Origin of the sequence: Pseudorhodobacter sp. W20_MBD10_FR17 (assembly GCF_052119765.1) — a bacterium.
GTDB lineage: Bacteria > Pseudomonadota > Alphaproteobacteria > Rhodobacterales > Rhodobacteraceae > Pseudorhodobacter.
In genome coordinates, this window is the sequence record NZ_JBGQOQ010000009.1 from 1 (window position 1) to 55870 (window position 55870).

The following is a 55870-nucleotide window of genomic DNA, read 5'->3' on the forward strand; positions in this document are numbered from 1 at the left end:
TCACCTTCCGCCACGGGCTCCAATACTTCAAATCCCTCGCCCACGGATGGAGGCTCCGAAATGTGTGAATCGCCTAGTTACTTTCAGGGGGGATTACCTCCACAAAAGACGAAATGCCAAAAGGTGATAAAATGAGAAAGAAAATTTATATTGCAGGCCATCGAGGTATGGTCGGTAGAGCCATCTTGCGGCAGCTCAATGCCCGCCAAGCATCCGGCGAAGACTTGGAATTGATGACGCGGTCCTCATCGGAGCTTGATCTAACCAATCAATCTGCAGTCAACGCCTTTATGAAAGAAAACAAACCAGACGAAGTTATTTTAGCGGCGGCCAAAGTTGGTGGCATCGTGGCAAATAACACCTACCCCGCCCAGTTTATCTATGAAAACTTAATGATTGAATGCAATGTGATCCATGCGGCCTATGTATCTGGCGTACAGAAATTATTGCAGCTTGGATCTTCGTGCATCTATCCTAAAATGGCAGCGCAGCCGATGCGCGAAGAAGCACTTCTTACTGGGACGTTAGAGCCAACGAACGAGCCATATGCCATCGCCAAAATCGCTGGCATCAAGCTGTGCGAAAGTTACAACCGCCAATACGGCGTTGACTATCGCTCTGTAATGCCAACGAACCTTTATGGCCCCGGTGATAACTTTCATCCAGAGAACTCGCATGTTGTGCCGGCATTAATGCGTCGATTTCATGAGGCGGCAGTTACCAACCTTGAGGAGGTTGTGATCTGGGGCTCTGGCACGCCTATGCGTGAGTTTTTGCATGTTGATGATATGGCAGAGGCCTCACTGTTTGTGCACGGCCTTCCGACAGAAACATATGCGCGCGAAACACAAGACATGCTGAGTCATATCAATGTCGGGTCTGGCACAGATGTAACAATTCGCGAACTTGCAGAAACCATCGCGGCCGTGACAGGGTTCAAGGGGCGTTTAAACTTTGACCACAGCAAACCTGATGGGGCACCGCGCAAATTAATGGATGTAACTCGTTTGGCCAAGCTGGGCTGGACAGCAGGTATTGATCTGCGTTCAGGTATGGAAGAGACATACAAGTGGTTTATCGGTCAAGACCTACACAATCTCCGCGCAAAGTAAGGATTTCTGAGACCAAGCGAAAACAGAGGTGGTCGCCGAAATTCGGACCGGCTGTTAAGATGGATCGCATGAGGAAAGTGATGATCCAAAATGAAGAAACGAAAGAACCATTCGCCCGAGTTTAAGGCCAAGGTTGCGCTTGAAGCGATCCGCGAGGAGATGACGCTTGCGGAACTGTCCAAGAAATACGACGTGCATCTGTTACCGGCAGGTGTTTGCACGCAAACACCGAGAGGCGACCCATATCGGGACGTGAAAACGCGCGGCGATAGAGAGCATGGCGACAGCCTTTACGCGCAAAGGTTCAGCGCCCGAACGGGTCAGTGCCGCTGACGTCGACAAGCTGCATTGCAAGATTGGCCAGCTTGTTGTGGAACGGGATTTTTGGCCCCCTCTTGTGCATGCTAGCATGTACTGCTGGGCAGCGGATGCCTCGCAGCACATGCTCGGACCGCGAGGCAAAAAATGGTGAGCAAGGATCACAAGCTGAGTATGCGTCGCCAGTGCGCGTTGCTAACGTTGTCGCATTCCAATTTGTATTATGAACCGAAGGGCGAGAGCGCTGGGAACTTGAGATTTATGGAAATAATCGACAAGCCGTCTTTGGAGACGCCTTGGTATGGATCGCGTCAGATAGCCCGATATATGTATGCGTCCGGTCTGACTGGTGTTGACTTACTCAGCCGCCCAGTTCCACGGCATGAGGTCTTCGAGGCGTGTCATCTTGTGGTCTGCGATGCGGGCGAGAACCCAGCGCAGCCAGGCTTCGGGATCGACGTTGTTCATGCGACAGGTTTCGATGAGCGTGTAGGCGACGGCAGCAGCATCGCCGCTGCCCTTTGATCCCATGAACAGATAGTTTTTACGACCGAGAGTCACCGGCCTGATTGATCGCTCGTAACCGCTCCATTGTTACCGCGGCGATTTAGCTTTGATGCGGGCCGCGAGATCGGTGTCCTCCACGAAGTCATCAAGGAACTCATGCCAGGTTTTTTTGGTGATACGAGCGGCGCGGATCATGTCCGTCAGCTCTTCGATTCCGTCATCGGTCAGTGCGGTGATTGTTTTGTCGGGTCCGACGTAAACGCTGACGATGTTTCCATAGGTCGCTGGCTTCGAAAATAGCTTTTGCCATGTGTAGATCGATTTAGTGCTGACCCCCAAGCGCTCGAGCTATGACTGAATCTGGTGTTTGGGCGGTTTGAAGGTTGGCGGCGTATCTGGTTGAATTGTTGTTGCGAGACAGCAGCCCAACCAAAGGAGATACACCACCATGGAAACGACTAACATTGTTGATTTTGCGCGTCGAGACGGGATAACGGACGCGCTGACGGATTTGTTGAGAACGGGGGCGCAACAATTGATCGCGACAGCAGTTGAGGCAGAGCTTGCCAGTTATCTGGTGCAATTTTCTGACTTGCGCACGGATGCAGGCCACACGGCTGTCGTGCGCAACGGGCATCATCCGGCCCGACCATTCCAAACCAGCATTGGCCCTGTGAGCGTGCGCATTCCAAAGGTGCGATCCAAGGATGGCACACCGGTAACATTCCGCTCGGCCCTAGTGCCGCCCTACGTGCGCAGAACCAAGACGCTGGAAGCGGCCTTGCCCTGGCTCTACCTCAAAGGGATTTCCAGCGGCGAAATGGGCGCGGCCCTCAAGGTTCTTCTGGGCCCTGATGCGGCGGGATTGTCGGCGAATACGGTCTCGCGTCTCAAGCGCGATTGGGCCACCGAATACGATGGCTGGAAAGACGCTGCGTTCGATGACGAGCCAATCGTCTATATCTGGGCCGACGGTATTCACAGCGGCCTTCGGGGCGAGGATGAAAAGCTCTGCGCCCTTGTAATTGTTGGCGTCACCGCCCGTGGCAAGAAGCGGTTCCTGGCAATCGAGGACGGGGTGCGCGAAAGCACCCAGAGTTGGCGCGAGGTGCTTCTCAGCCTCAAAAGCAGGGGGATGAATGCCCCCAAGCTGGCCATCGGAGACGGTGCAATGGGGTTTTGGGCGGCATTGGATGAAGTCTATCCGACGACCCGACAGCAGCGTTGCTGGCAGCACAAAACGATGAATGTGCTCAACTGCTTGCCCAAGCTGTCACAGCCAAAGGCCAAAGCCGCGATCCACAACATCTGGCAGGCCGAAACCAAAGATGATGCGGAAAAGGCGTTCGATTTGTTCGTCAAAATCTACGAGCCCAAATATCCCAAAGCGACGCTGTGCCTGCAAAAGGACCGCGAAGAGCTGATGGCATTCTTCGACTTCCCCGCTCAGCATTGGCAGAGCATCCGCACCAGTAACCCAATTGAATCCGCCTTTTCCACCATCCGCCATCGCACCAAGCGCTCAAAGGGCTGCCTATCACGCGATGGCATGCTGCACATGATGTTCAAGCTGGGCCAATGCGCCGAACAAAACTGGAGGAAGCTACGCGGCTTTGACTACCTCGCCAAAGTCATCACCGGCGTCAGGTTCAAAGACGGAATTGAAGCCACAACCCCAGACCAGATCGCCGCATGACCGACAAGCCTCAAACACCAGATTTGACAATAACTCCTCGGCAACCTCGCGGACCGGATAGCCCCGATCTTCGACCTGCGCGACGGCATCGCGCTTGAACTCTTCTGTGAATTTAGCTCCGGACATATCCACGCGTCCGCTGCACAACCTCGATGCAGCCGACAAACCCGTCCCCACCATCCGCCATCATCGTCTCCTTCTGAATGCTCAGAACGAAACTCGCCGCTAAAGCGGCGTCACGAAACCGCTGAAATCAATGGGACGGGGACGGCGCATACGGTGGATCCAAGGCTTTGATTTTATGGCGGATCCGCAGGTTAGATTGGTCTTGCCGGGGTTTAATTCCGGGCTCATTCGAGCAATGCCAACGAAGAAGGAGATTGAGGCTAACAACGAGATACACAGACGCGTTTCGTCGTGATGCGGTGCGGGTCGCGGCAACCCGTGGATTGACACGGCCACAAGCGGCCTCTGGTTTAGGGGGGCTTTCGACGCTGAATAAATGGTTTCAGACGCACTCTTTGCCCCAGCTCACACATGCTGGGGGCGCTAGGTGAGCCCTACGCAAAACAACTGGAGTATAGACTATTTAGCCTTTAATTTGCTCGGCCACTGCGCTGCGTACGTGTGCGGTAAGGTGTTTGGCGCGCTCCTCGGAATTGGATTGAGCGTAGATGCGGAATTCTGGCGCATTACCAGAAGGGCGCAGATGCACGACATCGCCATTCACTAAATTAACGCGCAACCCATCGGTAAGATCGATGGTTTCAATTGTGCCGAAGGGGGCGAAAAATTCTGTGCGCTGATTTTTCTGCTCAATTAAGCCAGTCAAAAAGCGGGCTGCCTTCTCACGATCAATCTCTTGTAAACGATCCGCGGCTGTAAAACACTGGGGCAAGGATGCAACGAGAGCGGCTAAGGGTTTGCCCTGCTGTTTGGCGGCAAACAGTGGCGCTATGATGGGCAGCATACAATCGCGGGTGGGCAAGCTGGAAAGCGGGCCTGAGAGCGTGGCATCAAAACCAAGCAAAAACCCTCCATTGGCTTCAAACCCTACACATCGGTCCTTGGGGGCCTTGAACTTTTCCATTTCGGCAATGACAAAAGGTGAGCCGATGCGGGTCAAAACGACAGTGTCAAACTCTGGGCATCTGCGCACCATGTCGTTGGACGACACTGGCGTGATCACAGCCTTTGCGCCCAGAACCTGCGCTGTTAAAACGCCCAAAACATCGCCCGGAATAACTTTTCCGGACGCATCACTTAGCAAGGGACGGTCTGCATCGCCATCGGTTGAGGCCACGGCATCAAGGTCGTGTTCTTGGCACCATGCGATGAGATTGGCGCGTGTGGCCTCATCAACGGCCTCTGTGTCAACCGGAATGAATATATCGGAGTGTGCGAGAGGTACAACGGTAGCGCCCATTCCAGTAAATATTTTCTCCATCATGTCGCGTGCGACAGAGGAATGACGGTAGACACCAATGCGCAGGCCTTCGAGTGCCCGAGTCCCGAATGCATCAATATAGCGGGCCACATAGGTTGTTTTCGCCTGAGGCAAAGAGGTCTGTGTGCCAGCGCGGCCAATGCGGCGACGACCCGCAGCATAGGCCGCGTTGATGTTGACCTCATCGGCTTTGGAAATCTCACCTTGGGGCACATAGAATTTCAACCCGTTGCGGTCCGCAGGAATGTGGCTGCCTGTCACCATTATGGCGGCAGCCCCAGCAGATATGGACGCCATGGCCAAAGCAGGCGTACCAAGCGCGCCGCAGTCGATGACCTCAACACCTGCACTCAGAGCGGTGCGGCAAATCATCTGGGCTATATCAGGCGATGACGGGCGTAGATCTTGGCCAATGAAGAGCCTGTTGCATTCGGGAATTGTTGTCAGAAAAGCATGGACATAATCCGAGACGACCTCTTCGGTTAAATCAATCACGAGGCCGCGCAAGCCGCTGGTGCCAAAAGAAGGAGCCATATTAGAAAATCTTTCGTCAGAGGTTTGTATGCCGTGCATTTTTAACATCAATTCTCGGACGTCAAAAATGCAAAATTCGTGTATATGAGGAAATATAATACCCTATTTTACATGTTGTTTTTGGTATTGCCACCGGCATTCGCAATTTTTCCGGTAAACCATAAATAAGATAAGGCAAACACTGCCTGATCCAACAGAGGTAGGCCTGCTTTTTCGACGAGCATCCAGCCTTTTTAAGATGGATCAGGGTTTCATTTAGGCTGCTAATCTCATTGGTTCTGTTTTGCTGGCATAGGCCTCGTCAGGGGGCAAGATGCAGAGAGAGCGCGTTGCCCATGCTATTGGAGGGCCGCCATGCTCTCTATTGTCGGGCGCTTCCACCTGCCGATTAGGGTCGCTTCTCTGTGTTTGCGTGTAAACATCTGTCGGTAATAGATGAACACCATACATTTTATACAACTCCGACAGCGTCATCTCCTCGCGGATTGCCTCAGACGCTACCTTGGCTTAGAATTTAGGCGAATGGTTCTTGCGTTTCTCCATTCTGGATCACCTCTTTCGTCATGCGATCCACCTTAACAACTGGTCCTCAACAACTCGTCCGAATTGCCGCGACCAACTCTTTACAATTGGCGCAGGCCACATTCGGCCTTGGCGAACCTGAGCCCGATGGATCTTTTGCAGAGAAAAACGATGGACAAGTTGGCGGCCTAGGACCAAAGACTTAAGCCCAAGGAGACTTGGGCCTAAGGTTAATAGGAGATTTATCATGCGTACAGCTCTGGTTACGGGCTCTGCCGGCTTTATCGGCTCTTTTCTGTGTCGGCGTTTGATTAAAGACGGTTTTCGCGTAATTGGCGTGGATTGCATGTCTGATTATTACGATGTGAGATTAAAAGAACGCCGCAATGCACAGTTGCTACAATCTGAAAACTATCGTTTCGTCCAAGATAAGGTGGAAACACCCGACCTTTTAATGTCGCTTTTTGCTGAAGAAAAACCGGATGTTGTGGTGCATCTCGCAGCCCAAGCCGGGGTGCGGTATTCGATTGAGAACCCACGGTCTTATTTGGAAAGCAACATCATCGGCACGTTTGAATTGCTTGAGGCTGCGCGCGCTTTTCCACCGCAGCACATGATGCTGGCGTCCACGTCGTCAGCTTTCGGCGCAAATACCCAGATGCCTTATAAAGAGACAGACAAAGCTGATCATCAGATGTCATTCTATGCGGCGACGAAAAAATCTACGGAAAACATGGCGCATTCTTACGCGCATTTGTTTGGTCTGCCGATCACCATGTTCCGCTTTTTCACCGTATATGGCCCTTGGGGACGCCCTGACATGGCGCTGTTCAAATTCACCAAAGCCATTTTGGAAGACACGCCGATCGACGTCTACAACTACGGCGATATGAAGCGCGATTTCACCTATGTAGAAGACCTCGTTCACGCCATTCGCTTGCTGATTGACACACCGCCAGTCCGCCCTGCAGATGGCCTTGTGCCGGTGGGCGATAGTCTGTCGCCTGTCGCCCCGCACCGCGTGGTCAACATTGGTAACTCAGACGCCGTGCAGCTTGTCGATTTTATTGAGGCCATTGAAAAGGCCACAGGTAAGACGGCCAAGCGTAATTTGATGCCTATGCAGGCAGGAGATGTGCCTGCCACTTGGGCGAATGCAGACCTGCTAAAATCGCTTACGGGCTATACCCCCAAGACGGCGGTCCAAGACGGTGTGGCTGAATTCGTTGCTTGGTATCGCGATTATTATCAAATCTAGGCTTTAGACTGATGTGTTCAAGGCATAGTGCTCTGAAGCCGATGTGAACGATGCTATGCCCACCATCGCCGCGATGGATAGTATTGTGGTACTGGATGGTAGCACAATTGCGAAAATTGACCGCCACGCCGCGCTTTTGGCGCTGGTCGGGCTATATGCCAGTCTCTGGGCCCGCCAATAAAGCGGGTTTTGGGTATTGAAGAGGACATGGAATGAACATCACGACCCGGCTTGGTGGACTTATCGAGGCATTTCGGCCAGCTGATGGCCCACCCCCGCAAAAACTGGGCGCGTTCTTTCGGTGGTGCCTTAGCGGCAGCTGGCCGATGCTGTGGATTGCGGGCGTGATCTCATCGATCGCGGGCGCGATGGAGGTGATTTCGGCGCTTTTCCTTGGCTGGGTGATTGATGCCGCATTGGCCTCGGGCGCCGATGTGTTTTTTGAGAAAAACTTTTGGTTGCTGGTGGGCTTTATCGGGTTTTACCTGATCTTGCGGCCAATGGCCTTTGCGGCCTCGGCGGCATCAAACTCAATCGTCGTGGGGCCGAATGTGTTGCCCCTGGTGCTGTCGCGCCTGCATCGCTGGACGTTAGGGCAGGCCGTGACGTTCTTTGACAATGATTTCGCGGGCCGGATTGCGCAAAAGCAAATGCAGGCCGCGCGGGCCGTGACCGATGTCGCGACCGAGGTGATCAACACTGTGGCCTTTGCTTTGGCCTCCGTCATTGGCTCGGTCGTCTTTTTGCTGTCGGTCGATTATCGTGCGGCCCTGGCCTTGGCTGCGTGGCTGGTGGGTTATGTCTTCACCATCCGGTTTTTCATGCCGCGCGTTCGGGTGAATTCGGCGGCGCGGGCCTCGGCGCGGGCAATGGTGACGGGGCAGGTGGTGGATACCATCACCAACATCAAAACCGTGAAACTGTTCGCACATGCCGCGTTTGAGGACAAAGTGGCTCTGAAAGCGATGAAAGTGTTTCGGGACCGGTCGCTGGAATTCGGGCAAATCTCAACAATGTTCCGCTTTGCGTTGATGACGTTGTCGGGCACGCTGCCGGTGCTGCTGATTGGCGGCACGCTGTGGCTGTGGTCTAACGGCATGGCAACGGCGGGTGCGATTGCGGCGGCGGGTGCGATTTCGATGCGGATCGCGCAGATGTCAGGTTGGGTCAGCTTTACCCTGATGTCGATTTATACCTCGATTGGCGAGGTAGAGGATGGCATGCGCACGCTGTCCATTCCGCATACTCTGGCCGATGCGCCGGATGCGATTGCCCTGCCGCGGGTTAAGGGCGAGGTGACGTTTCAGGACGTGTCCTTTGCGTATGGTCGCAAACGGGGCGGGGTGGAACATATCAACCTGACCATTCGTGCTGGTGAAAAGCTGGGGATCGTTGGTGCCTCGGGTGCGGGGAAATCGACCTTGGTTTCACTTCTATTACGGCTCTATGACACCGAAAAAGGCGCAGTTTTGATTGACGGCCATGATGTGTGCAACGTGACCCAAGAAAGCTTGCGCGAACAGATCGGCATGGTCACGCAGGAAACGGCGATGTTCAACCGGTCGGCGCGTGACAACATCAAATATGGCCGCCCCGATGCGACCGAGGCCGAAGTGATTGATGCCACCCGCGCCGCCGAAGCGCATGAGTTTATCGAGCACATGGTCGACCATAACGACCGCAAAGGCTATGACGCTTTTCTTGGCGAGCGTGGTGTTAAACTGTCGGGTGGGCAGCGGCAGCGTATCGCGCTGGCCCGTACCTTCCTGAAAGATGCGCCGATTTTGGTGCTGGATGAGGCGACAAGTGCACTGGACAGCGAAGTCGAGGCCGCGATCCAAGAAACGCTTGGCAAAGTGATGGAAGGCAAGACCGTGCTGGCAATTGCGCACCGTTTGTCGACAATTGCCGCGATGGACCGCATAGTGGTGCTGGACAATGGCCGCATAGTCGAACAAGGCAGTCATGACGCGCTTTTGACCATGAATGGCCGCTATGCACGCTATTGGAACCGCCAGTCCGGCGGCTTTATCGGATCGGAAGAGGCAGCAGAGTGATAGTAACAATCGAACGTTTGGGCCATTTGGGTGACGCAATCGCACAGGGCGAAAACGGCCCGATTTTCGTGGCGCAAATGTTGCCGGGTGAGGTGGTTGAGGGCGAGCTGCAAGGCGACAAGCTGGTTAACACTCGCATCATCACGCCGTCGCCTGACCGGGTGCGCCCACCATGCGCCCATGCCCGTACCTGTGGCGGCTGTTTGATGCAGCACGCGACCGATGAACTGGTTGCAACGTGGAAAACCGAAGTTGTCCGCTCGGCCCTGGCAGGGCAGGGGATAGAGGCGCCGTTGCGGCCGATCCTGACCTCCCCGCCGAATTCGCGGCGGCGTGCCGTGATTGCGGGGCGGCGCACCAAAAGCGGCGCGATGCTGGGCTTTCATGCGCGCGGGTCCGATGCCTTGGTCGCTGTGCCGAATTGCCAATTGCTCCACCCTGATCTGATGGCCGCCTTTCCGGCGCTAGAGGCCTTGGTAACGACCGGTGGCTCGCGCAAATCGGAACTGGCGCTGACTGTAACCCGCACGCTTGCCGGTGCCGATGTTTCGGTGACAGGCGGCAAACCTTTGGACGGGCAATTGCGGCTGGAACTGGCCCGCGTGGCCGAGGCGCATGGCCTGTCGCGCCTGACGTGGGACCATGAAGTTGTGGCCCTGCGCACCGCGCCGATGCAGGCGATGGGCCGCGCGATGGTGGCCCCACCCCCCGGCGCGTTTTTGCAAGCGACCGAGCAGGGCCAAGCCGATTTGCTGGCCGCCGTGCAAGAGGCGGTGGGCGATGCCAAGCGCGTCACCGATTTGTTCGCCGGTTCGGGCACCTTTGCCCTGCCTTTGTCCGAAAAGGCCGAGGTTCACGCGGTTGAAGGCGATGCCGCGATGATTGGCGCGCTGGATAAAGGCTGGCGCCAAGCCGAGGGCCTAAAACGAATCACGTCCGAGACGCGTGACCTGTTCCGCCGCCCGCTAGAGCCGGATGAGTTTAAGAACGTGCAAGCTGTGGTGATCGACCCCCCGCGCGCGGGGGCCGAGGCGCAGACCAAAACGCTGGCGCAAACCAAAGTGCCTGTGATTGCCTTTGTGTCGTGCAACCCTGTTACCTTTGCCCGTGATGCCAAGGTACTGATTTCAGCAGGCTATACGCTTGATTGGGTGCAGCCGGTTGACCAATTCCGCTGGTCTTCCCATGTAGAGCTTGCCGCGCGTTTCAGCCGGTAACCCTAACCGCAGAGAACCCCCATGACCCTTCGCGCCCGCATCGCCGTTTTGATGAGCCAGCCGTTCACCCAACGGTTTATCCTTGGCGTTATCCTATTCAACGCGGTTTTGTTGGGGTTAGAGACCTCAGAAACTGTCATGGCCGAGTTTGGCCCGCTGGTGGTCTTTCTTGATACGCTCTGCCTCGGGATCTTTATTGTTGAGATTTTACTAAAACTTTTTGCGCTGGATCTACGATTCTTCAAATCCAGCTGGAATGTTTTTGACATGATCGTGGTGGGCATTGCCGTTATTCCGGGCGCGCAATCGCTTTCCGTACTGCGGGCATTGCGGATTTTGCGGCTGTTGCGGGTTATCTCGGTCGCGCCATCACTGCGCCGCGTGGTCGAAGGGTTTGTGACCGCGTTGCCCGGCATGGGGTCGGTTTTCTTGCTGATGGCGATTATCTTTTACATCGGCTCGGTCATGGCCACGAAACTGTTTGGCGATGCCTTTCCGCAATGGTTCGGTACTCTTGGCGGCTCGGCCTATTCGCTGTTTCAGGTTATGACGCTGGAAAGCTGGTCGATGGGCATCGTGCGCCCCGTGATGGAACAATACCCCTATGCGTGGGCATTTTTCGTGCCCTTCATCATGATGACGACCTTTGCTGTGGTAAACCTTTTGGTGGGTTTGATCGTGAACTCGATGCAAGATGCGCATCACGCCGCCGATATTGAAAGGACAGACCAGCACCGTGAAGACGTTATCCAACGTCTGATTGCGATTGAAAGGCGGCTTGCAGACCAAGAAACCGGTTCTAAAAACCAGCCCCCGTTGTAAAGATCGCGTGTTCCACAGCCGCGCGATCTGGGCTAAGAGCCGTGCAAACAATAAGATGGCAAAGAATAAGCCGTCCAAATATTATTGAGGCATGGAATGCGGGTACTAAAGCTGATTGCGGCGTTTTTTCTAATTCTTGGGCTGGCGGCCTGCGGCGGTAGGGATACAAAATTCCAAAGGTATAACGGGCCTCCGATAACGCAAATTGTCGTTTATAAAGGCGCCCATCAAATGCAGATGTTCCACGGCAATAAGATAATGAAAACATACGATGTTTCATTGGGTTTTGCGCCGACGGGCCACAAACAGTTTGAAGGTGATGGCAAAACACCAGAGGGCGCGTATCGGATTGATCGCCGCAACCCCAATAGCAGGTATCACCTGTCGCTGGGCATCAGCTACCCGAATAAGGCCGACATAGCCTATGCCGAGTCGCAAGGGAAAAAGCCGGGGGGTGAGATTTTTATCCACGGTAAAACCGGATTTGGCGGCAGGAATAACGGCGATTGGACCTTTGGCTGTATCGCCGTGTCGGATGAGGAAATCGAAGAAATCTATGCGATGGTTGCCGATGGCACGCCGATTTTCATTTTCCCATAGAGGCAAACAAAAAGCCCCAAGCAGGATTGCTTGGGGCTTTTGAATTCATCTAGGCGCGGTAAGGCCTTGTTTTAGCTTAGGCGCCGGTCACCAACGTCCACCAGATTTTGCCTGATGGTTCTTGGAACCACGCAAAGCCAATTTCACGGGCCTGTGGGTCCATGATGATGTCGCGCGTGTCTGATTCGCCCATCCACGTCGATAGGGTTTCAAGCTCTGTTTCAAATGTTTCAGAGATGTTTTCGCCAACCAACCGGCCCGTATAGCCAACGCGCTGTACGCGATCCAACGGCGACGACCCGTCAGACCCGAAATGCCAAGGCCGGTTTTGAACCGACATGTCGCGCGAATGCGTGGCGGCGGCCGCGTTCAATTGGGCGTTAAACTGTAGTGGTGCTGCGCCCTTTGCATTGCGCAAAGCGTTTACCGAATCAAGCAAGCGAAAGGGAATTATCGCCTCTTGCTCGCTTCCGATCTTGTAAACTTGGGACAATGGGCGACCATCGCTTCCCATTTTGATTTGGTTGCCTGTGGTACATGCACCAAGTGCAAGGGCCGCACAGATTGCGACAACTGATAAAGTTCTCATTTTATTCCCATTCGGTGCCAAGCCAAGCTCGTCTTTAGCTCTTTGTTACCATATGAGCAAATGCAACTCTGCAAAATCCCGCCGAACCACATCACTGTGATTTGAAAACTGTAGTAAAAAGCGATATGTATGCAGATACAACCAATAAGGAGTCTGGCGATGAATGCCGACCGAATGAAGCAGTTGAACAGACGCACATTGATGGGTGCAGCCGCCGCCACTTTGGGTATGTCGGCAGTGCCAGCGTTTGCACAGGACAATTCAACCGAGATGGAGACCAACACTGGCCCCGTCCGGAATAATATTTCAAGCTTTCGTATGTTGGATTGGCGCCCATATTTCACCGATACCAAAAACGGTGCTGTCTTGGTTGATACCAAATCGCGTGCCCTGCATTTCTGGTCCGAAGACCAGTCGATTTACAAGCTGTACCCGACTTCTGTGCCGCTGACAGATGACCTGACCCGTCTTGGCCGGACCGAGATTGTGCAAAAGGTCGTTGGTCCAACATGGCGCCCGACGCCTGAGATGAAAATTCGCAACCCCGAATGGCCGGATGTTGTTGGGCCGGGTCCAGATAACCCGCTGGGCACCCATGCGCTCTATCTATCCTGGACGTATTACCGAATCCACGGCACGCATGACACCCGCAAAATCGGCCGCCGGTCGTCAAGCGGCTGTGTTGGCCTGTATAACGAACATATCGCCATTCTTTTTGGCCTTACCAAAGTCGGGACGCAGGTTCTTTTGATTTAAAGTCTCTTGAAAACGCTAAAGTATTAGGGGCCCATCGGCCCCTTTTTGCTTCTTTGCCCCCAGCAGACGCAGGCGCGGGCCCATCTGAGGCATTTATGAGCCAAGAGTGTTGCTAAATTGACGAAACTGACGGGCGACGCTGCAGAAATTTACGACCCAGATTGCAATCTTTCTAGCAAGCGGGTTAAAAACCCTCACGAGGTATAGTCTTGGGTGCGCGCTGTCGTCCTCTGAAAAATTCGATTGCGCGCGAAAACTGGAGGTTACTATGAAGAAACTTGCACTCGCAGCGGCTCTGTCCGTTGCTGCATCGACCGCTTTTGCTGGCGGTATGGCTGAACCAGTAATGGAACCAGCTGTAGTAGAAGCTGCAACTTCGTCGTCTGCTGGCGGCATCGTTGTTCCTTTGCTGTTGCTGTTGGTTATCGCAGCTGCTGCATCGAAGTAATCCTAACCGGATTGCAACGATTTAAGGGCGGTAGGGCAACCTACCGTCCTTTTTCTATGTCTAAAACGGCCTTTAGGCCGGGGTTTTACACCCAGCCAGCAAGGTTTTCTTTAATAACGGTTACCAGCGCATCAATATGCGCCGCATCATCGTTCAGGCAGGGAATGTAGGTAAAGCTTTCGCCACCTGCATGTTCAAACGCCTCTCTGATTTCGCCGTTAATTTCCTCAAGTGTTTCAATGCAATCGGCAGAAAACGCGGGTGCGATCACGGCAATTCGCTTTTTGCCTTGCTTGGCCAGCGCGGCCACATGTTCAACGGTATAAGGCTTTAGCCACTCTTCGCGGCCAAAAACCGACTGAAAGCTGGTATCAATATCGGCCTTATCCCAACCCAACCGTTCGCGCAGCAGGCGCGTGGTTTTGGCGCAATGGCAATGGTAGGGGTCGCCCTCCATCAAATAGCGAATCGGCATGCCATGATAGCTGGCAACCAGCACATCGGGACGATGGTCCAGCTTTGCATAGGCCCGCTCAACCGAACCGGCCAGCGCGTCGATATAGGCAGGGTGCTCAAAATATTCAGGCACCGTGCGGGCAGCAGGCTGGCGCTTTTCTTTCATCAGTGCGGCAAAGAATGAGTCATTGGCCGTTGCCGATGTGGCCCCCGCGTAATGCGGATAGAGTGGGAAAAACAAAATCTTTTCACAGCCAGCGGCAACCATCGCTTTGACCTTGGATTCGGTCGTCGGGTTTCCATAGCGCATGCAAAAATCTACCAGAACCTCGCCGCCATAGGCCTGCGACATTTGGGCCGCAATCGCGGTGGTTTGGTCGCGCGTGATCGTCAGCAGCGGGCTCTCATTCTTCTCATGGTTCCAGATCAGCTTGTAATTCGCGCCCGAGGCAAAGGGCCGTTTGGTCAGAATCACCAGTTGCAGAAGGGGTTGCCAGATCCAATCAGAAATATCGACGACCCGTTTGTCTGACAGAAATTCGTTCAAATACCGGCGCATCGACCAATAGTCATAGTTGTCTGGCGTGCCGAGGTTTGCCACCAAAACCCCGATTTTGGGGGCCTTAACGGCAGGGTGATCTGCGGGTGCATGGGAAAGCCGCCCTTGCCCTGCGGGAATATCGGGTTGGCTATACTTGGCATCGGACATGGCTTTTTCCTTATTCATTTAACACAGCACCTAAGGCCAAACGGGGGGGCGTCAAGTCTCGCCTTTTGTCGCAGGCACGGTGATTTCTGCGGCATTTAGCGCATCGGCCAACCGGTTTACCGCCGATCCGGGGCGCAGGGGTTTTTGTTGGCTGTCATGCGGGGCCCAGCCCGTCAGGAAAACTAGGTCGAACGTGGCGGAAACGCGGCCCCCCGTAACGGCATAGTTTTGCGCGTACAGTTCCGCCGTTTTGGTGAAAACCCCGCGGCGCGTCGGGCGGCGCAGGCGATCGTTTAGGGCATTACCCTCGCCCATCGCCCGCAAATCTTGCATCAGGTGCAGGGCATCGCGGTAATGCACCTTGCGGATAAAGCTGTCGGCCACGGGCAAGGCCAAACCGGCGCGTTGTAGCAAACCGCCCAAATCCCTGATCTCTGCCATTGGCAACACGCGCGGCGAGATGCCACCCGTCACGGCTGATTCGGCCTCGGCCAAACAGGCCCGCAGCTCATGCAGCGTTTGCCCGCCCAGTAGCGCCGCCAACAGCAAACCATCGGGCTGCAACGCGTGGCGGCATTGGATCAGCTGCCCAACAGGGTCATTCGCCCAGTGCAGCGCCATCACATGGATAACAAGGTCAAAGGCGCCCGGTTTCAGCGCCAGCACGTCATCGTCGGCGACAATCTGCGCTGTTGGAAAGGCCTCACGCCAGAAATCGGGGAAGCCGGTCACAATAGCGATTGACGTAAACGACTTATTAACCTCGGTCAGTCTTTCCTTAATCTCGTCACGCAGGTCTTCGTGCAAGAATAGGGCAGGGGCCTGCATCGCGCGGGCGCGGTTGCGGGTCAGGGCTTGGGCATCGGTCAAATCGGGCATTTTCATGCGCCGAACAATAAGAGGGAAAGATGGGATTGCAAGCCATGCTGCGATTAGTTTACCCGCCGCAATGCCTTGGCTGCGACGAACTTGTGACGTCAGATTTCGGCCTGTGTGGGCGTTGCTGGCGCGAAACCCCTTTTATTGCGGGGGTGGTCTGCGATACCTGCGGCCTTCCTTTGCCCGGCGATGATGCGACCGAGGTGGCGCAATGTGACGATTGCCTAACCCTGACGCGGCCATGGGTGCAGGGGCGCGCGGCGCTGTTGTACAAAGATAATGGCCGCAAAATGGTGTTGCAGTTGAAACACGGTGACCGGCTAGACCTTGCTAAACCCGCCGGCTCTTGGCTGTTGCGGGCGGCCAAGCCGATGTTGCGCCCCGATACGCTGCTTGCTCCCGTGCCCTTGCATTGGTTTCGGATGCTGCGGCGGCGCTATAACCAGTCGGCCCTGTTGGCGGCGTCCGTTGGCCGGTTGGCGGGGATTGAGCATTGCCCCGACTTGTTGATCCGCCATAAGCGCACCCCCAGCCAAGAAGGCCGCGACCGGCACGCGCGGTTTGAAAACTTGCAAGATGCGATTCGTGTGCATCCGCGCCGTGTTGCGATGATGAAAGGCCGGAAAATCCTGTTGGTTGATGACGTTATGACCTCAGGCGCCACACTTGCTGCTGCCACCGATGCCTGTTTGGCGGCCGGTGCCGCAGAGGTTCGGGTTTTGGTACTAGCACGCGTTGCTAAGGATGCCTAAATCCCTATAGTTACTTTGACAAACGGGATGGTCTTTATGAAAACTGTTGAAATATATACCTCGCCGCTGTGCGGCTATTGCCACGCGGCAAAGCGTCTGCTGAAAAAAAAGGGCGTGGCCTTTACCGAATTTGATGTGTCGCGCGACCCTGCCTTGCGCGGAGAGATGATCCAGCGTGCCAATGGTGGCCGCACCGTGCCGCAAATTTTTATTGGCGATAAACATGTTGGCGGGTCGGATGATCTGCACGCGCTTGACCATGCAGGCAAGCTTGACGCGCTGTTGGCGGGGTAAGCCATGCCCATCGGCCCCATACGCATCGGCCTTGTGCAACTTTGTGTGACGGATGATCCGGCAGCTAACCTGCCGGAAACCCGCAGGCTTGTGCAACAGGCTGCGGATGGGGGCGCCACGTTTATTCTGACGCCCGAATGCACGAATGGCCTGTCGTCCAGCCGCAAACATCAGGCCGCTGTGTTTCACCATCAGGCCGATGATCCGACCTTGCAGGCGTTGCGCGATGATGCCGCAAGGCTGGGCGTTTGGCTGCTGATCGGTTCACTGGCGTTGCTGACCGATGACGCCGATGGCCGCTTTGCGAATCGTTCATTTCTGATTGATCCACAGGGGGAAATCGCTGCGTGGTATGATAAAATCCATATGTTCGATGTCACAGTGTCCGAAACCGAACGCTACCGAGAATCAGAGGGGTATCGCCCCGGCGATAGGGCCATTTTGGCGCAAACCCCGTTTGGCGTGGTGGGGATGACGGTGTGCTATGACGTGCGCTTTGCCTATCTTTACCGTCAGTTGGCACAGGCTGGCGCGCAAATCCTTACCGTTCCGGCAGCGTTTAACCACATCACGGGCGCCGCGCATTGGGAGGTGCTGCTGCGCGCCCGCGCGATTGAAACGGGGTGCTTCGTGCTCGCCCCCGCGCAAACCGGTTTTCATGCGGAAACTGCAGCCGGTAAGGGGCGGCGCACCTATGGCCACAGCCTTGCGATTTCCCCTTGGGGTGAGGTGATCGCCGATGGCGGCACCGAACCCGGCGTCACCTTTGCCGAGATTGACCTTGCGCAAGTAGCAACCGCGCGGGGGCGCGTGCCGTCGATCACGCATGATCGGGCGGTGGTGGGGCCATAATGCCAGAAAGCGCCGAAGACCTTGCTGTATCGCTGTTTGGAGAGCTGTTTATGGCCGATCAGCTGGCCCGAAACCGCATTTCCAAGGTCTTGCCGCGCGGGATGGAGCTGTCGCATTTCGCGGTTTTGAACCATTTAACGCGGGTGAATGATGAACGTTCGCCGGGCCAACTTGCGCGTGCGTTTCATGTGACCCGAGGGGCAATGACAAATACGTTAAGCAAGCTGGAATGGGCGGGCCACGTTCATATCCGCCCCGATTGGGATGACGCGCGGCGCAAGTTTGTGGCGATCAGCCCATCCGGCCGCGCGGCCCGAAATGCTGCCGTGCAGGCCGTGGCCCCCCTTATCGCCGAGTTTGTGACTGATCTTGGTGCCGAACGTGTGCGGGCCTTTATGCCGGTTCTGCGCGAACTTAGGGTCAGGCTTGAAGGGAACGAGTGAGCCAAGATGCCCAGCGAGGCGCGACTGCTGCAGAATTGCAAGGATTGGGGACATGAATCCGCGTAAACGACTCCTCGATTTGGTTTTGGTCGTAGTCCTCTCGGCAATCCTTGTGGTGCCATTTTCAATTTTGCTGGTCGTGATGATCTTTAAAGAAGGCTTTCCGTTGTTTTACGTCGCCGAGCGGATGAAAGGCGTGGGCCAACCGTTTTGGCTGTGGAAGCTGCGGACAATGACGGTCGCACAAACCGAGGTGGGCGTCTCCGGTGGTGACAAATTGGGCCGGATCACGCCGTTGGGTGCCTTTATCAGGCGGGCGCGGATGGATGAGGTGCCGCAAATCTGGAACGTGCTAAAGGGCGATATGAGCTTTGTCGGCCCCCGCCCCCCTTTGCGGGACTATGTTGAACGGTTTCCCGAAATCTATGCACAGGTTTTAAAAAGCCCGACGGGGATTACGGGGCTTGCCAGCCTTCGGTTTCATGACCGAGAAGAGGCACTGTTGGCGGCTTGCACAAGCGCCGAAGAAACGGATCGGGTGTATTCCGAACAATGCGTGCCGCAAAAGGCGCGACTGGATTTGATATATCAAAAAAACTGGTCCGTTTGTTTTGATTTGAAATTGATCTGGGAAACCGGAACAGGCATTTTGATTCGTCGGTTTTTCAAAGGCGATAAGGCATAGTTTCACCCAAAAATTAGCCCTTAAACGCCCCTTTAAACAAGGCTTGCGCCTGCGCGGGCGTATAGCGGCCAAGGCGGACGTCTTCGGCGATCAGCGCGGGGTCACGCGCAGCAGGGTCGCCATAGCCGCCGCCGCCGGGGGTGCGGACGCGAACACTGTCGCCGGGTTGCAAGGCTATATCTTGGGCTTTTGACAGGTGCGGCGGGGTGAAAACCGTGCCGCCTTGGGTGATTTCAACACGGTTTACCGCGCCATCTTTGCCACCTGCGGCCCCTTGGGGGCCAGTGCGGCCATGGTCCATCACAAAGCTTGCGCGTGCGGTACCGCGTAGCAGTTCCACCTCATAATCCAACCCGAACCCGCCACGATGCTGCCCCGCGCCGCCCGACCCTTCGTGCAGGGCATAGCGGCGGTAGAGAACGGGGTAGGTTTGCTCCATAATCTCGACTGGCGGGGCCTTGGAAATGCCGATGGTTGAACAGCCGTTGGACAGGCCATCATGGTCACTATTCCCGCCATAACCACCACCCGAAATCTGATACATCACAAAATCACGGCCCTTTTCGGGGTCATGCCCGCCAAGCCCGAAATTGCCCGAGGTGCCTGCGGGGGCAGCGGTCACCAGCTTTGGCACGGCCTGAACAAGGGCCGCAAACACAGCCTCCGCAATGCGCTGTGACACCTCGGCGGCGCAACCGGATACGGGACGGGGGTAGCGGGCATCAAGGAAGGTACCTTCGTGGCCTGTGATGTGCAGGGGCTCAAACGCGCCGGCAGACAGCGGTACATCGGGAAAGATGTGACGCATCGCAAGGTAGACCGAGGAAAACGTGGTCGCCTGAACTGAATTCATCGGGCCAGCGCAGGGCAGGGAGGACCCTGCAAAATCAAAGGTCAGGGTGTCGCCTGCGCGGGTGACGTTCAGCGCGATGGTTAAAGGTTCATTCACCACGCCGTCACTGTCGATATAGGCTTTTGCGCTATAGCTCCCTTCAGGGATCAGCGCGATTTTGGCACTCATCTGGGCGGCGGCAAGAGCACGAATTTCAGTGATGGCTGCCGTGACGGTACTGTCGCCATAACGATTCAGCAGTTCAGTCAGGCGATCAGCGCCGACAAGCAGCGCCGAGGCTTGGGCCTGCACATCGCCGATGCGTTGTTCTGATACGCGGATGTTTGAGCAGATCACAGCCCAAATTTCAGTGTCTAACACGCCTTTTTTGAACAGTTTAACGGGTGGCAGGCGCAGGCCTTCTTGTTCCGCCGCGGTGGCCGAGGCTGAAAACCCACCCGGCACGGCGCCGCCCGTATCGGGCCAGTGGCCGGTGTTGGACAGCCAGCAATAGATTTCGTCATCGCGGTAAAACGGCATGGCAAAGCGCACATCCATCAGGTGGGTGCCGCCAAGATAGGGGTCGTTTACGATATAAATATCGCCTCGCTCAGGCGGCAAGGTTTCACCCGATGCGATGCGGCGGATGATGTGGCGGGTAGAAAATTGCATAGTTCCGACAAAGACCGGCAGGCCGCGCGCGCCTTGGGCGATTAGTGCGCCATCGGTTGCGGAATAGATGCCGTCAGATCGGTCATCTGCCTCGGCTATGACGGGTGAAAAGGCGGCGCGGCTGAATGTCAGGTCCATTTCATCGCAGGTTTGTTGCAGGCCTGCTTGGATCACGGCAAGGGTGATTGGATCAATTTTGGCGATGTTCGGCACTGTTTTAGGCATGGGGCACCTCGATAATCAGGTTTCCATCCGGGTCGGATGTGACCGTGCAGCCGGGGTGAACAAGGGTCGTCGTATCCATCTGTTCGATGATCGCGGGGCCGTTGAGGTGCAGGTCAAGCGGCAGATGATCGCGCCAGTAAACGGGGGTTTCGACCCAGCCGTTAAACCAAACTGGCCGCGTGCTCTGGGGGGTAGCCTTGGCCAAGCGTTCAGCAGGGTCGATCAGCCGCGACAGGTCCATCTCGGGGCGCTGGCCGATGACCGAAGCGTTAAGGTTGACCAGATTGGCGCGAATTGTGGGCAGGTTAACGCGGAATCGGGCGTGGTAGGCGGCCTCAAAGCGTGCCTGCAAATCTTCGCGCGTGGGCGTGGCGTTCGGCAGGGGAACGCGCAGAAGGTGGGTTTGGCCGATAAATTGCATGTCGGCGGAAAGCTCGGTCTGGATGCTGGTAAGCGCGATGCCCGCAGCGTTGATTCGGTCGGTGCCGGTAGCGATTTGATCGGCCAAAATGGCGTGGATTTCCGTGATATCGGCATTGTCGAGCGGCCGGTTGATGGTGCGTACCGCGTCATGGCGCAGGTCGGCGACAACGCAGCCAAGCGCGTTGGTCATGCCCGGACGGGCGGGTACCAGAACGCGGGGGATGCCAAGTTCGGCTGCAAGGGCGGTGGCATGTAACGGGCCCGCACCGCCAAAGGCAAAGAGCGCGTAATCGCGCGGATCGGCACCAAGCGACAGGGAAACCATGCGGATCGCCCCAGCCATATGGGTGTTGGCGATGCGGATAACGGCTTCGGCCGCAGCCTCGGGCGAGAGGCCTAGGGGGTGGCCTATTTTAGTGCCGAATATGGCGGAAAGCTCGTTTTTATGTGCGCCAAAGCGGGCAGCAGGTAGGCGACCGAGGAGAAGGTTTGCATCAGAAATTGTGGGTTCTGTGCCGCCTTTGCCATAGCAGATCGGGCCGGGGGTAGAGCCTGCGGAGTGGGGGCCAACGCGCAGCATCCCGCCACCATCGACCCGCGCGATAGAGCCTCCGCCAGCGCCAACGGTGCGGACATCAACCATAGGGACGTGGATCGGCATGGCGTATTCGACCTCGATCTCATTCGAAACCGGAGCGCGGGCAGCCTTGATGAGGGCGACATCGGTAGAGGTTCCGCCCATGTCATAGGTGATAAGGTTTGGGATACCGGCGCGGCGGCCGGTGGCAACCGCAGCCATAACGCCCGAGGCAGGGCCTGACATCACGGTTTTGACCGCCTCGGCGCTGACTTGGGCCGCAGGGACCATACCGCCGTTGCCATTCATCACGAGGAGGTCGTTTTGATACCCCTTTGCATGCAGCGCCGTCGCAAGGGACTTAATATAGCGTTCAAGAAGCGGTTGGACCGAGGCATTGACGGCAGCGGTGACGCCACGTTCAAATTCGCGCGATTCTGATAGCAGAGCATGGCCACAGGTGATGTATTTGGTTGGCCAAATCTCAGTAGCGATTTCGGCGGCGCGCAACTCGTGGGCGGGGTTGGCGTAGGCGTGGAGGAAATGGATAACGAGGGACTCGCAGCCCATTTGAGCCAGTTTAGTAACGTTTTCGCGAAGCTCATCCTCATCCAGCGGGGTAAGGATGCGGCCTTTGGCATCCATACGCTCGGAGACTTCAAGGCGCAGATCGCGGGGAATGATGGGGGTGAACTCGCCCGTCATGCCGTAAGCGTTGGGGCGGGTACGGCGGCCGAGTTCTAGGATGTCACGAAAACCTTTGGTGGTGATGAGGCCCGTCTTTGCGAGCTTGCGCTCTAGCACGGCGTTTGTAGTTGTGGTGGTGCCGTGGACGATGAGAGCGATGGTATTAAGCGGTGTTTGGGACTGTTCGAGGGCGGCGAGAACGCCTGCCGCTTGGCCGCCTGCGTTGAGGTCTAGTGTGGTAGGGGTTTTCGCTAGCCGCACCTCACCCGTGGCTGGGTTTAGGATTACGAGGTCGGTGAAGGTGCCGCCGACATCGGCGCCTGCGATAAGGTTCGTCATATGCTTGGGCCTATGGGACTGTGGCAAGGCTGGGGGGCTGACTGCCCCCCAGACCCCCCGTGGATATTTGTACCGAACAGAAAGCGAAGGCGCATTTCTAGATGCCTACATAGGTTTGGAATTGCGGGGTGGCGGGCGAGAGGTTTTTGTTTTGCAGGGTTTCGGACACAGTGCCGTTGGTGACGAAGGCGATTTGGTCGGCCATGCTAAGGACCGCATCGACGCGTTGTTCGACGAGGATGGTGGCGACACCCGTGGATTTTAGAGTGAGCAGCGTGTCGCGGATTAGGGTAATCATGGAGGGTTGCAGGCCTTCGGTCGGTTCATCCAGCAGAAGCACGGCGGGTTCAAGGCAGAGCGCGCGGGCGATTGCGAGCATTTGTTGCTCGCCGCCGGAGAGGGTAGATGAGCGTTGCGAGAGGCGCTCGCGCAAGCGGGGGAAAAGGGACAACACATAGTCGCGGGTTTTTGCGCCTTTGTGGCGGGTCATCAGGCCGATTTCGATGTTTTGTGCGACGGTGAGTTCGCCAAACAAGCGGCGACCTTGGGGGACGTAACCGATGCCGTGACGCGGGACTTCATGCGCGGGAAGGGTTTGCAGGGCTGTGCCGTTTAGAGTGATGCTGCCGCTGCTGGCCTGTACTTGGCCCATGATCGTGCGCAGAAGGGTGGTTTTGCCTGCCCCGTTGCGGCCCATCACGCAGGTTACTTGCCCCGGTTTGGCGGTGAGTGACAGGTTGCGCAGCACTTGGACATTGCCATAGCCCGCGTTGATGCTGTTGATTTCCAGCATATCTCAGCCCCCCAGATAGGCGGTTTGCACCGCTTTATTCGCGCGAATCTGCGTGGGGGTGCCGGTGGCCAGTTTTTCGCCAAAGTTCAGCACGGTGATTTGGTCGGCAAGGTCCATTACCACATCCATGTTATGTTCAATCAGCAGGACGGTGGTTTGGGGGGTAACGGCGCGGATCAGGGCCTTGAAAGCCTCAATTTCGGAATTGGCGAGGCCTTGGGTTGGTTCATCCAAGATCAGCAGCTTCGGGTTCATCGACAGGCCCATCGCGATTTCGAGCAGGCGTTGATGGCCGTAAGCCAGCGTGCCGGCGACTTGATCGGCCATCGTGTTGAGGCCAACACGGGCGAGGGCGGCCATCGTATCGGCTTGCAGGTGCTTGCTGCCTTTGCGCTGGATCGCCAGTGCCACGTTATCGAAAACGGGCAGGTTGGCGTAGATAGATGTGATCTGAAACGTGTAGGCGATGCCGCGCACCACGCGGGCATGGGCGGGCAGGCGCGTAATATCGGCGTCGTCAAACTGAATGGTGCCCGCGTTGGGCGCGATACGGCCCGACAGCAGGCTGACAAAGGTTGTTTTGCCCGCACCATTGGGGCCGATCAGTGCGTGAATTTGGCCGGTTCTCAGATCGAAATCGACATTCTCAACGGCTTTGATGCCATCGTAATGCTTGGTTAGGCCGCGTGCAGATAGGATCATGGCAGCCATTTTGCCCCCCGTTCGCGTAGGGTGCCGAGGATACCTTTGGGCGCAAACAGGACAAGTAGCAGCAGCGCTGCGCCGACGACGAATAGATGCGCGGTGGTATAGCCCGAGGAGATGTCGACAAGGTAGAACATGAGAAGCGCGCCGAGGAACGGGCCGAGCGTGGTGCCCGCGCCGCCCAAGAGGACATAGAGCAGCGGCAGGATGGAGTATTGGATCGTGGCAAAGCTGGCCCCTACATAGCCGAACAACACGCCATAGGCCGCCCCTGCCGCCCCCGCATAGAAGCCCGAGATGATAAGCGCGATCAGTTTCACCCGAAACGGGTTATAGCCGAGCATGCGGGAACGTTCCTCATTTTCACGCATGGCGATCATAGATCGGCCAAGGCGAGAGCGGGTGAGCGCTAAGTTGATAAGCAGGCCCACGGTAAACAACGCTAGCGCCGCAAAGTAGCGCGGCGTATCGGCAGACAGGTCGATGCTGCCGATGGCGCGGGCGGCGCGCGCGATGACGATGCCTTCGTCGCCACGGGTGTAGGTGCCGAAATACAGGATCGTCAGATAGCCGGTCTGCGCAAACATCAGCGTGACGATCATAAAGCTGACACCACCGGTGCGCAGCGCCAAAACGCCGGTTGCTGCCGCGATTGCCCCCCCTGCCGCCAGTCCAAGCAATAGCGCAGGCGCGGCGGAAAGGCCCCCAAGTTCAATCCCGAGGCCGGTGGCATATAGTCCAGCCGCAAAGAACAGCGCATGGCCAAGCGAGAGCAGCCCAGTATAGCCAAAGGCGATATTATATCCCATCGCGAATACCGCCAGTACCATGATGCGGGCGATGTTGGTTTGGTGATAGGATGGCAGCAGGTATTGGGCAGCAAACAGGGCTGCAAGTACGGCCAAGTGAAGGGCAATCGCGCGCTTCATTGCTTTACCCCGAACAGGCCCTGAGGGCGAAAGACCAACACCATTGCGACCAGCAGGGTCGCAATGATTTTTGCTAGCGTGGGCGAAAAGAAGACCGAAATCACGCCATCAGATAGCCCGATAATCAACGCCGCCAGCAACGTGCCACGCAAAGACCCAAGCCCGCCGATGATCACCACAATAAAAGAGAGCAACAGCGGGTCATGCCCCATCAGGTAATGCGCCTGCTGGATAGGCACGATCAAAACAGCGGCCACAGCGGCCAGCCCCGCGCCCAGCGCGAAAACAGCCGCATAAACGCGGTCAACATTGATGCCAAAGGCCCGCGCGGTGTTCCGGTCAAGCTGCGTTGCCCGCATGATAAGCCCTGCACGGGTGCGCGTCATCAATAGCCAAACCGCCAGCAAAACCGCAATCGCCGCCAACACCACAGCAATCTTATAGCCGGAATAGCCGAACCATGGCAGCTGAATACGCAGGTTAAACGGCGCCTCAACGGGCCGCGCATCAGGACCATAAAACGTCAAGGCCGCTTGTTGGAAAATATACGACAGGCCAATCGTCGCCACGATTGTCGCCTCGGGGTCATAATTCAACCGCTTCAAAATCAGTGTATCTGAAAGCGCCGCAATCCCGCCCACCAGCAGCGGACAAATCACCAAAGCCGCCGCAAACCCAACCGCTGGCGGGCCGGGCATATAATGCGTCACAAACCATGCGATCACGGCACCCAGCATGAAAAACTCGCCATGCGCGACATTGACGACCCGCATCACGCCAAACACCAGCGACAACCCAACGGCGGTCAACGCCAGAACGGCAGCCATAACCGTGCCTTCCATCAAGGCCAGCAGCAAAAAAGGGCCAAAGTCCATTCAGACGTACCTGTATTTCATCTTGGTTCAAATACCTCGGGGGTCAGGGGGCAGCGCCCCCTGCCTGTTCTGGTCCCTTAAAACGACATCGCGGTGTAATCGGTATCGTTCTCATACAGGCTTTCCTCGATGCTGGTCCGGTACACCCGCATCAGCTTGCCGCCTTCAACCTTTGAGATGTTCTGATGGCCAAACACTTGGTGCGTCTTGCCGTTGAACAGCTTGTCGCCTTGCGGATGTGCGATGCTTTCCGGCATCGTGGTCATCGCCTCAATCGCCTCGATTAATTTCTGGCGGTCTGCGACGCCCTGATAGCCCGCTGCCTCCATCCCTGCCTTCAGGATGAACAGCGTTTCCCAGCAGGAAAACATATGTGCATAGGTCGAAATATCCTTGGCATCGGAAACAGACGCGCCGTTTTCATCCACGCCGACAGCCGCGCGGTAAAGGGTCTCAGTCTCGCTCGCGTCAGCCTGCTGTGTGCGGCACTGGCCCTCCCAGAAATGGGTGCCTTCCAGGAATTCCAGACCCGGTGACGCGGTATCAACCGCCTCTAGGCTGTCGATAAAGCCAAAGATTTCCGGCCGTGCGCCGGTGCCGTAAAACTCGCCCAGTTCTTTCACAAAGGTCAATACCGCGGGGCCGACCATGACGTGGTACAGCACTTCGGTATCGCGCGGAATTTGCGGCAGATAGCGGGTAAAGCTGGTTTCGGTAGGCGGAATGGCAATGTGCTTGATCACTTCGCCGCCCTGCGCCTCAATCGCTGCGGTAAAGTAATCACGGTGGTCGTGCCCAAAGGCGTAATCGGGGAACACCATCGTAACCTTTTTGCCCAGATTATTCGCGACCCATGGCGCCATTGACGAAACCTGCGCCCGCACATCCGTAATGCCTGGCTGCATCGTCCAACGGTTCAACTTACCCGATGCGACGTGGTAGCCTTCGGAACATACCAGATACGGCACCTTCAACTCTCCGGCGCGGGGGGCCGAACCGATGACGACGTGGCTGAACAGCGGGCCAAAGATCGCGTCACAACCGGCCTGAGATGCCAGCTTTTCCACCACCTCGGCACCGCGTTTGGGGTCGGTGCCGTCGTCTTCAAAAATCACCTCAACGGGCCGGCCATTGATGCCGCCTTGGTCGTTCACCACTTTCAACGCGGCCTGTGTTGTACGCTCGTACCAGCGGCCATAGGCGGCGCCGATGCCAGTGCGGTGCAACTGAAACCCCAGCTTGATCGGGGCCGAGCTTTGCGCCTGCACAAAACCGGGCAGCGCCAGCGCCGATGCGGTGGCGGCCATGCCCTTTAGCAGGCCGCGGCGGGAAGGGGTCATTCCGATCAGCTTTGTCATGGCAGTATCCTCTGTCTGTTGGGGGTGGCTTTTCTTATGCAGGCGCTCGGGAAAGAATGAACATTTACAGACGGGTTGTCTATTGGTTTAGCTATTAGGGTGAGGCCAGAAGCCATAGTCCCGTTACAGTATATCCGACCATCAGCGCCGTCAGGGGGAAATGCACGCGCGCTTGTACCCCCGCAGGTGTCAGGCGTAAGGCAAGGATAACGGCCAAAATATGCGCGCCAAGGATCAGGGCGAATTGCGTGTTCCAAATCAGGGTCATCACCGACCTATCGGTTAAAAACCCCATTGAAACATAAAAGGGCGGAAGGCCTAGAAAAGCATCGCCCTGAAACAGCGGGTCGTTGATGGCGAAAATCGTATATTGGCCAGCGGTTAGCAAAGTCGTCAGGTAATGCGCCGCATGATAGCCCGCTGCGATGGCCAAAAATGACAGCATTACAGGCATCAAGTTAGGCCGCTCTAAACGGGGCGCAGGCCCACCAGCCATGGCCAGCGTGGGTTGGCGTTGCAGCATCGGGCCCGCGTGCAATGCGGCCATAATCGTCGCCGCCGTTACGCCCCAAGTCGCCACCAGCCCAAAGCTGTTGATACCGATCACTGCCGATCGCCCTGTAAACTCCAACGGGTTTTCCCCGATCAGGCCCATGTACCAAAAGGTCTCACGCAGCCCATCAAAGGTAAGGCCAGCCAGCGCCAGCGTGACAAAACCGATTGCCGAAGGTGTCAGCGCGGGCATTGATAAGATCTGTGTGCCGGGCCAGCCCAGTTTCAGCGTGGCCCGCGTGCCGTCTATCTCCAGCCAAAAGGGGGCGATTTTTGAAATATAGCCGAAGTAGACGGTCAAAAACTCGCCGTCTTGCAGCCAATCCTCGCCCTCGGCCACACCAAGGACAAAGATCACCAGCCAATAGCTGGCGGTGGCGATGGCAAGGGTTTGCGGGTCGTCGGGCGACATGGAGATGATGTAAAACCAGAAAAACCCGAACAGCCCAATCACCGCAGGCACATGCCCAACGCGCGCGAGCCCAATGCCGCCTGTGCGCCCCAGCAGGTGGCGGGTAAGCCGGATCGGCGCAATCCACGGGTTTACCGCCCGCCAAAGGTTGCCAAACAGCGTGCAACCCATGGGCAAAGCGACCCAAATCACCGTCCAGATTGTCAGCGTCAGCAGGTTGTGCATCGGGTCGCGCGCCCCCAGAAACCCGATCAGAACAAGCGCAAGCAGCACAATCCACGCGGCATAGCTGGTTGCAATAACTGGCAGAAAAACCGGCCAGCTGAACAGGCTGCGCGCTGTCATGCGTGGCAATAGGCGCGGGCTGGTGGCCAGCAATCCAGTCACGGCGACGGTCATTGCGGCGCCCAGCATGTAGTAATCGGTGGGCAGCGTCATAATGATCGACGGCGGCAAAGCGCAGGCCAGCGCCACCCCCGGCATCAAACATATGATCGCGGCCAACCGCATTAGCGCAAACCATCCTCGCCTTTTACGTCCCACGCCTCTAGCCCGCCCATGCGCGAATGCACCCGCCCGCCGCGCGCCATGGCAAGGATAAAGGCAATCTCATCCGCGCGGGGGGCATCGGGAACGCCCACTGTCATGGCATCGAAATGGCTGCGCACATAGGCGGCGTTGATATGCCCCAAAGGCACATCCAAAGTTGCGGCCATCGGGCCGACCTTCATCGCGGATGGCACAATCGCCTTGCTGGTGCCCAACCTCTCACGCATCGCATAGCCGCCGGGCACATGCCACAGCGCGCCATGCTCAATCTCGCCGTCAGCGCCGACAATCGCGCCTTTGCCATAGCCGTCAATGCCGTCACGCCCGCCCATCGCAGCGATCAGGCGGTCGGTTAGCAACAGGCCAAGCGGCTTCAGCGCCTCCATCGCGGGTTGCAGATTGGCCTCATAACGCCCCGCGAACGGGTTTTTCACAACCGCGATAATAGCCCCGCGTTGGTGGGGGCTGGTGGCGGCGGGGCCGCCTTCGTGCTGGATGTCTTCGATAAACAGCAAGGTTTTTCGCAGGGCGAAATCATACATAGTCAGGGTCCTTTGCAAGGCTAAGGGTGCCAAGGGTGCGTGTTTCAGAATGCAGGAAAAGTGCCGCCCCGGCAATAAGCCCTTGTGCGGCATAGGCGCGGGCAGCGGTTTCGCCTGCACTCAGGGCTTGCGATACCTCGGCTTGGGTCAGCATGCCAACGCCTGTCGTCACCAGAATATCGCGCAGATCGCTGTCGGCTTGCAAATCCCGCGCTGGGCGGCGGGCGATTGCGGGGTGGGCAGGTAGATCCACCGCATTGGCAATCATGGTGGCTGCGGCATCGGCCATGGCGGCAGTGCGTGCAACCACCGTCACAGCATCGGCAATCCCGCGCGAAAAGCTACGGCCACCCCGCCCCGAGGTGGCGATGCCCCGTGCAGAATGGTTATGGTGCAAAACCAGCTTTGACCCGCCCGCCATCGCAGCGGTCAGGCTTTGATTGGCTGCAAGATGCACCGCAATATCGCCCCCATTATTCACATAAGCGCGGATGAGTTGGGTGCCACTGCACATCGCGGCCAGCACGGCATCGGCAACGGCCCCCGCGACTGCGGCCATTGGGGTGATAAATGCAGGGCGAAACGCGGCCACAGCGCCCGCCATAGCTTGCGCAACGGGGCCTTGCAGCACCTCTGCCGCAGGGTTGCGCAGCGCAGGCAGTTCTGTGACCAGTTCTTCTAACACATGCTCAAACCGGCAAATTGCTTGGTGATAGGCCTGCGTCGCACCTTGCCCCTCGGCCCACAAAACCAGATCAATCGGTCCGTGATGCAGGTGCAAGCGGTTGCTGGATAGCTGGGTGATCTGTGGCCCGTTCATCCTAGTGCCTCCGCCAGTCGTAAAGACCCTGCGCTCGGATTTCATCTTGGCAAAAATACCTACTATCCCAGCCCGTCATTTAAGAGGTGCCTTTTGCGGAATAAGACGTGCGGCGGTTGGGTACTCACCACCCTCTCGCAGCATATCCGGCAGGGTTTTTATCGCCGCCACATGCCCGCCCAATGCTATATATTCGGCGCGGGGCAGGGTAAACTCCAACGGTGCCACCAGCGCTGGGGTCGGCACATAACCAAACGCACCAGCGGGCAGTTGGGTGACATCGACCATAAACGTAATCCCACCGCCGGGCCAAACATAACACTCGGCCCCGCCAGAGGTGAGGTGTGTCTCTCGCGCTTGCACCGACCGCGTCAGCCGCACAGGGTTTTGCGTGACGCCCGCCCGTAACGAGCCCCCTGCGCCCCCCATAAACAGTACGGTGCAAAGGGACGGTTCGCAGTTTTCGTCGATAAGCTTGACCGAAGGGATCAACGTATCGGGGATGGGTTTGGGTTGCGGGGTTAACGCCTCGTCCAGCTCATAATACGCAAACTCCTCACCCGTTGTGGAAACCATCAACAACCGTAAACCCGCCCGCGCGCCTTTCTTGGCGTTCCAAGGGCCAAGGATTTCAAGCGGGTCGCGGATTGTGGTACCGCCCCAGCCCAGCCCCGGTTCTGACACGCGGAAATAGCGGCCGGGGGTGGACCGGCGGCCAAGGATTTTGATACCGGTGTCTTGCCAGCCCAACACTTTGCCCGCTTGGTGCTCGGACACGACGCCGGTGATATGGTCATCGACGACGACCACCTCATCCACCAGCCCGTGCCACTGATCGGCGAACATGCCGATAGTGGCCGAACCACAGCCAACCCGCATCCGGTTCTCTGCGCGGCCATCGACGATGGGGGCGCGACCTGCCTGAACGGTAATTTGACTGCCTTGATCAATGGTCAGGCCTACTGCCTCACCATTGCACAGCGAGAGAAGGGCGGCGCAGGTGACGCGGCCCTCAGACTTTTCACCGCCTGTCAGGTGATGCACCCCGCCGAGCGACAGCATCTGGCTGCCGTATTCGGCAGTGGTCACATGGCCGATCGCCTCGCCTTCGGCGCGGACGGTGGCACCTTCGGGGCCTAGGAAACGGTCGGTATCGATTTTCACCTTTACGCCGCAATAGGAAAAGATGGCCTCGGTGACGACGGTGACCATATCGGCACCGTCCACCTCGGACGCGATGATAAAGGGCGCTGGTTTATAATCGGGGTAAGTGGTGCCAGATCCGATGCCGGTTATTTTGGTATCGGCGGGGAACGGGTCGCCGGTCCAATCGCGGTTGGCAAAGGGCACGATGCGACCGCCGTCTATTAGGGTTTTTGACAGCAAGACCACCGGATCGGTGCGGATAATGAGGCCTGCGGCATTGGCGTACCTGTCGCAAGCGCCGGTTTGGCCGGGGGCGATGTAGCACATCACTGGGCACGCATCGCAGCGGATTTTTTCAGGCGTGCTCATGACGATTGGTCTTTGGGCTGGTGGGGGGAAGGGGGCCTTCTGCCCCCTCGGCCTGCGGCCTCACCCCCTGAGGATATTTTAGAACAGATGATGGGGGTCATGGTTTGGCCTTTTGCATGGCGGCAAGGATGCGGTGCGGCAGGGCAGGCAGGCGGGTTATTTCGGCACCAGTGGCGTGGCGAATAGCGTTAAGGATCGCGGGGGCTGTGGGGATAAGGACGTGTTCGCCGAGGCCTTTGGCACCGTAGGGGCCGTTTGGGTCGGGGACTTCGATTAGGATGCTTTCTATCTGCGGCATGTCACCTGTGGTGGGGATAAGGTAATCATGCAGGTTTTCGGTACGTCCCGGCAGGTATTCCTCCATCAGCGCGAGGCCGAGGCCTTGGGCGATGCCGCCCTCTATCTGGCCAGTGGCGAGCAAGGGGTTGATCGTGCGGCCAACGTCATGAGCGGCGGTGATTTTGAGTATTTTGACGGTGCCCAAGGTCGGGTCGACATCAAGCTCAACCATTTGCGCGCCGTAACCATAGACGGCATAGGGCGTGCCTTGGCCATTTTCATCAAGGCTGGTTGTTGGCGGGTCGTAGGTTTCCTGCGCCATGAGCGCGTAACCCTGCGGGTTGGCTGGCAGTTGGGCGAGGGGGAGGCTGGCGGTTTGGCCGCCTTGGGTGGCAGTCAGGGTGCTACCTGTAAGGGTAAGTGTGGCAGCCTCGCCCATGTTCAGGCGGCGCAGAATGTCGGCGCGCAAGGCGGCCCCTGCGGCATGCGCCGCACGACCTGTGACATAGGTTTGGCGGCTGGCCGAGGTTTTGCCGCCATCCGGCGTCAAGAATGTATCGGGGCCGATCAGTTGGAATTGGGCCACGGGCAGGCCCAGCGCATCGGCGGCTATCTGGGTGATGACTGTGTTAGAGCCTTGGCCAATGTCGGTGGCGCCTTGGTGCAGGGTTAGTACACCTTGGGGCGTGATCCCGAGCCGGATGGTTGACGGGTTCGGCAGGCCCGTATTGCCACACCCGTACCAGCAAGAGGCAATGCCGATACCGCGCCCTGGCCATAACGAGGCAAGGGCCCGTTGCCAATGCGGGCGCAGGGCGGTGAGGCATTCATGGATGCCTGCCGCGTTCAGAGTTTGGCCGGTGGCCGTGGTTTGGCCGTTGCGGATAGCGTTCAGCAGACGAAATTCTAGCCGATCAATACCTGCCTGATCGGCCAGTTTGTCATAGATGGTTTCTTGCCAAATCGCGGCTTGGGGCACACCAAAGCCGCGAAATGCACCGGCGGTCGGGTTGTTGGTATGCACAGCATGGGCGGTGGCGGCATAGTGGGGCGTGAAATAGGGGCCAGAGGCATGGACAGGCACGCGATTGGCGACCGTTGGCCCCCAACTGGCGTAAGCGCCGGTATCAAATACGCCGTCAAATTCCAGCCCGGTGATGCGACCAGACGCATCACAACCGATGCTGCCTGTCATGTGCGCAGGGTGGCGCTTGGTGGTCGAAGCCATGCTTTCGGCGCGGGTATAGGTCATCCGGCACGGGCGGCCGGTTTTCAGCGTGACCAAGCCTATGAGGGGCTGCAAGGACACGTCGAGTTTCGAGCCAAAACCGCCCCCAACCGCTGACGGGATAATGCGGAGCCGGTCATGCGGCAGGCCAAGCACTGCGGCGGTATCATCGCGGTCCATGATCGGGGCTTGTGTGCAGGCGCGAATGACCAGCACGTCACCGTCCATCCATGCAGCCCCCGCCTCGGGCTCGATATAGGCGTGTTCGACAAAGGTGGTGTCGATGGTGGCGTGGGCGATATGGGCCGAGGTGGCGAGGGCTGCAGTAGGGTCGCCGCGCCTGACGACACCCTTGATCAAGCTGTTTCGCAGACGGTTTTCGTGGATTTGGCGGGCGTCTACGGCCATCGCCTCGGCGGGTGAGAGGAGGGGGGTAAGCGGTTGCCATGTAACGGGGAAAGCGCTGAGGTCGGGGGCTGGCGTGTTATCCTCATAGGCCACAAGCGCGATTGCCTCACCGCGTTGGCGGGTGTGGGTTTCGGCCAACGCAGGTTGGTCGGCATAAGGTGGGATGGCACCGAAACAGTTTCGGCCGGGAATGTCGGCGGCAGTGAAAACTTGCACCCTATGGGTTTTGGCCCATGTGGCCGCGTCGCCAATGGTAAAGCGGGCGGCGTGGTGGGGCGACCGTATGGCGATGACGACAAGGCCGCCGGTTTGCCAAAGGTCTGCGCCAAAGATGTCGCCTGTCACTTTGGCCGCACCATCAAGGCGGGGTACAGATGCGCCAACGGCTGCGCCAGTGATGGTGAGGGCAGGCGCGGGGTTGGTATCACACACCGCCGCGATGATTTTTGTATAGCCGGTGCAACGACACAGCACGCCGCCGAGTGCCTCTTTGGCTTGCTCGGGAGTCGGGTTTGGGGTGCGGATCAACAGCGCCGAGGCGGCCATCAACATGCCCGGCGTGCAGATACCGCATTGGGCCGCGCCATGGTGGTGAAAGGCCGTGCGCAAGCGGGTAAGTGTATCGGTTTTGGCCTCAATAGTCTCGATATGGCGACCCTCGGCGCGGGCGGCGGGCATCAGACAGGCGCAGACGGGCGCGCCATCGACCAGTACGGTGCAAGCGCCGCAATCGCCAGCATCACAGCCGACCTTGGTGCCGCGCAGGCCAGCGGTTTCGCGCAAAAGGGTAGATAGGCGCAGGCTGGGCGGGGCGTCAAAGCTGGCGGGTTGACCGTTGAGGGTAAGGCTGATTTTCATGCCAAGGCCTTGCAGGTTTGGGTGATTGCGCGGCGCAGTAACTCGGTTGCGGCGTGGCGGCGATAGGCGGCGGTGGCGCGCAGGTCATCCATTGGCGACAGGGCTGCTGCAACCGCGTCTGCGCTGATGGTTGGCGCGTTCAGGGGTTGGCCTATCAGTGCGGCCTCAACCGCGCCAAGCCTTTGGGCGGTGGCCGAACAGGCACCAACAGCAAGGGCGGCGCTGGTGATCTGGCCATTCTCGGCCGTCAGGCGGGTGGCGACCATGGCGATGGAAATGACCAAATAGGCCCGCGCGCCCAGCTTTAGAAACTGTGACTGACCGGCAAGCGCGCTGTTGGGGATAAGGATGGCTGTCAGAATCTCATCGGGCCTACGCGCGGTTTTGCGGGGGCCAAGGATGAAATCGGTCAATGCAAGTTGGCGGGTGCCTGTGGCGCTGGCCAGTTCAACCACCGCATCAACGGCCAGCAGCGGCGGGATGCCATCGGCGGCGGGCGAGGCGTTGCACAGGTTGCCGCCGATTGTGCCAACGTTCTGGATTTGTCCGCCGCCAACTTGGGTTGCGGCCTGTTGCAGCGCGCGCAAGGCAGGCGACAGTTTGGCCTGCGCGATGCTGGTCCATGTTGTGCAAGCGCCGATACGCACCCCTGCAGCGGTCTGGCTGATGCCTGAAAGTGCAGGCAGGGACATCAGGTCCATCACAGCGCCCATAAGGGTTGCGCTTTGGGTGGCGGGATAGATGTCGGTGCCCCCCGCCAACAGACGTGACGGGTTTGCGCGCAAGGCCTGCAACGCGGCATCAAGGGTTGAGGGGCGCAAATAGGCAGTCATCCGTCCTCTGATCGTTGTTTTAGTGCAAATCACACCTTCCGGGCAGTCTGCTGCTGCCACGGCCATTGTGTCAACGCCGTTTGCTGTGCCGATAGGGCCGATAAAAACAAAGCTGCAATAATGGGCACCCCGTAGGGGATGTTGCCCCAGAGGCGCCTGCTGCGGGCCGTTTGGTGCAATTTGTACAATGCGGCGTGCATCCGTCCTGTCATCATTCTGTTACAAAATAAGTTGCACCATTTTCAAAACCATCGCGACCTAAGCCTAGGGAAAGACGAATTAAGCAACGTCCTGGGAGGGAATCATGCGTAATTATACACTAGCCGCGTCCGCAATGGCGCTGGCTACGGGGCTTTCGGCTGGTGGTGCGATGGCGGCTGGAAACCTGAATCTGTACTGCTCGGCGCAAGAAGATTGGTGCCAGCTTATGGCGCGCAGCTTTGAGGAAGCGACGGGGATCAACGTCGATATGACCCGCAAACCATCGGGCGAAACCTTTGCGCAGATCAAGGCCGAGGAAGTTAACCCCAAGGGCGATGTTTGGTGGGGTGGTACCGGTGATCCGCATTTGCAGGCCGCCGAGGAAGACCTGACAGAACCCTATGTTTCGCCAATGCGTGACCAACTGCACCCTTGGGCGATTGCGCAGGCCACCTCTGCTGGCGACAAGACAATCGGCATTTATTCCGGCGCGCTGGGCTTTGGCTATAACACCAAACTGCTGGCCGATGCGGGCCTGACCGCGCCTGCCTGCTGGGAAGACCTGACCAAGCCGGAGTTCAAAGGCAAAGTGCAGATGGCGAACCCGAATTCGTCGGGCACGGCCTATACAACGTTGGCGACGATGGTGCAGCTGTTCGGCGAGGATAAGGGCTTTGACTATATGAAGCGCCTACATGCCAACATCAACCAATACACCAAGTCAGGCTCGGCCCCGATTAAGGCGGCGGGCACCGGTGAAACGACGGTTGGCATCGTGTTCATGCACGACAGCGTGGCGCAAACGGTTGCTGGTTTTCCGATTGTGACGGTCGCCCCATGCGAAGGCACGGGGTATGAGATCGGTTCAATGTCGATCATCAAGGGTGCGCGGCATATGGATGAGGCCAAGCAGTTCTATGATTGGGCACTGACGGCCGAGGCGCAAACCCTTGCGCTGCAAGTGAACGCGTTTCAGGTGATGTCGAATAAGTCGGCGCAATCATCGGACAAAGCGCCGAACATGGATGCGATCAAGCTGATCGACTATGATTTCAAGAAATACGGCTCGTCGGATGAGCGTAAGCGGTTGTTGAAAAAGTGGGATGACGACGTTTCCACCTTGCCGCAGTAAGCCCATTGCGGACCGTAACATCTGAACGCACCATCCACCCGGTTTTGATCTTTTGGATCATCGCCGGGTGGGTCGGTTATCTCCTCCTCCCTTGGTATGGGGTCGAGGATTTTTACACCTTTGAATGGCTGTTTGACGGCTATCCAACCGACCCCGATTATGCGCCTGCCGCGATGTTGGTCGCGCTGGGCCAAAAGCTGTGGCTGGCGCCGATGCTGCCTGCGCTGATTGCACCGTTACTTGTGCTGCGACGGCGCAAAACCGACCCTATCTATGGGATTGTGCTGATCCTTGCAGGCGGTTTTGGTTTTGCGTGGCTGGTGGCGCAAGGGCTGGGAATTGGCCTGCGCGGGTTCAATTATGAATGGATGACGGCGCTGTTTGGCCCGCTGGATGACCGGCAGTTTGGCATGGGCTACGGCGCGTTGATCGTGGCGTCAGCGTTTTTGTTTTTGTTCACCCAAGGTATTGCTGCGCGGGGTGCGGTGAACGGCGATGTGTTTGTCACCGCGGCGATTGGCGGCGTGATTGCCATCGTTACGATATTCGTGTTCTTTCCCATCGTGAAAATGCTGGGGGCGGCCTTTGTTTCAGATGAAGGTGGCTATTCGATTGTCGAGTTTTTCGGCAAATTTGTAGACCGGCGCATTTGGGGGCTTGGGTGTTTCTCGGGTACCAATTGCGGGGCGGCGTGGAACTCGCTGTTCTTGGCGGTGTTGGTCGGGGTGTTGACCACGTTGCTGGGGTTGGTGTTTGCGCTGGTCCTGACGCGGTCGAATTTCAAATATAAACAAGCTTTGCGGGCGCTGACAGTGCTGCCGATTATCACGCCGCCTTTCGTGATCGGGCTGGCGCTGATCTTGTTGTTCGGACTGTCGGGCACGGTGACGCAATGGGTTTCCGGTGTGTTGGACGTGCAGCCAACCCGTTGGCTTTACGGTTTGCCGGGGGTGATGCTGGCACAAGTTCTGGCCTTCACCCCGATTGCGTTTTTGGTGATGATCGGCGTGGTCGAAGGCGTTTCCCCCAGCATGGAAGAGGCGGCGCAGACCTTGCGCGCCAACCGCTGGCAGGTGTTTCGCACTGTATCTTTGCCGTTGATGCGGCCCGGTTTGGCGAATGCGTTCTTGCTGGGCTTTATCGAAAGCATGGCCGATTTTGGCAACCCGCTGGTGCTTGGCGGCAATTTTGATGTGCTGTCGACCGAGATCTTTTTCGCCATTGTTGGCGCGCAATATGACCAAAGCCGTGCTGCAATTTTGGCGATGGTTTTGCTGGGCTTTACCCTTGGCGCGTTTTACCTGCAGCGGTTTTGGCTGGGTAAGAAAAGCTATACCACCGTGACCGGCAAGGGCGATGCGGGGGTTCACCCCGAAATGCCACTGGGCCTTGCGCTGCCGATCTATGCGGTGGCGGCGATCTGGGCGCTGTTCACGATCGCGGTCTATGTTTACATCGTTTACGGGTCGTTTGTGCAGCTTTGGGGTGTCGATGATACGCTGACATTCAAGCATTACCTGACCGCCTTTGCGGTAAGCTGGGGTGACAACGGCCTGCGTTGGACGGGGTCTGCTTGGGACAGCTTTTTCACCACGATTATGATCGCGACGATTGCGGCACCGTTCACCGCGGCGGTCGGTTTGATCACGGCCTACCTGCTGACGCGCCAAAATTTCGCAGGGAAAAAGTCGTTTGAATTTGGCACGATGCTGTCCTTTGCCATTCCCGGTACGGTGATCGGTGTGGCCTATATCCTTGCGTTCAACGTGCCCCCGATTGAGATTACGGGTACGGGGATTATCCTGATTATCAGCTTTGTGTTTCGCAACATGCCAGTGGGTGTGCGGGCGGGGATCGCCTGCCGAGCGAGCTTTCGGGCGGGCAGCAGCAGCGGGTTGCCGTGGCGCGGGCGCTGGTGTTGGAGCCGCAGGTTTTGCTGTTTGACGAGCCGCTGTCGAATTTGGATGCCAAGCTGCGCCGTCAAGTGCGTGAGGAAATCCGCGAGATTCAGCAAAACCTTGGGCTGACTGTGGTTTACGTGACCCATGACCAAGAAGAGGCGCTGGCCGTATCAGATGAAATCGTCGTGATGCGCAACGCGGGTATTGCCCAAAAAGGCACCCCGCGCGATTTGTACGAGGCCCCAGCCGATGCTTTTGTCGCCGATTTTATCGGCGAGGCGAACCTGATCCCTTGTGAGATTTTGCAGGTCAACGGCGACATGGCCGAAATCGGCATCGGGTCTTTCCGGCATAGCTTGCTGTCGCGGGGGCTGCGCCCCGGCAAAGCGCGGGTTGCGGTGCGGCCCAGCCGTGTGCGGATTGGCGCGGATGGGCAGGGGATGCCCGCCCGCATCGCCAAGGCAACCTATGTTGGCAGCCGGATGGAATACACGGTAGAGGCCGAGTTCGGGAACCTGTTCGCTGTGCTGGACGATGTGACCAAGCCGTTGCGCATTGGTGATGATGTGATGCTGTCTTTTGCCGCCTCTGGCCCTGTTTTGGTGCCGGAATAGGCGCTGCGCTCTTGTCATTCGCCGCCACTGCGTTTTAGGGTGCCGCGTTCTCGGGGCGGGGTGAAATTCCCCACCGGCGGTGATAGCCCGCGAGCGCTTACGGATTTCTTTGAAATCCTGAGGTCAGCAGACTTCGGTGAAATTCCGGGGCCGACGGTATAGTCCGGATGGAAGGAACAACGGTTTGGGTGGTTTTACCGCCCTTGCTGCGCCTTGGGAGCCTGACATGTAAAGGGAAGGTTCCTATGACTGAAAAATTGACAATCGCCTTTATCAAGGCCCGCTGGCATGCCGAGATCGTAGATCAGGCACTGACGGGGTTTGTTGCGGGTATGGAAGCCGCAGGGCGCGAGGCGCATGTGGTCAGCTATGATGTGCCCGGCGCGTTTGAGATGCCACTGCTGGCCCAAAAGCTGGCTGCAACGGGCAAGTTTGACGCCATCGTCGCCGCCGCTTTGGTGGTGGATGGCGGGATTTACCGGCATGATTTTGTCGCCGCCGCTGTGGTAAACGGCCTGATGGACGTGCAGCTGAAAACCGGCGTGCCGGTGTTTTCGGTCAGCCTGACACCGCATCATTTCCAGCCCACGCCAGACCATATGGGGTTCTATTTCCAGCATTTTCTGAAAAAAGGGGCCGAGGCGGCGCAGGCTGTTATCGGCGTGGCGGATATTGATCTGACAGGGGTTTAAGCTCCGTAAGCTTGATCCGCCATCGCCTGCACTTGGGCAAATGTCTCGGCGGTCGCAACCACAACGCGGCCGCCGTTTGCAATCATATCATCTGCGTTTTGCGCCTCAATCATGCCGCCAGCCTCGGCAATCATCAACTGGCCTGCAAGGCAATCCCACGCATTCATATGCTCTTCCACATAGCCCAGCAGCTTGCCTTGGGCGACATAGGCAAGGCTAAGCGCGCCCGAGCCGTTGCGCCAAAACACACCGCCTGCCTTTGTGATCAGGTCGATCAGGGTGATCACATTGCCGCTTGCGCGGGTGCGGCCGGAAAAGCCTACACCCATCGACCCATTGGTCAGTGGGCGGCCCTGTAGCACGCGGATGGGTTTATCGTTACAAAACGCGCCATTGCCGCGCATGGCATGGTTGCATTCGTCATGCACGGGGTCGTGGATGATGCCCGCCACCGTTTGCGCGTTTTGTACGATGGCGATGGCCACGCACCATTGCGGAATCCCGTGGATGAAATTGGTGGTGCCGTCGATTGGGTCGATGACCCATGTAAAACCCGATGTGCCGGTGGTCGGCGCGTCTTCTTCACCCACAATCGCATCATCGGGAAAGGCTGCGGTGATGGCCGCACGGACGAGGGTTTCGACGTTCTTGTCGGCCTCGGAAACGAAATCCTGATGGGATTTGGACTCGATTGTCAGGGTGTCAAAGCTGTTGAAATACTTAAGCCCCAGTGCCCCCGCATCGCGTGCGATGGTTTGTGCGGCGGTATAGCGCTTGGTGATCGCGTCGGTCATGGCTGGCCCCTTTTTGTGCAGCTCTAGAATGCTGAAACGGTGGGCCAGCGCAAGGTTTATTCAAACTCCATTTCCGCAAACACCACGCCCGCGTTTTTTGTGGCGAGTTCCTCAAAGGTATCCAAATGCGCGTAGGGGGTTTGGTCGACGTAATAGGCACCGGCTAGGTCGCCACCCGCATCCAGATGGTCCTGAATTTTCTCGCGCAGATAGACAAGGTAGTCGTGGGTGTAGCGGGTTACTTGGGCGAAGTTGGTTGGGTGGCCGTGCCCGGGAATGATATAGGTGGGCGACAGATCCGTCAGCGGGCCTTCCCAAGTTTCAATCCAGCAACTGGTGCATGTCCCTTGAAAAATCGGCGGCATACGTTCGTGAAACGCGATGTCGCCTGCGATCATGAAACTTTGATCGGGCAACCAAACTTGCGTGTCACCGGGCGAATGTGCGGGGCCGAGGTGCAGCACCTCAATCTTGAAATCGCCCATCGTAATTTCGCGTTTGTCGGTAAAGGTCTCGGTCGGCCCCATCGGATCTGTGCCCTCGGCATTTTCGCGTGCATAGGCCTTTAGCGCGGTCAGCGACTGGGCAGAGCTGTGCTCAAACTCTTCTGCGGCCTCAACATGCGCCAGCACGGGCACGCCTTGTTCAATCCAATAATTGTTGCCCAGCATGGCATGGCCTTGGCCGTTCTCATTGATCACCAGTTTCACCGGCTGATCGGTGACGGCCTTGATCTCCTCATGCAAGGCGCGGGCCAGCAGGTAGGACGCGCCCGAATTCACCACGACAACGCCGTCACCTGTCACAATAAACGACAGGTTGTTGTTGTGGCCCGCATTCTCATAAGTCGGTGGTGCGGTGGCCCCGATAGCGGAAAAGATATGTGGGATCACCTCAACCGGTTTAGAATACAGCAGCGATTGTGGATACTGGTCGGGGATATCTTCAGATGCGAAAACGGGTGTCGCGACAAGGCCGATCAGGGCGAGAAAGCGCATGGGTTATCCCTCAATGTAAGTGTAGCTGTCGCCTTGGCGCGTCACGGTGCCAACGCCGCCGCCGGGCAGGTGAAAGCCGGAGATAGTCAGCCCATCGGCGGTGATTTGATCCAGCAGTCCTACACGGGTTGCGGCGGCCATCTCGGGATCTTGGTCAGATGGGGTGGCAAAACCGGGCTGTTCAAAGGCGACAAAATTGTTGGAAATCGCATCGCCCGTGATCAGCGCCTTGCCACCAAGAATAAACGACATATGCCCCGGTGTATGACCTGCCGACAGTCGGGCTGTCACGCCGGTTACGGGTTCATCCCCATCATTGAAAAAGTTTAACTGTTCGGCCAAAATATCAAGGCGGCGGGCGGCACCTGCGGCGAATGTGGTGCGCGCCTCGCCAATAGTGTTGACGGTTTCGGGATCGATCCAATAGTCAAACTCGGCCTGACCGATAAAGTATTCGGCATTGGCGAATTGCGGCTCATCAAAATCATCCAGCAGGCCCCAAAGGTGATCGGGGTGGGCATGGGTAAAGAGGACATGGGTTATGTCGTCATGGGTCAGGCCCGCAGCCGCCAGCGCCTCATCCAGCTTGCCAGCCGAGGGCATGAAATCAGGGCCGGCGCCGACATCAAACAACACGTTGCGGGTGGCATCTTGATACAGCGTAACATTGCAAGGCGGGGTGTAGCTGTCGGCCGCCAAGTTGTATTTCTGGCGCATCGCGGCGGCCTGTACTGGGTCCATGTTGGCCAAAACGAAATCACCGGGCAGGGTTAGATTGCCGTCAGACAGGGTAATCAGCTTGCCGTCGCCCAAGGCCAGCTCAGTAGCGGCAAAGCCTGTGCGGGGCAGGGTAAGAGCGGCGGCTGAAAAGGCCAAAAAGTCACGTCTCTTCATGGTGTTATCCTTTTTTAGCTGACGTTCCCGCCGTGCGATCTGATGTGTCGCAGCGCCGATCAACAGCGCTGCGACGAGAGGGGACAGCCCCGATTTACTGCGTAAAGGTAGACAGGTAGGCGATCACAGCATCACGCTCTTCGGCAGATTTCAGGCCCGCAAAAGACATTTTTGTTTTCGCGATCAGCGACTTGGGCTTTTCAAGGAACGTGTGCAAGTTTGCGCTATCCCAAACCAAACCGCCTGCGGCAGCATCGGCCAAATCGGACGAATACTTAAACCCGTCTGCGGCACCCGCTGCATGGTCAACGATGCCATTCAGGGCGGGGCCAACACCGTTTTTGGCATCGTCACCGACCTTGTGGCAGGCCTTACACTTTTTAAAGACCTTTTCGCCGGCAGCAATCAAAGCAGGGTCTATTGCGGCCATTTCAACCGCAGGTTCGGCGGCAGGCGCTGGCGCTGGTTCTGCTGCCTCGGCTTTGGTTTCAGGTTCAGCAGCAGGTTCGACTGCCGGAGCAGCAGCGCCACCCTCGCCCGATGCACCAGCCGGTGCGCCGTCACCATCGTTCGGATCGCCGGGTGTTACATCCAGCACAGTGGCGTGCATGGTGATTTTCACCTCATCCTTGCAGTTTTCCATACAAGCAGGTGCGGAAAACTGGGCGTATTCGGTTTCACCACGGTTATCGAGGAAAAAGCCGTTCGCGTTTGGCAGCTCAAAATCGGCCAGATTTTCGTTCGACAGAACGTAATCATCCTCAATCAAATCGTTGGAATAGAGGATATAGGCGGTAATGGCGTAAACCTCATCCACCTCAAGCGATTGGGCGTTGCCAAAGGGCATCGAGCGGTTGATGTAATCCCACAAGGTCGACACATGAGGCCAATAGCTGCCCACGGTTTTGACCGGATCCTTGCGGTTCAACGTGTCCATGCCGCCCGCCAGTTTGGGCCAGTTGCCGATGCCTTCGGCGAAATCGCCGTGACAGGATGCGCATTTGTCGGCAAAGATTTCTTCGCCGTCAATCGCATCGCCCGAACCAACGGGCAGGCCCACGCCATCGGGGCGCACGTCATGGTTCCATGCCGCGACTTCTTCGGGCAGGGCGGGGCGGCCGAGGCCAAGCTTTTCGGCGAAAACCGGAGTTGCCAGTGTTGCCGATACTGCGAGTGCAGTGGTGAGATTAAGAAACTTCGACATTTTCAGCCTCGCCGTTTGGTTTGACCCACCAGGTTTGGATACAGTTGTTATGATAGACCGAGTTTTCGCCGCGCACTTCGCGCAGTTGTGCCTTGGTCGGTTGGACATAGCCGGTGCTGTCGGTCGCGCGCGATTGCAGCAGCATCTCTTCGCCCTGCCAGTTGTGGTCGAAATAGAACCGCGACATCGCCATAGGCTGGCCCGGTTCGGCAAGCCGTGCCGGTTTCCAGGTTTTACCGCCATCCATCGACACATCAACGCCGGTGATCGGGCCACGACCGGACCATGCAAGACCGGTGATAACCAGCGGCCCGTGGCCGTGGGTGATCGGCATTTGCGGGCTGGGGGCGGTGACCACGGATTTGGCATCCATAACCCATGTAAACTTGCGGCTCGTGCCGTTTTCCATGGTGTCGGTGTATTTCGAGGTTTCTTCGCGGCTTTCCACGGGGGCGTCTGTCACCTCAATCCGGCGCAGCCATTTGACCCAAAGGTTGCCTTCCCATCCTGGCACGACAAGGCGCACAGGATAGCCGTGTTCCATGCGCAGCGCCTCGCCATTGGCCTTGAACGCGATCATGCAATCATCCAGCGCTTTTTCCATCGGCAAGGACCGGCCGTTCGACGACGCGTCGGCGCCTTCGATATACAGCCATTTGCCTTCGGGCTTGATGCCTGCTTCATCCAGCAGGGTGCGCAGGGTGATGCCGGTGTATTCCATGTTGTGGATCATGCCGTGGGTGAACTGCGAGCCGTTAAGCTGCGCGCCCGCCCATTCCATGCCAGTATTGGCCGCACATTCGAGGAAGAACGTGCGGGTCACGCGCGGAAAGCGTTCCAGATCGGCGTAGGTAAAGACCAGCTCTTGATCAACAAGGCCGTTAATCATCAGGCGGTAGTCTTCCTTTGACAGCTCAATCGCGCCCGAGTGGTGGCGTTCAAACGCGCAGCCAGCGGGGGTGATGGTGCCATCCAGCGCGTGAATCGGGGTAAAGTTGATGGAGGAGATCACATCCGCCGTCAGCCATGACACATTACGCCGAATGACGTCTGATTCAAATCGGATCGGCAGGCCGTAAGGCGTTTCATCGACGCCTGCACCCCAGCCCGAGGCCCAATCTTGGACTTCGGTGATAAGCGGGTCGGCGGTTTGGGCGCGCACGGCCGTGGCACTGGCGACAAGCGCCGTGCTGGCGGCCAAAAAGCCGCGCCGTGTCGTGCCTGTTTTGGGTTCGTTTGACATGACGAAACCTTTCTAAAGCGGTTGAGTTTAGGCCCCGGTGACGGTGACCGAGGTGTTGGGTTCAAGTTTAACAGTGCCGATTTTGCGAATATGCGCCTCGACCACATCCCAGATGGGCGGGCCTTCGGTGCCCTCATTGACGCTTGCCCAGCCGGCCACGGTATAGGTGCGGGCAGGGTCAATCGCCTCACCTGTCTTCAGGTGGGTCATGTTGGAAATGCGGCTGCCCATCGTCGCATTCACGTCGATGGCATAGCCCATGCCGCCCACGCGCACCATGTCGCCGCCTTGCTGGTAATAGGGGTCGACGTTGAACAGGTTGTCGGCCACGTCCTCAAGAATGACGTTCAGGAATTCACCTGTCATTTCAGTGCGGTAGCAGTTTGGATAGGTCATCGAGGTGGCGTTGTAGATGTCTTCGCGGGTGATGTTTTCACCCGGCATCACCGATGCCCCCCAACGCACACCGGGCGACATGACGATTTCGGCGTCACGTTCCGACAGCATGGCGTTGCAGATCAGATCATCCCACGTGCCATTAAAGTTGCCGCGACGATAAAGCAGGCTGTCGGTGGTGCCGATCACTTCCTCTAGCTGGTCTTTGTAAGGTGCGCGTTCAGCGTCGATCAGCGCGGCCATTTCAGGATCCGGCGTAATCACGTCCGAGAAGATCGGGATCAGCTTGTGGCGGAAGCCCATCATCTTGCCATCGCGCACGTCAAGGTCAACGCGGCTGACGTATTTTCCGTGTGAGCCGGACGCGATCAGGATGGTTTCACCCACCAAAACAGGTTCGGGAATGGCGTCATGGGTGTGGCCGGTCAGGATAACGTCGATGCCGGTGACACGGGATGCCATCTTACGGTCAACATCAAAGCCGTTGTGCGACAGCACGACAACCAGATCGGCGCCTGCGGCGCGGACCTCATCCACCATCTCCTGCATACGCTCATCACGGATACCGAACGAGTATTCGGGGAACATCCAGCCTGGGTTGGCGATCGGCATATAGGGGAAGGCTTGGCCGATAACAGCGACCTTGCTGCCACCACGTTCAAACCATGTATAGGGGTCAAACGCGGGTTCATCCCACTCTTTGTCAAAGATGTTCTGACCGAGGAACGGGAAGGGCAGGCCGTCGACGATTTCCTTGACGCGCTCGGTACCAAAGGTCCATTCCCAATGCGAGGTCATCGCCTCCGTGCCAAGCTGGTTCATCACGTTGACCATATCCTGACCTTTGGTCAAAAGGCTGGTCATCGAGCCGTGCCAAGTATCGCCGCCGTCCAGAATAATCGCCTCGGGGCGGTCGGCGCGGATGGATTTTACAACAGTGGCCACACGGTCCATGCCACCCATTTTGCCGTATGCTTTGCCAAGCGAGGTGAAATCCTCATAGGTCAGGGCATAGGCCTCGGGCGAGCCGGGTTTCAGGTTGAACTGTTTAATGAAATCGGCACCGGTCACATGCGGCGGCACGCCTTTCACATCGCCCACACCGATGTTGATTTCAGGTTCACGGAACCAGATCGGTTTTAGCTGGGCGTGAATGTCGGTGATATGCACCAAGGTGATGTTGCCGAACGCATCAAACTGCAGCAGCTGATCTTGGGTTAGCACCTGTTGGGCGGCAAGACGTGCCCAATTGCCAACGCCAGACGCGCCGTAAAGCGCCGATGCGGCCACGGAGGCCTGTAAAAACTCGCGGCGCGAGATCATGATGCGTTCCTTTCGTTACAGACCTTTCCCGTTCACCCAAATGAGTGTGAAAGGCCGAAGACAGATTTTCAAAAATTTTCAAACGAATGCGGGCGCCCGCAGATGGGGCGCCCGTAAGGGTTAGTTGCGGACCGAAACGCCTTCGACCGCCAAACCATTGCCGCGTGCAGCGACATAGAGTTCCAGCGCGTTGAATTCGTCCGAGCCGATTTTGAAGGTTTCGGCGCGGGTATCACGCACGCAGCCAACAAAACGGCCCTGTGCGGTGGTCAGCTTGGTGTCTTTCAGGCGGTAAACCGGAAAGCCGTTGGTCTGACCTTGGGACAAATGGTCCGAGCGGATGTAGTTGCCGTAATTATCCTCATGGCAGTTAGAGCAAGACAGCTCCAGCTGGCCATAACGGGTGTAATACATCTCTTTGCCCATCTCATAGAAAGGGGCAGCGGCACCATCAACGGCGACATTCATAATCTCGCCACGCGATTGCACCGAGATCAGCGCCATAACATCGGTCAAGGATTCGGATTTATCACCCCAAGCCTCGGCACCCATGCGATTGGTGCGGCAGTCGTTGATATAAGCCTCGATGTTCATCAGCTTGCCGGTTTTGGCATCCACACGCGGGGTCACTGCGCGCAGGCCCTTCATGCTTTCGGGGCCCTCGTGGCACGAAGCGCAAGATTTGCCCTCGGTACCATCAACGGCGTTCCAGCTGTCCAAACCACGATCGGCATAGATCATGCCTGGATTGTCGAAGTCATCGGCTTGCATCGAGCGGGTGTCTGCATCCCGGAAATGCCAGCCCGAATACAGCTCGGGCAGGGCACCATCAAGATGGGCTGCAGGCGCTGCTTTGGTGGTGATTTCGGTACCGTCGATAACAAGCGTGTCATCGGCAGCCTCGGCGTTGGCCATGCCCGTAAAGGCAAAGCCAAGCATTGCGGTAGCGGCCAGTGCCGTCTTGATTGTCCGCGGCGTCATATTGTTTCCTCCCTATATGTTGCTACGGAAATCAGGCGAATTCGATAGGCTTGCTGTCTTCGTAGACAGAGCCATCGTCATCATACCAAGTGAACTTGAACTCACCCGCTTCACCGATCATCGCTTCGAATTCGATGTAAGGGTTGGTCGAGATTGCCGGTTCAAGCGTCACGTCGATCACGTTTTTGCCGTTAAAATCGCAGGTAAAACGGTTGATGATCGAACGCGGGATCAGCGCGCCATCTTTGTCCTTGCGCTGGCCAGATTCCATCGGGTGGCTGATCAGCGTTTTCAGAACAACGGCCTCGCCAGCCTTGGCTGACTTCGGCACTTTTACGCGGGGTTTTACGTCGTTTGCCATGTTTCTATCTCCCTATCTCAGCCGCCGCAGCCGCCGATGGTGACCTTAACTTCCGAAGACGTGCGAACGAAGGTGCCGTCTGCCAGTTTGGCAATCGCAACAACGTCTTGTGTCTTGGATAGACGAATACGGGTCGAGGCAGCGTGCGCCCCGGCCAGTTCGCCAAAGTTAAAGGTCGCAACGGCAGGCGTCGGGTTGCCCGCAGCCAAAATCAGAATCGACGACGCGCCGGGTGCAGCAACCGATACAGGAACGGTGTTGCCGTTTTCAGCGATTTCAGGCGCAGTCAGTGTAACGCCAGCGCCGTCGGTTACAGCAGCACCACCGGTAAAGGCAGCAACAGCTTCATCCACGCTTGCCAAGGCAGACATTGGGATCGCAGCTGCGGCTACGCTTCCCAAAGCAAGCACAAGGGCTTCTCTTCTTGAAAGGATCATTCCTTCACTCCTCAGTCACGTCCGGATATGCCGGACAGGGGTGTCACGGGTTTATTCTTTGAACGTTAGCAAATAGGCGACAACGTCTTCGACTTGCTGCGCGTTCAAAATAGGTGGCAGCGGCTCTGTGCCTGCTTTGCCGGTATAGGCATCGCCCGGGCGGATATAGCCGGATGTTTTATAGAACGAGGGCATAACGGTGCCATCGAACGTCATTTTTGCGTTGGCAACGAGCCCGCGCAGCTGTTCTGGCGTCCAACGGTCGGCTGCGCCGTCAAGCGCGGGGCCAACTGTGCCGGGGAAAGGAATGTCCTTGCTGATTTCTGCCGCGTGGCAGGCAACGCAATTCCCCAAACCGGCGGTCGAAAAGACCTTTTTGCCGTCTTCCGCATTTCCTGCGGTGCCGGAAAGTGATTGTGCGATGGCACCGTCCGTGAATTCCACGTTTTCCGGTGCAACCTCTGCCATGGCGACAGTTGCGCTAAGCGCAGAAATAGCCATGCCAATAATAATATGGCGCTTCATTCGAAGACCTCCCTGTTTCCTCCGAATCTGAGGATAGACCAAGCATCCCACAGTATGCAATAATGATATTTCAATTATTGCATATATTCCCAATTGTTAGCGCTACCGTGTGGCTAACAGTTAAGATCGGGTCAAAATGCACCGGCAGAGGGGGCTTCGATATGTGATTTTCCCTTAACCTGGGTCCGCCATTGTGCGGGCCAGATACTTTTGGAAGTGTTCGCCAGTTAGATATTCCTTGTCCTTTACCCAAGTCAAGAGAGCGGCGGTCGTGCCTTTTCCAAACGCGCCGGGCATCGAGACAATGGCGGCTTGCTGCGCCGTTTTGCCGTCCTCAACCTCTTCGGGAAAAAACATCATGGTGGGGGTGAAAACAACGCCCCAACGCTGTGCCATTTCCTTTTCAGGCAGCACTGTGCCGTCGAAATCTGCCACCTCAACATCACCAAAAAGGTTCATCTGCACAACGAAATAGGTGTCACGGATCAGCGCGTCGATCTTGGGGTCGGGAAACACCTCTTCATGCATCTTTGTGCAATAAATGCAGCCGCGCTGCTCCCAAATCACCAGCAGGCGCTTTCCGTCGGTGTTGGCCTCGTGCAGATCCTCGCGCAGGTCTTTGAACGTGTCGCGTAGCCACGTCGGTTTGTGCAGCCCATCATCGCCCAATTCAGCGGCTGAAACAGGCAGTGCAAGGGCGATTAGAGTCGCAATCGTAGCAAAAATACGGGTCATCATGGCCTCCTCGTAAAAACAGTCTTATTTCAGCGTACCGGACCAATCAAAATTCCGGATCATAAAATCGGCAATGTAATTGACCGAGTTTGTTGCGATGAGAATTGCAAAAACAATCAGCATCGCGCCCATCACCTTTTCAACATAGCCAAGGTATTTGCGGTTGCGCCCAACCCAGGCCAGAAACGGCTTGGCAAACAATGCGGCGATCACAAACGGCAAGGTCATCGCCATGCCGTAAACAAACAACAGCAACCCACCTTGCCACAGATCGCCCATCCCGCTGGCAACCATCAAAATCGCCGCCAGCGCCGGCCCGACGCAAGGTGTCCAGCCAAAGCCAAAGGCAAGGCCCATCACATAGGCGCCAATAAAGCTCGACGGTTCGGTTTTGGCATCCAACCGCGCCTCACGGTACAAAAATGGTACTTTTACAATGCCAAGGAAGTGTAGGCCAAATACCAACAACACTGCCGCCGCCACATAGGAAAGCTGGTCTTTCCACTGAATAAACGCCTGCCCCAAGGCAGTCGCCCCCAGCCCCAGCAAAACAAAGATGGTGGTCACACCCAAGGCAAAGGCAATCGCCGACCCAACCAACCGCTTTTGTGCCCCCGGTGCAATGCCGCCATCGCTGCGCAATTCCTGCATCGAAATCCCAGCCATATATGACAGGTAAAACGGCACCATCGGCAAAATGCAGGGCGACAAAAAGCTCAACAGCCCTGCCAGCGCCGCCCCACCATAACTAATCTCAAACATATCCCCCGCCCTCATTCATCTTGGCAAAAATACCTCACGGGGGGTCCGGGGGGCGTGAAGTCCCCCGGCGTCCGCCGCAAGCGCAAGCTTTCAAGGCACTTGCGTTGATACTGATTCATATTACAATGTGAATATATTTTAGCAGGTCGTCAATCATGCTCGTCGCCGCCAAAGCCATCCGCTCTCTCTTTCGTCACTGCGCCTTTGCGCTTGGCCTTTGGCTGGCGACATCTGTCTTCGCCGTCACCCAAGCTGCCGCCCAAGAGGTCACGCTTTATATGGTCGAGCAGCCTGGCTGCATTTACTGCGCGCGTTGGAATGCCGAGGTGGGCGATGCCTATGAAAAAACCGCCGAGGGCCGCGCCGCCCCGTTAAAGCGTATTCAGTTGCGCGACCCATTGCCCGACGGTGTCAGCTTTGAGCGCAAAGCTGTGTTCACGCCGACCTTTATTTTGGTGCAAAACGGGCAGGAATTGGAACGGATCGAAGGCTATCCCGGCGAAGATTTCTTTTACGGGATGTTGGGTGTGATGCTGAAAAACGCTGGTATCACTCTGGAATAAATCACTATCACGGTTTGTTTTTTGCAGATAGGCAGAGCTTTGTGCCATAAGCAGCAAAACAAAAGGGCAAAATCGCCCAAAGCTGAGGGAGAGGGTAGGGGATGCCAGCCAACACAGCCAGACCAGACCCTAACATGACCGGTGCAAATTGTGCCGTGATCTCGCCTGAAAAAATGGTGGAAAACGCTGTAGATGCAGCGAATTTTCTGAAAGCCTTGGCGCATGAAGGGCGGCTGATGATCCTGTGTCACCTGTCCTCTGGCCCCAAAAGTGTGACCGAGTTGGAAAACCTGCTGTCGTCTCGGCAAGCGGCGGTCAGCCAGCAGCTTGCCCGTTTGCGGCTCGAAGGTCTCGTCTCGGCGCAACGTGATGGCAAGACCATCATTTATTCCCTGCAAGACCCCAAAGTTCTGCGTGCGGTCGCACTGATTTATGATCTTTTTTGTGACCCTCACTAAGTACGGCAAGAAAAAGGGCTGACCATGGAAAACCTACCTTTTGGCATCTGGGCGGCCTTGGCGGGGCTGATAGCGGGCATTGTGCTTGGCCTCTCGGCGCGGTTGGGTGAGTTTTGTACCCTTGGCGCGCTCGAAACCGCACTTTACGGCGACGATCAGCGGCGACTGCGGCTGTGGGGGGTAGTGCTGGGCGTTGCCATTTTTGGCACCTATCTGTGCGGTAGCCTTGGGCTTATCGATATTGGTGCCAGTTTTTACCACCAAATTGCGTGGGACCCCTCCGCCTCGATCATCGGTGGCTTGCTGTTTGGCTATGGTATGGCGATGGCGGGCAACTGCGGCTTTGGCGCGCTTGTGCGGTTTGGTGGGGGCGATTTGCGGTCATTGGTGGTTGTCGTAGTGATGGGTGTTTTTGCCTTTATCGTCCTGTCTGGTCCGTTGGCACCACTGCGGATTGCACTGTTTTCCCAAGCCGGTTCCACAGGGCCGCAGGGCATTGCCTATGCTGTGCAGGCTTGGACCGGCTTGCCGCCGCTGCTGACGGCTGGGGCGATTGCGCTGGGTTTGCTGGCTTGGGCGCTGGCGCATAAAGGCTTGCGCCGCGCGCCACTGCAATTGGCGTGGGGTGTTGCGGCAGGGCTTGCTGTGGTCTGGTCGTTTGTCGCGACAAGCTGGTTGGCAGAGGCAAGCTTTGGCGAGGTGCAGGTCGAAGGCCTGTCCTTTACCGCGCCTTTGGGCCGCACGATTCTTTGGTTAATGACCTCAACCGCTGGCGGCATCTCATTCTCGGTCGGCACGGTATGTGGCGTTCTGGTTGGCGCGCTCGCGGGGTCGCTTTGGCGGGGGCTGTTTCGGTGGGAGGCCTGTGAAGACCCACGCGAATTGGGGCGGCAGGTATCGGGCGCTGCTATGATGGGCGTGGGCGGTGTTATTGCGCTTGGCTGTTCGGTCGGCCAAGGCGTATCAGCTTTTGCCACGCTGGCATGGTCGGGGCCGGTCACTTTGGCGGCGATTGTCTTGGGTGCGGTGATCGGGTTGCGGCGGCTTATTGGTGGGTTTCAGCCGGATTAGAGCCATTTGCAACCGTCAGCTTTACCCCTGCCTGCTTTAACCCGCTGGCGATTGGGTCGGAAACGGGCGCATCGGTAAACAGCGCATCCAGTCCGTCAAAGCCACAAACCGTCACCAACCCGCGCCGCCCGAATTTGGTGGCATCGGTAATCAGCACCCGCCGTTCGGCCCGCGACAGCAAGGCGCGCGCAAATTCCATCTCGGACTCTTCATAATCCATCACCTCTGTGCCATCGACGGCCCCTGCCGAAATAAAGGCATGTGCCGCCGAAAATCCGGTTACAAACCGCACAGCTTGGGCGCCCAAAACAGCACCGCTATCGCCGATAATCTGACCACCCGCCAAAAACACGCGGTTGCCTTCGCCTGCGGCCAAAGTGCGAGCCGCATCGGTGGAGTTGGTGATGATTGTCAGCCGCTTATGCCCCGCCAAGGCCCGCGCAAGAAAGCTGGTCGTGGTGCCTGTATCCATCATCACCGCATCGCCGTGGCGCACGGTTGCGGAGGCTGCGGCGGCAATCGCCTGTTTGGCGGTGGCATTTTCGCGCATCCGGCGGCGAAAGGGTGCTTCGCCCGCCTGCGACGTCAGGCTAATCGCGCCATGCATCCGCAAAACCGCCCCGCCATCCACCAGCGGCCGAACATCACGGCGGATGGTCTCTAAACTGACCTCCATCGCCTCGGCCAGCGCTGAAATGGTCACCGTGCCTTGGGTATCCAGAATTTTTAGAATCTCAGCATGGCGTTTCGACAGCATATTTTACCTGCGGGGCGTGACCGATATTTAGGCAATATCGGGGTTATTCAGGCAAAACCAGTCATAAAAAGCACATAAAGCCACATAATGTGTTTGACACACTGCCAAACCCGCGCGTTACTTGACGCAATCAGACAAAATCAATTGGGGGTTTGGAATGAAGATCAATCACATGATGCGGCTTGGCGTCTCGGTTATCGCGCTTTCGGCGGGTGCGGCGATGGCGCAAGAGAGCACCGATCCGATCAAGCTGACGCTGCATGACTGGACCGGCCAGTTGATTACCACCGAATTGATGGGCTCTGTCCTGCAAAAGGCAGGCTATAATATTGAATATGTGCAGGCCGATTATCTTGCCCAATTCGCTGGGTTAGAGACAGGCGATCTGCATGTCGCGATGGAAATTTGGGAAACTACAGGCCGCGAGGCGATGGATGCCGCGACCGCCACTGGCAAAGTGGTGAACCTTGGGCCAACAGGGATGCAGGCCAAAGAAGAATGGTGGTATCCGTCCTATATGGTCGAGAAATGCCCCGGCCTGCCGAATTGGGAAGCGTTGAAAGAACCCGCATGTGCCGAGGCGTTCTCAACCGCCGAAACCGCGCCCAAAGGCCGGTATTTGGGTGGCCCCGTCACATGGGGCGGGTTTGATGAAGAGCGGATCGAAGCGCTTGATCTGCCGTTTGAGGTTATCCACGCTGGCACCGATGCGGCATTGTTTGCAGAGTTGGAATCCGCCGTGCAGCGTGAAGCGCCTGTAATGCTGTGGATCTATGCACCGCATTGGGCACCCGCCAAGTTTGAAGGCGATTGGGTCGCCTTTCCCGAATATACGCCCGAATGCTATAGCGACCCGGCTTGGGGTCTTAACCCCGATATGGCCTATGACTGCGGCAAGCCCTTTGGCGCGATTTGGAAGGTTGGCTGGGCCGGCCTAGCCGATAAATGGCCGGGTGCCGAAAAGGCGATCAAAGCGTTTACCATTGATAACAAAGAGATGGGCGCTATGATTACCGAGGTCGATCTGAACGACAGCTCCGTCGAGGCGGTCGTCGCGGATTGGATGGATAAGAATGAGGCGCGCTGGTCTGGCTGGATCAAGTGATCTGACCGCGTCGTTCCTCTGGCTGCTGCCCACGATCCCCTCATGGGTAGCGGCCCCCTTTTGCCGGAGACATTAGTGACGAACCCAGCGCCAAAATTGCTTTGCCGTGATGTGTGGAAGATCTTTGGCCCGAATGGTGCGGGCGTCTTGGCCGATGTGGGGCGGGACGCGACTGCCGCCCAATTTGCCGCGCGTGGCCATGTGGCGGCAGTGCGGTCTGTCGATCTGGCTGTAAATGAGGGCGAGATTTTTGTCATCATGGGGCTGTCTGGCTCTGGTAAATCGACATTAGTGCGATGTTTGTCACGTTTAATTGAGCCAACCTCGGGCGAGATCTGGTTTCATGGCCAAAACCTGTTGGCGGCCTCCGAGGCCGAGATGCGACAGTTGCGGCGGCACAAAATGGGCATGGTATTTCAGCATTTCGCCCTATTGCCGCATATGTCGGTTTTGCAAAACGTTGCCTTTCCGTTAGAGGTGCAGGGCGTGGCCCGTGCCGCACGCGAAGAAACTGCGCGCAAGATGATCGATCTTGTGGGCCTTGCGGGGCGCGAAACGTCTCTGCCAAGGCAGCTTTCTGGTGGGCAGCAACAACGGGTGGGCATTGCGCGGTCGCTTGCCGCCGACCCCGAGCTGTGGTTTTTGGATGAGCCCTTTTCGGCACTAGACCCGCTGATCCGGCGCGAAATGCAGGATGAATTCATGCGCCTGCAATCGGTGCTGAAAAAGACTATCGTTTTCATTACGCATGACTTTGATGAAGCGATCCGTCTGGCCGATAAAATTGCGATTATGAAAGATGGGGCGGTGGTGCAGCAGGGCACGCCCGAAGATATCGTTTTGAACCCCGCGACAGATTATGTCGCCGAATTCACCCGCGCCGTACCGCGGGCCAAGGTGGTGCGGGTGGCCAGCGTGATGCAGCCCGCCAGCGGCGATCAGCCCACGGCGACCATTGCCGCCAGCGCCAAGGTGGCGGAGGCGGCCCCACTGTTTTTAACCGAAACTGTGCTGCGGGTTGTGGATGCGCAGGGCGAAACCCTTGGGCATTTGCGGCGCGACGATGTTGTTGCCCTGATGTTGGGGGGCTAGGGTCATGCGGGCGGCAATTTGGTTGGCTGTTTTGGGTGGTTTCTGGCTGTTTACAGCCCTTGCCCAGCCGCTCTTGCCTTGGGCATTTGACTGGCCCAAAGCAAATGTAATGCCTGCCGCCAAATGGATTTCGGCCTTTACCAAATGGCTGCTGAATGACGCAAGCTTTGGTCTGTTTACCTTTCAGGAACTGACGCGCTGGATTTCGGCTATTGTCGAGGCGCCGTACCGGTTGGTCACAGGCCTGCTGTCGGCAGGTGCCGCCGA

Annotated in this window: 56 protein-coding genes, 4 pseudogenes and 1 riboswitch (1 of these 61 cut by a window edge); of the genes and pseudogenes, 27 read left to right on the forward strand and 33 right to left on the reverse strand. The window is 57.4% G+C overall.

Features of this window, described 5'->3' with window-relative positions:
- Positions 1–131: 131 nt before the first annotated feature.
- Positions 132–1112: a GDP-L-fucose synthase gene (gene fcl, locus ACEN2J_RS07830; RefSeq protein ID WP_442104716.1), complete on the forward strand. Its 981-nt coding sequence runs from the start codon at positions 132–134 to the stop codon at positions 1110–1112.
- A gap of 90 nt (positions 1113–1202) precedes the next feature.
- Positions 1203–1445, forward strand: coding sequence for a transposase (locus ACEN2J_RS07835; protein WP_442104996.1), 243 nt, complete (start codon positions 1203–1205; stop codon positions 1443–1445).
- Between the two features lie 342 nt (positions 1446–1787).
- On the opposite strand, the pseudogene ACEN2J_RS07840 reads toward ACEN2J_RS07835, so the two are convergent.
- Together ACEN2J_RS07840 and ACEN2J_RS07845 are read right to left on the reverse strand one after the other, a co-directional pair.
- A pseudogene (locus tag ACEN2J_RS07840) lies at positions 1788–2009 on the reverse strand (transposase domain-containing protein); the annotation flags it as partial.
- Positions 2010–2024: 15 nt separating this feature from the next.
- Entirely contained in the window at positions 2025–2276 is a 252-nt protein-coding gene (locus tag ACEN2J_RS07845) for a hypothetical protein (protein ID WP_442104718.1), read from the reverse strand.
- Between the two features lie 109 nt (positions 2277–2385).
- Here ACEN2J_RS07845 and ACEN2J_RS07850 point away from each other — a divergent pair, with 109 nt between their 5' ends.
- The gene (locus ACEN2J_RS07850; RefSeq protein ID WP_442104720.1) at positions 2386–3633 is read left to right on the forward strand and encodes an IS256 family transposase; all 1248 of its coding nucleotides are present in this window, start codon (positions 2386–2388) and stop codon (positions 3631–3633) included.
- Positions 3634–3663: 30 nt separating this feature from the next.
- On the opposite strand, the pseudogene ACEN2J_RS07855 reads toward ACEN2J_RS07850, so the two are convergent.
- Positions 3664–3759: pseudogene (locus ACEN2J_RS07855) on the reverse strand (transposase); the annotation flags it as partial.
- 254 nt (positions 3760–4013) lie between these two features.
- On the opposite strand from ACEN2J_RS07855, the pseudogene ACEN2J_RS07860 reads away from it, so the two are divergent.
- Positions 4014–4151 (forward strand): annotated as a pseudogene (locus ACEN2J_RS07860) (IS3 family transposase); the annotation flags it as partial.
- Positions 4152–4222: 71 nt separating this feature from the next.
- Here ACEN2J_RS07860 and ACEN2J_RS07865 read toward each other — a convergent pair.
- Entirely contained in the window at positions 4223–5614 is a 1392-nt protein-coding gene (locus ACEN2J_RS07865; protein WP_442104722.1) for a phosphomannomutase, read from the reverse strand.
- Positions 5615–6383: 769 nt separating this feature from the next.
- Between ACEN2J_RS07865 and ACEN2J_RS07870 the strand changes: the two genes are divergently transcribed.
- From ACEN2J_RS07870 to ACEN2J_RS07895, 6 genes are all read left to right on the forward strand, one after another.
- The gene (locus ACEN2J_RS07870; RefSeq protein ID WP_442104724.1) at positions 6384–7394 is read left to right on the forward strand and encodes a GDP-mannose 4,6-dehydratase; all 1011 of its coding nucleotides are present in this window, start codon (positions 6384–6386) and stop codon (positions 7392–7394) included.
- 43 nt (positions 7395–7437) lie between these two features.
- The gene (locus ACEN2J_RS07875; protein ID WP_442104726.1) at positions 7438–7575 is read left to right on the forward strand and encodes a hypothetical protein; all 138 of its coding nucleotides are present in this window, start codon (positions 7438–7440) and stop codon (positions 7573–7575) included.
- Positions 7576–7606: 31 nt separating this feature from the next.
- Positions 7607–9451: an ABC transporter ATP-binding protein gene (locus tag ACEN2J_RS07880; RefSeq protein ID WP_442104728.1), complete on the forward strand. Its 1845-nt coding sequence runs from the start codon at positions 7607–7609 to the stop codon at positions 9449–9451.
- On the forward strand, positions 9448–10668 hold the full coding sequence (locus tag ACEN2J_RS07885; RefSeq protein WP_442104730.1) for a class I SAM-dependent RNA methyltransferase: 1221 nt from the start codon (positions 9448–9450) through the stop codon (positions 10666–10668). The genes ACEN2J_RS07880 and ACEN2J_RS07885 overlap by 4 nt, the downstream gene beginning before the upstream one ends.
- 21 nt (positions 10669–10689) lie before the next feature.
- The gene (locus tag ACEN2J_RS07890; protein WP_442104732.1) at positions 10690–11490 is read left to right on the forward strand and encodes an ion transporter; all 801 of its coding nucleotides are present in this window, start codon (positions 10690–10692) and stop codon (positions 11488–11490) included.
- Between the two features lie 96 nt (positions 11491–11586).
- Positions 11587–12090 (forward strand): L,D-transpeptidase family protein, encoded by a 504-nt coding sequence (locus ACEN2J_RS07895; protein ID WP_442104734.1) that lies wholly within the window; start codon positions 11587–11589, stop codon positions 12088–12090.
- 76 nt (positions 12091–12166) lie between these two features.
- Here the strand turns inward: ACEN2J_RS07895 and ACEN2J_RS07900 are convergent, their stop codons facing one another.
- Positions 12167–12679 carry a CAP domain-containing protein gene (locus tag ACEN2J_RS07900; protein WP_442104736.1) on the reverse strand — a complete coding sequence of 171 codons (513 nt, stop codon included), beginning with the start codon at positions 12677–12679 and terminating at the stop codon, positions 12167–12169.
- A 159-nt stretch (positions 12680–12838) separates the two neighbouring features.
- On the opposite strand from ACEN2J_RS07900, the gene ACEN2J_RS07905 reads away from it, so the two are divergent.
- Both ACEN2J_RS07905 and ACEN2J_RS07910 read left to right on the forward strand, forming a co-directional pair.
- On the forward strand, positions 12839–13435 hold the full coding sequence (locus ACEN2J_RS07905) for a L,D-transpeptidase (protein WP_442104738.1): 597 nt from the start codon (positions 12839–12841) through the stop codon (positions 13433–13435).
- A gap of 268 nt (positions 13436–13703) precedes the next feature.
- Positions 13704–13883, forward strand: coding sequence for a hypothetical protein (locus ACEN2J_RS07910; RefSeq protein ID WP_442104740.1), 180 nt, complete (start codon positions 13704–13706; stop codon positions 13881–13883).
- Positions 13884–13968: 85 nt separating this feature from the next.
- Here ACEN2J_RS07910 and hemH read toward each other — a convergent pair whose 3' ends face one another.
- Positions 13969–15048 (reverse strand): ferrochelatase, encoded by a 1080-nt coding sequence (gene hemH / locus ACEN2J_RS07915; RefSeq protein WP_442104742.1) that lies wholly within the window; start codon positions 15046–15048, stop codon positions 13969–13971.
- Positions 15049–15099: 51 nt separating this feature from the next.
- The gene (locus tag ACEN2J_RS07920; RefSeq protein ID WP_442104744.1) at positions 15100–15933 is read right to left on the reverse strand and encodes a methyltransferase domain-containing protein; all 834 of its coding nucleotides are present in this window, start codon (positions 15931–15933) and stop codon (positions 15100–15102) included.
- 23 nt (positions 15934–15956) lie between these two features.
- Between ACEN2J_RS07920 and ACEN2J_RS07925 the strand changes: the two genes are divergently transcribed.
- From ACEN2J_RS07925 to ACEN2J_RS07945, 5 genes are read left to right on the forward strand one after another with little or no spacing between them, the layout of a single operon-like run.
- The gene (locus ACEN2J_RS07925; RefSeq protein ID WP_442104746.1) at positions 15957–16679 is read left to right on the forward strand and encodes a double zinc ribbon domain-containing protein; all 723 of its coding nucleotides are present in this window, start codon (positions 15957–15959) and stop codon (positions 16677–16679) included.
- A 36-nt stretch (positions 16680–16715) separates the two neighbouring features.
- Complete coding sequence (gene grxC / locus ACEN2J_RS07930) at positions 16716–16973, forward strand: glutaredoxin 3 (protein ID WP_442104748.1); 258 nt, start codon at positions 16716–16718, stop codon at positions 16971–16973.
- Between the two features lie 18 nt (positions 16974–16991).
- Positions 16992–17825 carry a carbon-nitrogen hydrolase family protein gene (locus ACEN2J_RS07935; RefSeq protein ID WP_442104983.1) on the forward strand — a complete coding sequence of 278 codons (834 nt, stop codon included), beginning with the start codon at positions 16992–16994 and terminating at the stop codon, positions 17823–17825.
- Entirely contained in the window at positions 17825–18268 is a 444-nt protein-coding gene (locus ACEN2J_RS07940; RefSeq protein WP_442104750.1) for a MarR family winged helix-turn-helix transcriptional regulator, read from the forward strand. Before ACEN2J_RS07935 ends, ACEN2J_RS07940 begins: the two co-directional genes overlap by 1 nt.
- A gap of 52 nt (positions 18269–18320) precedes the next feature.
- A complete protein-coding gene (locus tag ACEN2J_RS07945) occupies positions 18321–18953 on the forward strand; it encodes a sugar transferase (RefSeq protein ID WP_442104752.1) in 633 nt (210 codons plus the stop codon).
- 13 nt (positions 18954–18966) lie between these two features.
- On the opposite strand, the gene ACEN2J_RS07950 is transcribed toward ACEN2J_RS07945, so the two are convergent.
- From ACEN2J_RS07950 to ACEN2J_RS08010, 13 genes are all read right to left on the reverse strand, one after another.
- Positions 18967–20682 carry a hydantoinase B/oxoprolinase family protein gene (locus tag ACEN2J_RS07950; RefSeq protein ID WP_442104754.1) on the reverse strand — a complete coding sequence of 572 codons (1716 nt, stop codon included), beginning with the start codon at positions 20680–20682 and terminating at the stop codon, positions 18967–18969.
- On the reverse strand, positions 20675–22708 hold the full coding sequence (locus ACEN2J_RS07955; protein WP_442104756.1) for a hydantoinase/oxoprolinase family protein: 2034 nt from the start codon (positions 22706–22708) through the stop codon (positions 20675–20677). The genes ACEN2J_RS07950 and ACEN2J_RS07955 overlap by 8 nt, the downstream gene beginning before the upstream one ends.
- Positions 22709–22805: 97 nt before the next feature.
- A complete protein-coding gene (locus ACEN2J_RS07960; protein ID WP_442104758.1) occupies positions 22806–23501 on the reverse strand; it encodes an ABC transporter ATP-binding protein in 696 nt (231 codons plus the stop codon).
- Positions 23502–23504: 3 nt separating this feature from the next.
- The gene (locus ACEN2J_RS07965; RefSeq protein ID WP_442104985.1) at positions 23505–24203 is read right to left on the reverse strand and encodes an ABC transporter ATP-binding protein; all 699 of its coding nucleotides are present in this window, start codon (positions 24201–24203) and stop codon (positions 23505–23507) included.
- Complete coding sequence (locus tag ACEN2J_RS07970) at positions 24200–25135, reverse strand: branched-chain amino acid ABC transporter permease (RefSeq protein WP_442104760.1); 936 nt, start codon at positions 25133–25135, stop codon at positions 24200–24202. Before ACEN2J_RS07970 ends, ACEN2J_RS07965 begins: the two co-directional genes overlap by 4 nt.
- Positions 25132–26010: a branched-chain amino acid ABC transporter permease gene (locus ACEN2J_RS07975; protein WP_442104762.1), complete on the reverse strand. Its 879-nt coding sequence runs from the start codon at positions 26008–26010 to the stop codon at positions 25132–25134. Before ACEN2J_RS07975 ends, ACEN2J_RS07970 begins: the two co-directional genes overlap by 4 nt.
- Positions 26011–26087: 77 nt before the next feature.
- Positions 26088–27368, reverse strand: a complete 1281-nt coding sequence (locus ACEN2J_RS07980) for an ABC transporter substrate-binding protein (protein ID WP_442104764.1) — start codon at positions 27366–27368, stop codon at positions 26088–26090.
- 94 nt (positions 27369–27462) lie between these two features.
- Entirely contained in the window at positions 27463–28842 is a 1380-nt protein-coding gene (locus tag ACEN2J_RS07985) for a hypothetical protein (protein WP_442104766.1), read from the reverse strand.
- Positions 28842–29423, reverse strand: a complete 582-nt coding sequence (locus tag ACEN2J_RS07990) for an amino acid synthesis family protein (protein WP_442104768.1) — start codon at positions 29421–29423, stop codon at positions 28842–28844. The genes ACEN2J_RS07985 and ACEN2J_RS07990 overlap by 1 nt, the downstream gene beginning before the upstream one ends.
- Positions 29416–30243, reverse strand: coding sequence for a UPF0280 family protein (locus ACEN2J_RS07995; protein ID WP_442104770.1), 828 nt, complete (start codon positions 30241–30243; stop codon positions 29416–29418). The genes ACEN2J_RS07990 and ACEN2J_RS07995 overlap by 8 nt, the downstream gene beginning before the upstream one ends.
- A 75-nt stretch (positions 30244–30318) precedes the next feature.
- Entirely contained in the window at positions 30319–31758 is a 1440-nt protein-coding gene (locus ACEN2J_RS08000) for a 6-hydroxynicotinate reductase (RefSeq protein ID WP_442104772.1), read from the reverse strand.
- Between the two features lie 97 nt (positions 31759–31855).
- Positions 31856–34531, reverse strand: a complete 2676-nt coding sequence (locus ACEN2J_RS08005) for a molybdopterin-dependent oxidoreductase (protein WP_442104774.1) — start codon at positions 34529–34531, stop codon at positions 31856–31858.
- The gene (locus ACEN2J_RS08010) at positions 34528–35364 is read right to left on the reverse strand and encodes an FAD binding domain-containing protein (RefSeq protein ID WP_442104776.1); all 837 of its coding nucleotides are present in this window, start codon (positions 35362–35364) and stop codon (positions 34528–34530) included. Before ACEN2J_RS08010 ends, ACEN2J_RS08005 begins: the two co-directional genes overlap by 4 nt.
- A 304-nt stretch (positions 35365–35668) precedes the next feature.
- Here ACEN2J_RS08010 and ACEN2J_RS08015 point away from each other — a divergent pair, with 304 nt between their 5' ends.
- The 4 genes and pseudogenes from ACEN2J_RS08015 (at position 35669) to ACEN2J_RS08030 (ending at position 39904) form a co-directional block, all read left to right on the forward strand.
- A complete protein-coding gene (locus ACEN2J_RS08015; protein WP_442104778.1) occupies positions 35669–36697 on the forward strand; it encodes an ABC transporter substrate-binding protein in 1029 nt (342 codons plus the stop codon).
- Between the two features lie 569 nt (positions 36698–37266).
- A pseudogene (locus ACEN2J_RS08020) lies at positions 37267–37980 on the forward strand (ABC transporter permease); the annotation flags it as partial.
- 635 nt (positions 37981–38615) lie between these two features.
- Positions 38616–39212, forward strand: coding sequence for an ABC transporter ATP-binding protein (locus ACEN2J_RS08025; protein WP_442104987.1), 597 nt, complete (start codon positions 38616–38618; stop codon positions 39210–39212).
- 42 nt (positions 39213–39254) lie between these two features.
- Positions 39255–39394: riboswitch (FMN riboswitch) on the forward strand.
- Positions 39395–39457: 63 nt separating this feature from the next.
- Complete coding sequence (locus tag ACEN2J_RS08030; RefSeq protein WP_442104780.1) at positions 39458–39904, forward strand: 6,7-dimethyl-8-ribityllumazine synthase; 447 nt, start codon at positions 39458–39460, stop codon at positions 39902–39904.
- On the opposite strand, the gene ACEN2J_RS08035 is transcribed toward ACEN2J_RS08030, so the two are convergent.
- From ACEN2J_RS08035 to ACEN2J_RS08090, 12 genes are all read right to left on the reverse strand, one after another.
- On the reverse strand, positions 39901–40698 hold the full coding sequence (locus ACEN2J_RS08035) for an inositol monophosphatase family protein (protein ID WP_442104782.1): 798 nt from the start codon (positions 40696–40698) through the stop codon (positions 39901–39903). The two genes, ACEN2J_RS08030 and ACEN2J_RS08035, sit on opposite strands and share 4 nt — an antisense overlap.
- A 56-nt stretch (positions 40699–40754) precedes the next feature.
- Positions 40755–41696 (reverse strand): MBL fold metallo-hydrolase, encoded by a 942-nt coding sequence (locus tag ACEN2J_RS08040; RefSeq protein WP_442104784.1) that lies wholly within the window; start codon positions 41694–41696, stop codon positions 40755–40757.
- 3 nt (positions 41697–41699) lie between these two features.
- Positions 41700–42590 (reverse strand): MBL fold metallo-hydrolase, encoded by an 891-nt coding sequence (locus tag ACEN2J_RS08045; RefSeq protein ID WP_442104786.1) that lies wholly within the window; start codon positions 42588–42590, stop codon positions 41700–41702.
- Between the two features lie 94 nt (positions 42591–42684).
- Positions 42685–43794: a c-type cytochrome gene (locus tag ACEN2J_RS08050; protein WP_442104788.1), complete on the reverse strand. Its 1110-nt coding sequence runs from the start codon at positions 43792–43794 to the stop codon at positions 42685–42687.
- Positions 43778–45037 carry a sulfite dehydrogenase gene (soxC, locus tag ACEN2J_RS08055; RefSeq protein WP_442104790.1) on the reverse strand — a complete coding sequence of 420 codons (1260 nt, stop codon included), beginning with the start codon at positions 45035–45037 and terminating at the stop codon, positions 43778–43780. Before soxC ends, ACEN2J_RS08050 begins: the two co-directional genes overlap by 17 nt.
- A 27-nt stretch (positions 45038–45064) precedes the next feature.
- Positions 45065–46756, reverse strand: coding sequence for a thiosulfohydrolase SoxB (gene soxB, locus ACEN2J_RS08060; protein ID WP_442104792.1), 1692 nt, complete (start codon positions 46754–46756; stop codon positions 45065–45067).
- Positions 46757–46876: 120 nt separating this feature from the next.
- A complete protein-coding gene (gene soxA / locus ACEN2J_RS08065) occupies positions 46877–47737 on the reverse strand; it encodes a sulfur oxidation c-type cytochrome SoxA (protein WP_442104794.1) in 861 nt (286 codons plus the stop codon).
- A gap of 31 nt (positions 47738–47768) precedes the next feature.
- Positions 47769–48098, reverse strand: a complete 330-nt coding sequence (gene soxZ / locus ACEN2J_RS08070; protein ID WP_022703643.1) for a thiosulfate oxidation carrier complex protein SoxZ — start codon at positions 48096–48098, stop codon at positions 47769–47771.
- 17 nt (positions 48099–48115) lie between these two features.
- Complete coding sequence (gene soxY / locus ACEN2J_RS08075; RefSeq protein ID WP_442104797.1) at positions 48116–48535, reverse strand: thiosulfate oxidation carrier protein SoxY; 420 nt, start codon at positions 48533–48535, stop codon at positions 48116–48118.
- A 51-nt stretch (positions 48536–48586) separates the two neighbouring features.
- Positions 48587–49060, reverse strand: a complete 474-nt coding sequence (gene soxX / locus ACEN2J_RS08080) for a sulfur oxidation c-type cytochrome SoxX (RefSeq protein ID WP_442104799.1) — start codon at positions 49058–49060, stop codon at positions 48587–48589.
- A gap of 174 nt (positions 49061–49234) precedes the next feature.
- Complete coding sequence (locus tag ACEN2J_RS08085; RefSeq protein WP_442104801.1) at positions 49235–49795, reverse strand: thioredoxin family protein; 561 nt, start codon at positions 49793–49795, stop codon at positions 49235–49237.
- A gap of 24 nt (positions 49796–49819) precedes the next feature.
- Entirely contained in the window at positions 49820–50557 is a 738-nt protein-coding gene (locus tag ACEN2J_RS08090) for a cytochrome c biogenesis CcdA family protein (protein WP_442104803.1), read from the reverse strand.
- Positions 50558–50712: 155 nt separating this feature from the next.
- Here ACEN2J_RS08090 and ACEN2J_RS08095 point away from each other — a divergent pair, with 155 nt between their 5' ends.
- The 3 genes from ACEN2J_RS08095 to ACEN2J_RS08105 all read left to right on the forward strand — a co-directional run bounded on the left by ACEN2J_RS08095 (position 50713) and on the right by ACEN2J_RS08105 (position 52649).
- Positions 50713–51120: a thioredoxin family protein gene (locus ACEN2J_RS08095; RefSeq protein ID WP_442104805.1), complete on the forward strand. Its 408-nt coding sequence runs from the start codon at positions 50713–50715 to the stop codon at positions 51118–51120.
- A gap of 134 nt (positions 51121–51254) precedes the next feature.
- Entirely contained in the window at positions 51255–51578 is a 324-nt protein-coding gene (locus tag ACEN2J_RS08100) for an ArsR/SmtB family transcription factor (protein WP_442104806.1), read from the forward strand.
- A gap of 24 nt (positions 51579–51602) precedes the next feature.
- Positions 51603–52649: a YeeE/YedE family protein gene (locus ACEN2J_RS08105; protein WP_442104808.1), complete on the forward strand. Its 1047-nt coding sequence runs from the start codon at positions 51603–51605 to the stop codon at positions 52647–52649.
- On the opposite strand, the gene ACEN2J_RS08110 is transcribed toward ACEN2J_RS08105, so the two are convergent.
- A complete protein-coding gene (locus ACEN2J_RS08110; RefSeq protein WP_442104809.1) occupies positions 52624–53406 on the reverse strand; it encodes a DeoR/GlpR family DNA-binding transcription regulator in 783 nt (260 codons plus the stop codon). The two genes, ACEN2J_RS08105 and ACEN2J_RS08110, sit on opposite strands and share 26 nt — an antisense overlap.
- 157 nt (positions 53407–53563) lie before the next feature.
- Here ACEN2J_RS08110 and ACEN2J_RS08115 point away from each other — a divergent pair, with 157 nt between their 5' ends.
- The 3 genes from ACEN2J_RS08115 to ACEN2J_RS08125 form a co-directional block, all read left to right on the forward strand.
- On the forward strand, positions 53564–54511 hold the full coding sequence (locus ACEN2J_RS08115) for an ABC transporter substrate-binding protein (protein WP_442104810.1): 948 nt from the start codon (positions 53564–53566) through the stop codon (positions 54509–54511).
- A 75-nt stretch (positions 54512–54586) separates the two neighbouring features.
- On the forward strand, positions 54587–55603 hold the full coding sequence (locus tag ACEN2J_RS08120) for a quaternary amine ABC transporter ATP-binding protein (protein WP_442104811.1): 1017 nt from the start codon (positions 54587–54589) through the stop codon (positions 55601–55603).
- Positions 55604–55607: 4 nt separating this feature from the next.
- On the forward strand, positions 55608–55870 hold the 5' portion of the coding sequence (locus tag ACEN2J_RS08125) for an ABC transporter permease (RefSeq protein WP_442104813.1). It continues 1666 nt past the right edge of the window; only the first 263 of its 1929 coding nucleotides appear in the window; its start codon is at positions 55608–55610; its stop codon lies off the right edge, out of view.

Coding starts and splice junctions, on each gene's coding strand:
- ACEN2J_RS08040 (WP_442104784.1), bottom strand. CDS start 41,696: ATGCGCTTTCTCGCCCTGATCGGCCTTGTCGCGACACCCGTTTTCGCA.
- ACEN2J_RS07960 (WP_442104758.1), bottom strand. CDS start 23,501: ATGCTGGAAATCAACAGCATCAACGCGGGCTATGGCAATGTCCAAGTG.
- ACEN2J_RS08110 (WP_442104809.1), bottom strand. CDS start 53,406: ATGCTGTCGAAACGCCATGCTGAGATTCTAAAAATTCTGGATACCCAA.
- ACEN2J_RS07835 (WP_442104996.1), top strand. CDS start 1,203: ATGAAGAAACGAAAGAACCATTCGCCCGAGTTTAAGGCCAAGGTTGCG.
- ACEN2J_RS07980 (WP_442104764.1), bottom strand. CDS start 27,368: ATGACAAAGCTGATCGGAATGACCCCTTCCCGCCGCGGCCTGCTAAAG.
- soxY (WP_442104797.1), bottom strand. CDS start 48,535: ATGATCCTTTCAAGAAGAGAAGCCCTTGTGCTTGCTTTGGGAAGCGTA.
- ACEN2J_RS08045 (WP_442104786.1), bottom strand. CDS start 42,590: ATGAAGAGACGTGACTTTTTGGCCTTTTCAGCCGCCGCTCTTACCCTG.
- soxC (WP_442104790.1), bottom strand. CDS start 45,037: ATGTCAAACGAACCCAAAACAGGCACGACACGGCGCGGCTTTTTGGCC.
- ACEN2J_RS07945 (WP_442104752.1), top strand. CDS start 18,321: ATGAATCCGCGTAAACGACTCCTCGATTTGGTTTTGGTCGTAGTCCTC.
- ACEN2J_RS08095 (WP_442104805.1), top strand. CDS start 50,713: ATGCTCGTCGCCGCCAAAGCCATCCGCTCTCTCTTTCGTCACTGCGCC.
- ACEN2J_RS07900 (WP_442104736.1), bottom strand. CDS start 12,679: ATGAGAACTTTATCAGTTGTCGCAATCTGTGCGGCCCTTGCACTTGGT.
- ACEN2J_RS08035 (WP_442104782.1), bottom strand. CDS start 40,698: ATGACCGACGCGATCACCAAGCGCTATACCGCCGCACAAACCATCGCA.
- soxB (WP_442104792.1), bottom strand. CDS start 46,756: ATGATCTCGCGCCGCGAGTTTTTACAGGCCTCCGTGGCCGCATCGGCG.
- soxX (WP_442104799.1), bottom strand. CDS start 49,060: ATGAAGCGCCATATTATTATTGGCATGGCTATTTCTGCGCTTAGCGCA.
- fcl (WP_442104716.1), top strand. CDS start 132: ATGAGAAAGAAAATTTATATTGCAGGCCATCGAGGTATGGTCGGTAGA.
- ACEN2J_RS08050 (WP_442104788.1), bottom strand. CDS start 43,794: ATGTCGAAGTTTCTTAATCTCACCACTGCACTCGCAGTATCGGCAACA.
- ACEN2J_RS07995 (WP_442104770.1), bottom strand. CDS start 30,243: ATGAACGGGCCACAGATCACCCAGCTATCCAGCAACCGCTTGCACCTG.
- ACEN2J_RS08015 (WP_442104778.1), top strand. CDS start 35,669: ATGCGTAATTATACACTAGCCGCGTCCGCAATGGCGCTGGCTACGGGG.
- ACEN2J_RS07970 (WP_442104760.1), bottom strand. CDS start 25,135: ATGAAGCGCGCGATTGCCCTTCACTTGGCCGTACTTGCAGCCCTGTTT.
- ACEN2J_RS07955 (WP_442104756.1), bottom strand. CDS start 22,708: ATGACGAACCTTATCGCAGGCGCCGATGTCGGCGGCACCTTCACCGAC.
- ACEN2J_RS08115 (WP_442104810.1), top strand. CDS start 53,564: ATGAAGATCAATCACATGATGCGGCTTGGCGTCTCGGTTATCGCGCTT.
- hemH (WP_442104742.1), bottom strand. CDS start 15,048: ATGTCCGATGCCAAGTATAGCCAACCCGATATTCCCGCAGGGCAAGGG.
- ACEN2J_RS08100 (WP_442104806.1), top strand. CDS start 51,255: ATGACCGGTGCAAATTGTGCCGTGATCTCGCCTGAAAAAATGGTGGAA.
- ACEN2J_RS07870 (WP_442104724.1), top strand. CDS start 6,384: ATGCGTACAGCTCTGGTTACGGGCTCTGCCGGCTTTATCGGCTCTTTT.
- ACEN2J_RS07975 (WP_442104762.1), bottom strand. CDS start 26,010: ATGGACTTTGGCCCTTTTTTGCTGCTGGCCTTGATGGAAGGCACGGTT.
- ACEN2J_RS07940 (WP_442104750.1), top strand. CDS start 17,825: ATGCCAGAAAGCGCCGAAGACCTTGCTGTATCGCTGTTTGGAGAGCTG.
- ACEN2J_RS07920 (WP_442104744.1), bottom strand. CDS start 15,933: ATGAAAATGCCCGATTTGACCGATGCCCAAGCCCTGACCCGCAACCGC.
- ACEN2J_RS07850 (WP_442104720.1), top strand. CDS start 2,386: ATGGAAACGACTAACATTGTTGATTTTGCGCGTCGAGACGGGATAACG.
- ACEN2J_RS07990 (WP_442104768.1), bottom strand. CDS start 29,423: ATGTATGATTTCGCCCTGCGAAAAACCTTGCTGTTTATCGAAGACATC.
- soxZ (WP_022703643.1), bottom strand. CDS start 48,098: ATGGCAAACGACGTAAAACCCCGCGTAAAAGTGCCGAAGTCAGCCAAG.
- ACEN2J_RS08010 (WP_442104776.1), bottom strand. CDS start 35,364: ATGACTGCCTATTTGCGCCCCTCAACCCTTGATGCCGCGTTGCAGGCC.
- ACEN2J_RS07880 (WP_442104728.1), top strand. CDS start 7,607: ATGAACATCACGACCCGGCTTGGTGGACTTATCGAGGCATTTCGGCCA.
- ACEN2J_RS07910 (WP_442104740.1), top strand. CDS start 13,704: ATGAAGAAACTTGCACTCGCAGCGGCTCTGTCCGTTGCTGCATCGACC.
- ACEN2J_RS07890 (WP_442104732.1), top strand. CDS start 10,690: ATGACCCTTCGCGCCCGCATCGCCGTTTTGATGAGCCAGCCGTTCACC.
- ACEN2J_RS07985 (WP_442104766.1), bottom strand. CDS start 28,842: ATGCGGTTGGCCGCGATCATATGTTTGATGCCGGGGGTGGCGCTGGCC.
- ACEN2J_RS08085 (WP_442104801.1), bottom strand. CDS start 49,795: ATGACCCGTATTTTTGCTACGATTGCGACTCTAATCGCCCTTGCACTG.
- ACEN2J_RS08000 (WP_442104772.1), bottom strand. CDS start 31,758: ATGAGCACGCCTGAAAAAATCCGCTGCGATGCGTGCCCAGTGATGTGC.
- ACEN2J_RS07950 (WP_442104754.1), bottom strand. CDS start 20,682: ATGCCTAAAACAGTGCCGAACATCGCCAAAATTGATCCAATCACCCTT.
- ACEN2J_RS07965 (WP_442104985.1), bottom strand. CDS start 24,203: ATGATCCTATCTGCACGCGGCCTAACCAAGCATTACGATGGCATCAAA.
- soxA (WP_442104794.1), bottom strand. CDS start 47,737: ATGACGCCGCGGACAATCAAGACGGCACTGGCCGCTACCGCAATGCTT.
- ACEN2J_RS07925 (WP_442104746.1), top strand. CDS start 15,957: ATGGGATTGCAAGCCATGCTGCGATTAGTTTACCCGCCGCAATGCCTT.
- ACEN2J_RS07905 (WP_442104738.1), top strand. CDS start 12,839: ATGAATGCCGACCGAATGAAGCAGTTGAACAGACGCACATTGATGGGT.
- ACEN2J_RS07895 (WP_442104734.1), top strand. CDS start 11,587: ATGCGGGTACTAAAGCTGATTGCGGCGTTTTTTCTAATTCTTGGGCTG.
- ACEN2J_RS08030 (WP_442104780.1), top strand. CDS start 39,458: ATGACTGAAAAATTGACAATCGCCTTTATCAAGGCCCGCTGGCATGCC.
- ACEN2J_RS08005 (WP_442104774.1), bottom strand. CDS start 34,531: ATGAAAATCAGCCTTACCCTCAACGGTCAACCCGCCAGCTTTGACGCC.
- ACEN2J_RS08105 (WP_442104808.1), top strand. CDS start 51,603: ATGGAAAACCTACCTTTTGGCATCTGGGCGGCCTTGGCGGGGCTGATA.
- grxC (WP_442104748.1), top strand. CDS start 16,716: ATGAAAACTGTTGAAATATATACCTCGCCGCTGTGCGGCTATTGCCAC.
- ACEN2J_RS08090 (WP_442104803.1), bottom strand. CDS start 50,557: ATGTTTGAGATTAGTTATGGTGGGGCGGCGCTGGCAGGGCTGTTGAGC.
- ACEN2J_RS07865 (WP_442104722.1), bottom strand. CDS start 5,614: ATGGCTCCTTCTTTTGGCACCAGCGGCTTGCGCGGCCTCGTGATTGAT.